The organism is Psychrobacter sp. Sarcosine-02u-2, from assembly GCF_002836335.1.
In the GTDB taxonomy this organism is placed as follows: domain Bacteria; phylum Pseudomonadota; class Gammaproteobacteria; order Pseudomonadales; family Moraxellaceae; genus Psychrobacter; species Psychrobacter faecalis.
On the sequence record NZ_PJBX01000179.1, the window covers coordinates 1 to 57,671 of the forward strand.

A 57,671-nucleotide genomic window follows, 5' to 3' on the forward strand; every position below is an offset into this window, starting at 1 on the left:
ATATAAAAAGTATCTGAGATTAATAATAAAAAATGTATTTTAAAAATACTCATACCTAAAGTTGAAATCTAAAGTATAAGGATTATTATGAAAACCATTGCTTTCTTATTACATAATAACTTCGAACAAGCTGAATATGAAGAAGTTAACAACCAATTAAAAGATAAAGGTTATAAAACAGTCCTCATTACGACCAATAAAGACAAAGAAGTCCAAGGCATGCAGCAGGACGTCAATAAGGGTGATACCTTCACTGCAGATATATTTGCTAAAGACGCTAACGTTGCTGATTATGAGGCACTGGTTTTGCCAGGTGGCACGGTGAATGCCGATACCATACGCGGTAACGAAGAAGCGCACAGTATTATTAATGCTATTAACGATGCAGGTAAACCATTAGCGGTCATTTGCCACGCGCCTTGGGTATTAATCAATACAGGCATTGCTAAAGGTAAAACCTTAACAGCTTATCACTCGTTACAGACCGATTTAGAAAATGCGGGCGCAAATTTCGTCGATAAAAGCGTGCAAGTGGATGGTAATTTAATTACCTCACGTAATCCAGATGATATTAACGATTTTGTCGCTGCTATTGATAAAGCGCTATCTTAGATTAATAAGCCAATTAAATTTTATAGATTAACCTAAAAGAAGCAGCTACTATTTATTAACGCTTTATTTATATTGATTTTACGAAATTACCATAACTTTAAAATCATAACTACAGAATTCATAACTACAGAAAAGGAAATTATTATGTCAAATCCTAATCCGAACGATACCAAGCTTGAGCAACAACGTTCAGAATCAGCGACTGCTGCCCTAAAGGGTCAAACAGAAGATAATCATACGCAAGATACTGAAGCGGCTGCAGACCGTATTGCTGATAATTTAAAAAATGCTAAAGAAGAAAAATAGTTAACTCCGTAATTTATTGAATCTGCTGATTATTAATAAGATAGTTAGTAAAAATATACAAAAATAATGATAACTGGGAGTATTTATGACTGACTCAAAAGGCAACATGGACGCGCAAGAGAAAAAAATCAAACAACAAGCCGAAGATATCAATCCTAAAAAAGATAATATTCCAGATAGTTTAGCGGAAGCAACGACGGCTCCTCTTGAAGATAATGAGCTTGGCGGTAATGCTACGCAGGACGACGTTAAGAAGGATAAATAGTTGCTGAAACGTTAGTCTTATAAATTTAGACCTTAATCAATTTTTCTCTGCAAAAATTGTAAAACTACTATAAAAACTGCTGCTAGTTCAGCAGTTTTTTGTTATAATCGCTGTCACGTTTAATTTTCGCTTTATTCTTAACTAAACGTTCTAATTGATAAGTTTGTCGTACACTAGGTCAACTCTAGTAATGCAGGGTTGTCCTGAATGACGGTTAAACTTTTTATTTTTATTCTATTGTGCCTAGATGCTTTAAATTGAAAGTATCTTAGTACATTTAGCATTGCCGGAGAGATTTATGCTAACCAATTCTGATCGTGAACAAATCATTGCTCAATACCAACGTGGCGAAAACGACACTGGTTCTCCAGAAGTTCAAGTAGCACTATTGAGTGCTCGTATCAACGATTTACAGAACCATTTTAAAGAGCACAAAGCGGACCATCATAGCCGTCGTGGTCTTATCCGTATGGTTAACACGCGCCGTAAACTGCTTGACTACTTAAAAGGTAAAGACCTTGGTCGTTATACCACCCTTATTAGCCAATTAGGTCTACGTCGTTAATTTGGCGACAATAGTACGAGTGGTCGCTAATATAGAATATGCCAGAATGTGGCAAGATTTTAGATTTTTTGCTAAGCCACTTGGTATTTGCTTGCTAAGCTCGATAAAATAGATTTTCTCTAAAGACGGTGTGGAATAGTTTCACGCCGTTTTTTTATGCGTATTTATATGAGTTTGACTGTTAAAAAATTATGCCTTAGCGGCATACGTTTAATGTGACAAACTCCTATTTTAACCGACTTTTTTATACTGAAATGCTCATAACGGTAATGCGCAAACAGACAGTTTGGCATTTCATTGGTCAATGGCTATAAATCACTGTAAAATAATGCCTTATGAGTTTGAGAGTAGTATTCGCGCTCGATTAATTATTTATAAGGTTTATCGTGATGAGTATTATTTATCAAACAGTGGCTAGCAAAGCAGATTTTAGTCAGCAAATAACGTGAAATCGTTATTTAAATAAATGTATCAAATAAATAGGTAACAAAATTGCTCTAATCGACCCAGTTTCCAATTATGTTAACGTCAATTAGTAGCCAATCACGAGTAACCAGTTACCAAGAATTTTTAATGACAGATATCAGCTTTTTATGATGCTGATATCCCTTTCGTCAGTCAATATTAGGAAAATTATATGACAATGTTTAATACCATTAAGCGTGAATTCCAGTACGGCGACCAGCAGGTCGTTATTGAAACGGGTCGTATCGCGCGTCAAGCAAACTCTATTTTGGTTCACATGGGCGGCGTGACTGTCCTAGTAGCGGCAGTAGTAAAGTCGGATGCTAAAGAAGGGCAAAACTTCTTCCCATTGACCGTCAACTATCAAGAAAAAATGTATGCAGCCGGTAAAATCCCTGGTGCTTATGGTAAACGTGAAGGCCGCGCAAGCGAAAATGAAACCTTAACGTCGCGTTTGATTGACCGTCCTATTCGTCCGCTATTCCCTGAAGGCTACGTGAACGAAATTCAAATTACGGCGACGGTTGTCTCGTCTGATAAAACTCAGTCGGCAGATATCGCGGCACTCATCGGTGCTTCAGCAGCGCTGGCTATTTCTGATGCCCCATTCAATGGCCCGGTAGCAGCAGCGCGTGTTGGCTTTATCAATGGCGAATATGTTCTTAACCCAACGCTTGAGCAGCTCAAAGACAGCGACCTTGACTTGGTGGTTGCGGGTACCAAATCTGCAGTATTGATGGTTGAATCAGAAGCGAAAGAATTGTCTGAAGACCAAATGCTAGGTGCGGTTTTATACGGTCATCAGCAGCAGCAAATCGTCATTGATAATATCGCGTCATTGGCAGAAGAGGTTGGTACCGCTAAGCAGCAATATACCGCGCCTGTTCGCGATCAAGCGTTAGAAACCAGCATGAAAGAGCAGTTTGGTGAGCAAGTGGCTGATGCTTATACTATTACCAATAAGCAAGAGCGCTACAGCAAACTTGACGAAATCAAACAAGCGATCATCGAAGCATTGGCAGGTGACGCCGAAGCAGAAACGTATAACGATACGGTATCTGAATTAAAAGAGATTTATGAAGAGTTAAAATACCGCACCGTTCGTGACAATATCTTGTCAGGTAAGCCGCGTATCGATGGCCGTGATCTTGAAACCGTTCGTGCGCTAGATGTACAAGTAGGCGTATTGCCATATACCCATGGTTCAGCACTATTTACCCGCGGTGAAACACAAGCATTGGTAACCACCACGCTTGGTAACACCCGTGATGTAAACATGATTGATTCATTGGCTGGTACGATTCGTGACCATTTCATGTTGCATTACAACTTCCCACATTTCTCAGTTGGTGAAACCGGCCGTGAAGGTGTGCCAAAACGTCGTGAAATCGGTCATGGTCGCCTAGCGCGCCGCGGCGTTGAAGCGATGTTGCCAGATAGCGAACGCTTCCCATATGTGATTCGTGTGGTATCTGAAATCACCGAATCAAATGGTTCATCTTCAATGGCTTCGGTTTGCGGCGCAAGCTTGGCATTGATGGACGCAGGCGTACCGCTAAAAGCACCAGTTGCGGGTATCGCGATGGGTCTGGTTAAAGAAGGCGAGCGCTTTGCGGTATTGTCTGACATCCTAGGTGATGAAGATCATCTTGGTGATATGGACTTTAAAGTAGCAGGCTCGAAAGACGGTATTACCGCGCTACAGATGGATATTAAAATCGAAGGCATTACCCCAGACATTATGGAGCAAGCCCTTAAGCAAGCCCACGCTGGTCGTATTCATATCCTAGAAGCGATGAATAAAGTACTGCCTGCAAGCCGTACGGAAATCAACGCTCATGCGCCTAACTATGCGGTTATCGAAATCAACCCAGAAAAAATCCGTGATGTGATTGGTAAAGGCGGCGCAACGATTCGTCAGCTAACCGAAGAAACTGGCGCGGTTATCGATATCGATGATGCTGGTACCATTCGTATCTTTGGTGAAAATAAAGCAGCAACCAAAGCGGCTATCGGCAAAATTGAAGCCATCACCGCGGAGGTAGAAGTCGGTAAAACTTATCAAGGTACGGTTGCGCGTATCGTTGACTTCGGTGCTTTCGTTAACGTCTTGCCAAACACCGATGGTCTCGTGCATATCTCGCAAATCGCCGATGAGCGCGTAGAAAACGTGTCTGACTACCTAAAAGAAGGTCAAACCGTCAGCGTATTGGTACAAGATGTTGATAACCGTGGCCGTATTAAGCTGACCATGAAAGGTATCGAGCAAAACTAATCTTCGTTTTTCGAATTAGTTAGATTTAAAAAAACCGCTTTGGTTGCTGATATTGGCAAACAAGGCGGTTTTTTTTATGCGCACAAAGAATAATGACAATGAGAAAATGATTTATATATTGATGTCTTTAGGAAGATGAATATCGATACGTAGCTTTGGTAAATCTTGTAGATGATGGGTGACAGGAGGCAAGATATTGCTAGACCAATCTAAAGCAATTGACGTTGTTATTTCACCGTTATCAGCAATATTATTTTGAGCAGAATTTTTTTGCGAATAATGAGCAATAAGCGGGCGCGCTAGCAATGCAATCCGGCGTATACCTTGATAACGTATTAAAGGTATTAGCTGCTGTTGTAAATCGACTAGAGCTGCGCTTAACCAGCTTGCCCTCGGTGAATGATAGGGATGATCCGATACGACAAGGTTGGCAATATAACTTGGTTGGCTACCGTTGCTACTGACGCCAAGCCCAGCTTGCTCACGTGCGCGCTTATGCATTAAACAGCTACCAACCATTAGGCTACCCTCGCGGCAGGCGCTAAAGTAACGTTGGTAATTGTCTGGATATAAGTTTTTGCTGCGCATAAGGATAGGATCTAGCAGGATACCGGCGTTATTCACCGGCAATATCAGCAGTTGGGCGCTGCTATTTAAAATAGGGGCGTGGGTAAGTTGTAGACTTGCCATTTATCTATTTGCCCCTCTGTGAAATGAATATTATTTTACACTGTTTTTCGCGCTTTCCGCAGCTTCTAATTGGGCAATTTGCTCCTCCAGCAGGGCGATTTGTTCTTCTTTCATCTCTGTCAACTGCTTATTCATTGCTAATTGCTCAGCGGCCAGCTTCTCTTGTTCGGCTAAGCGCTGACGCTCGTCTTCCAAGCGATCTATTTCTTCTTTTGCTAAACTATCATTTTCCGGCAAGGGCGCATTTAAAATAGCGTCGGGATTAGGGATTTGGCTGTTTGTAATTGCCGAGTCATCACTCTCTAAAGTTAGCTGGCTGTCATCTGATATATTGTCATTACTATCTAATGACGGGATATTTGCTTGCTCAGCACTATCTTGCTCAATAGAATCGGCAGTAGGTGGTGTGCTTTCGATCGGCGCCTTTTCAGTGTCTGGCGAATTGTTTTCCCAAATCAAATAACCAATCAATAAAGCCGCCACTATGATAATAAGCCACCATTTTTGACGCGATTTGGCAGACTTTTTCAGCGCTGACTTAGTCGATAAAGGACGTAGACGTTTTTTATTCATACGATGGTCGATTTCTGGCAAAAATATAAGTAGCCATACTATAACAAACTCAAAATAAAAAGCCCATCTATTGCTAGACAGGCTTTGTGCTATTAAAAATTAACGTTAACTATCAAATATGACTCTTATGGCTTGAATTTGACTGTACCACTGGTACCTGTCGACATGGCATCACGAGCAATCTGGTCCTCTAAATGGTTTTTAGCACTGATAGTATCAGGATCGGGGCGGTGCTCTGTATGTCCGCACTGCGTACATTCGATGTATTCATCAGGTTCGGGTACGACGATATTTACTTGCATCACAGCATCCATCGCCTGACATTTAGGACAGCGAACGCCTGCTAAAAACCGGCGCTTTGGCGTTGATGATTGATAGCGCATTTAGATGACCTCGCGCGTCGTTTGAACATTGGCTTTAGCAGTGGCGGCAGCATCATTTTTAGCAATGTCATTTTTAGCATTGTCAAAACCGCTATGCCGTAGTAAAGCATCGATGCTGGCGCTGCGACCGCGGAAGTTCTCAAAGTTGGTCTTAGCAGGAAAACTACCACCGACCGATAAAATAGTCTCGCGAAAGGCTTTGCCGGTAGTTGGGTTAAAGATACCTTCTTCTTCAAACTTACTAAACGCATCGGCAGACAATAGCTCCGCCCATTTATACGAGTAATAACCGGCGGCATACCCACCAGCAAAGATATGACTAAAGCCATTAGCAAAACGGTTGTAATCTGGCGTCTGCACAATCGCAATATCATCGCGCACGGCGTTTAACGTCGCCAAGATACCATCATAATCAAGTGCTGGCGTCTGCGCATGAATCAATAAATCAAAAAGTGCAAACTCGATTTGACGTAAGGTTTGCATGCCGCTTTGGAAGTTTTTGACCGCTAGTAGGGCGGCAAGTTTGTCTTTTGGCAAGGGTTCGCCGCTTTCAACATGGCTACTTATTAAAGCAATCCCTTCGGCATCCCACGCCCAGTTTTCCATAAATTGACTGGGCAATTCGACTGCATCCCACTCAACGCCATTGACACCAGCGACATCACCAACAGTTACTTGGGTTAATAAGTGATGTAAACCATGACCAAACTCGTGGAACAAGGTCAGTACTTCATCGTGAGTCAATAGGCTTGGTTTACCATCGAGGGCAGGGGTGAAGTTGCCGACCATAAAGCAAACCGGTAGCTGCTGATGGTTTTGCTCCGCATAGGTATAACGTGATTGAAAACCGCTCATCCACGCGCCGCCGCGTTTGCCGCTACGAGCAAATAAGTCAAAGTAAAAGCCACCAAGCAAGTGATCATCGGCGTCAAATAATTGATAAAAACGTACGTCATCGTGCCAGCGTGATACAGACTCACTGTGCTCTTGTACCTTGATACCGTATAAACGATCGACGATCGTAAACAATCCGCTAATCACTTTCGGTAGTGGGAAATAAGGACGTATCTCCTCTTGCGATAAGCTAAATTCGCTCTGTTTTACTTTTTCGGCAATATAAGCGCTGTCCCACGGCTGTAGCTCAGTAATACCATAAGCCTGCGCATATTTTTGTAGCTGTGCTAAATCTTGCTTAGCAGCTGGAGTCGCTTGCGCCGCCAAATCCCGTAAAAAGGTTTCCACTTCCGTTACGCTATCTGCCATTTTGGTCGACAGTGACACTTCTGCATAATTATCAAAACCTAATAGCTTGGCTTTTTGCGCGCGTAATTGCAGAATTTGGCTCATGATATCGGCATTATTGAGCGACTCACCTTTGGCATTGGTATGCGCATCAAACTCAGAGGCGCGAGTAACATAAGCACGGTACAGCGTCTCACGCAGATTACGATCATCGGCATGGGTCATGACGGCAAGATAAACGGGGATGTTTAAGCTTGCAACATAATAAGGCGTCGGCAACGCATCAATTTGTGCTTGGGTGAGCTTATCGCTGGCAAGCTCGCGAGCTTTATATTGTTCGCCTGCGTCCGCTAATAGCGCCAAACCACTCTCAGTTAACCCTGCTAATTGGCTTTGCTCAAGCGGTAAGGCATACGCCTGAGTAGCATCCAAGATATGGTCTGAGAACGTCGCTGATAAAGTCGATAACTCACTTTGAATAGCAGCAAAGGTTTCTTGCTCAGCTTTGGGTAGCGCAACGCCTGATAGCTCAAAGCTACGCAGCGCAAGCTCAATTGCTCGCGCCCTTGCTGGGTCTAGTTCGGCAAAGAAAGCCTGATCATTGACGATCGTCTGATAGCGACTAAATAGCGGCTGATGCTGACCAACACGCGTGCCATAAGCAGACAGCTTGGGCAACAATTCATGATGGACATGACGAATCTCATCGCTACTCATCACGCTATTAAGATGCGACAAAATGCCCCAACTACGATCTAACGCCAGATTTATATGGTCAAAGCTCATCACCTCTGCCAACGCCTGCTCAGCGCTAAGCTTGCTATCTGCCGACATCTCATCTAAAAAACGGTTGGCAGCATCGATAGCACTGATGACCTGGCTTTGTAAGGCATCAGGTGTGGTACTGGAAAAATCAACAAGGTGTAGGTCTGGAGCAATAGAGTTCATAAAGAAAGGTATCCAATGTCTGTTAGTCAAGGTCTGTTAGTAATGAATAAATTATTATAATTTAGATAAAGTGCTATGAACGTTATTTAAAACGTAGTTTAAAACGTTATGTAAAGTAAAGGTTATCTAAAAGATGGGTATGACGCGGTTGAAATACAAGCCAGCGTTATAATTGGTTTTAGAGTGTTCATTTTATGAATGGGATTTTTAGAAATGTCCAATTGGATAATAACCTAGCGCTAATTATCGATATGACTGATAGTTTGCTAAGTTTCACTTACAAAGCGTCATCATTTACTTGCAAATTAACCCTACAGGGAGTGAGGACAAGTTGTTAGCATCTTAGTAATACAAGGACTTAATATAATAAATTAAACACAAGGCAGTTGTTAAAAATAATTTTCAAATTCTATGACAAACTTTGCGATACCAACCAATGATAATAAAATAAGGAGCAGTATTTATGAAAGCAACTCTTAAAAGTCTACGTGAGACCAAAGCCAATCCAGCGGTCAGTATTTTTGTCAAAACGCACCGTGAGCATCCTGACAATCAAAAAGATCCTATCGCCCTAAAAAATCAATTAAAAGTCGTCGAAGAGCGCCTAAACAACGAGTACGACAAAAGTACCGCCACCTCTATTTTAGAAAATATCCAGAATAAAACCAGTGACCTGAATCACAACTATAACTTAGATACCTTAGCCATATTTGCTAGCACTGACGATGCTCAAATCGTCCGTATGCCTATTGATACCAAAGAGCGCGTGATAATCTCTGATAGATTTGCAACACGTGATTTGGTGCGTGATATGGCTAGTGCTGTGCATTATTATACGGTGGTATTGACGCGTGATAAGGCGCGCTTGATTGAAGCGTCTAACGACCGTGTGGTCAAAGAGTTCGACCAAGATACCGATGCACAAAATAATATGGAAAACATTCCATTTCCTGTAGAAAATAATGGTTTATATACAACAGGTGATGCCGGCTCTGATCGCTCAGCGAACAACGAGAGTAGCTATCTAAAAGAATTTTTTAACCAAGTAGATAAGAGCGTCCAAGAGCTATGGGGCGAGAATAAAATGCCGTTAGTGATCGTTGGCGATGCCAAAAATATCGGTTACTATAAAGATGTTTGTGATCGTCCAGATAATATCATTGCTACCGTTTCAAATGCCACCAATTTAGAAGAAGGCAGCGCGCAGCATATCATTGATAGCGTACAAGAAGCGGTTGAAAATTATCGCTCGTCATTACATCAAGCCGCTATGGGTGAAATTGACAAAGCGCGCGGTGCCAATATGCTGCAAACAGATTTGCAAGAAGTTTACCGCAGCGCCTTCCAAGGTGTTGGCGAGACTTTATATGTCCGCCGCGGTTACATGCAACCGGCTATGATCGATGAAGCGGCGCAGACTCTAAGCATGGCTGATGATGCGACTGCCCAAGGCGTTACTGATGATGCCGTTGGTGAAATCATCGAACACGTCATTCATAATGGTGGCAAAGCCGTATTCATGCCGCAGGAGCTGATGGGTGCAGATCAGCCAATTGCTCTGGTAACACGCTACTAAGTGATGGCTGCTATTCGTTAATGAATTAGCCATCGTTACGACATAGGTATAATATGGGAGCATTGGTTCGATATGAATCAATGCTCTTTTTTATAATAACTTAGGTTTACGTTTATCTGATGACTGGTGTCATTTGATAAGTTTCTAATAAAGCGCTGTTCACCCTTACGCTATCCATACTGAGTTTATAACTGATAAATTTATGACTAATACCACCTCTTTTGTTTTAACTAGCTACAACATTCATAAAGGCATGTCGCCGATGAATCGCCAAGTGAAGATACAGGGTATCGCCCAAGCGCTTGATATCATTGGCTCAGATATCCTTTGCCTGCAAGAAGTGCAGGGTCAAAACCTCAAGCGTAATATGCAATATAACGAATATCCCGACCAATCACAGCACGAATGGTTTGGTGAATATTTGCAACTGCAAAACAGCTATGGCAAAAACTCAGAGTATGAAAACGGTCATCATGGTAATGCGGTGTTGAGTCGTTTTCCGCTAGATCCTAAACATAACGTCAATATTACGGTGAATAAACTTGAGCAGCGCGGTGTCCTGCATTGTGAAGTGCAGCCGCTAGGGTGGGAGATGCCGGTTGTGGTATTATGCGCCCATTTAAACCTCTTTGAGCGCGACCGCATCAAGCAGTACGAAGCCATCTCCAATTATGTGCGTAATGAGATTGCGCCTAATCAGCCGCTGATTTTGGCGGGCGATTTTAACGACTGGAAAAAAATGTCTTGTGACAGGCTCGCTTCAAGCTTGGGGATGACCGAAGCTTTTAAACACTGTCATGGCAAATTGCTACCAACCTTTCCAGCAAAATTGCCTGTGCTCAGTCTAGACCGTATCTATGTGCGCAATCTAAGGGTAAAAGACGCGTGGGTACATACCGGTAAGCCTTGGTCAACACTATCGGATCATTTGCCGCTAAGTGCAGAATTAGCATTGTTATGAATTGCTGTTATCAGTTAATGGATAACAAGTAAGAAACTAACCAAAAAAGAGAAATTAGAATAATACAAGGATGAAAAATCATGTCTGATAAACACCTACCAACGACGCAGCACGCCGTACAGATACGCGAGTTTGGCGAACCTGAAGTCATGACATATCAAGACGGCGTGGCTATGCCTGCATTAAAGGATAACCAAGTATTAATACAAGTCGCTTATGCCGGTATCAACCCCGTCGATTATAAAACCCGTCAAGGTAAAGGCTGGGGCGCCGATGCGATTCAAAAAAATAACTTTGATAAAGGCGAGCCCGCTATTTTAGGCTTTGATGTTGCAGGGATAGTGGTCAAAAGTAATAGCGATAAATTTATGATTGGAGATGACGTCGCGGCCCTTAGTTTTGATGGCAGCTGCTACGCTGAATACGTGGCGATCGATGCTGATTTACTGGCAAAAGTACCTGAGTCTGTGACATTAGAGCAAGCAGGGGCATTGCCTTGTATCGGGCAAACGGCGCTACAGTTTGTAGAATTTGCCAACATAAAAAACGCTGAGCATGTGGTGATAAACGCGCCAGCGGGCGGCGTTGGACATTTAGCGATTCAGTTTTTGCTGAAAAAGGTAGCGTCAGATAATATCAAAGTCACGCTTATTTGCTCACCAGAAAAATACGCCAAACTTGATAAATTGATAGATAAAAGCAAGTTGGAAGGTTGGATAGATTATACCAAAGACCAAGATTTTCCTGACTTACAAGCCGATGTACTGATGGACTTGGTCGGTGACGATGCCGGCGTGCGCGCTTTGAGCACACTCAAATCTGGAGGTCACGTTAAAGTGTTACCGACCATTTGGGTTGATAAACTAAAAGCTGCCGGTAGTAATAAAAACTTGAGCGTCGATGGTTATGCGGTAAAGCCAAATGGCGAAGATATGGCAAAGGTTTTACAAGATGTCGCTGACGGCACGCTAATTTTACAAATTCAGCAAACTTATCCATTATCTGAAGTGGTCGCTGCTCACCGCGAGCTAGAAAAAGGCGATACCTTTGGCAAGATTGTGCTCAAAGCAAGCTAAGGCAGAGTTATTTAAGTTAAGCGAGGTTATTTAAGTTAAGCGAGTTTAATCTAATATCATTTGCCTAAAGGTTAAGCTAATACGTCCTTCTAAAACCGTTTTTGTTTTAGTAACAGTATGCTTCCAACATTTTTGCGTCTCACCATGCATGACGATAAGCTGACCGGACTCAAGATAAAGCTCGACTTTATCTTGAGTTTTTTTATGCTTTAAGACAAACTTGCGCGTCGCTCCGAGTGACAAAGAAGCAATAACTGGCTGATTGCCTAGTTCTTTTTCATCGTCGGCATGATACCCCATACCATCGTCGCCGGACGGATAGTAATTTAGCAGGCAAGAATTAAAGTGGGTATTGATACCGATTTTTAATAGTTGCCGCTCGATATGATGTTTCACATGAAACACTGAGTCTGTCCACTCAATGGCTTGCCGCCTGTGCCCCGAGTATTGATAACTGGCAGCACTGTCGCCCATCCATACTATTTGGCGAGTGGTGACATGCGTCTTACCAAATAATGTCACGATATCAGACTGCCAAGGTAGCGTCGTTAATAGGGCATAGTATAAGGCACTGGGATAATCGATAACGATACCTAAGTCATTAACTTTGCCATCATAAGGCAATAAATTATCGGTTGGCGCAGGGACAAAAAGGTCGCTCATTGCTTATATCCCATATATCCTACATTCCATATCGCTCGGCTTATTTATTGCTTTCATAATGCTCATTAATAATTTGCGCACACAGTTCAGGTGCTTCCATTGGCAAAAGATGACCGTAATCGGGCAAAGAGATAATGCTATCGGCGGGAACAAATCCTTGCCATTGTTTACGTACTTTATCATTGATAAACAAAGTCGGTTTGCCGGTGATTAAGGTATAAGGACAGCTGAGTTTTTTTAATGCCGCATCGATATGGGGCGCACCAAAATAGTTGGCAAGCTCTTGCTCGGGGGCAAACATCAAGCTATAGCTGCCATTGTTATTGGCCGTCAAACTTTGTTCAGCAAATACTTTTAAGTGCTCATCACTGATACGTTTATAAGCCCGTTGCGCGCGCAAATGCTCATAATAGTCATCGATACTTGCCCACGTCGATTGCTTGGTTAGGGTGCTTTTAAAAGGTTCACGGCTTAGCAATATCTTGCGCGGTAGTAAGTTATAAAGCGTTGCTTGTTTTTTAGTAAAGGTGACAGGCTCGATAAGATATAACTGCGAGAATAAATCGGGGCGTTTTGCTGCTGCTATAGCGGTCGCTGTTGCGCCTTGCGAATGCCCAATACCAACGATAGGCGCGTTTTGGGTTTTCTCTAAAAACTCAATCAGTATATCGGCATCTTGCTCACGGGTCAGACGCGGCGCTTGCGGCTTGTCATACCAATAACCACGTAGCGCCAGCGCCGATAAATCAAAATCCGTTGCGAGCTTATTTAATAATGGTGCATAAGTACCAACAGTAAAGCTGTTACCACCATAAAAATGAGCAGGCGGGCGTTTATGGTGGTTCGGTTTGTCTGCTTGATTTGCAGTTTGGTTCAACTGCTCTAAATCATAATAGCGCGCTTGCTTGCCACTGATATTAATACGTTTGGTAAAAGTTTCCATAAAAACTTCACTTCCTTGTGGTGGTTTTTTAACCGTTATCTTACATTTTATTGTTAACTTGCAATTAGCTGTCTTCGCCTAAGAAGCCGCCACTTTGACGCTGCCATAAGCGCGCATAAACGCCATTTAACGCCAGTAGCTCATCATGACTGCCTTGCTCGATGATACGGCCTTTATCCATGACCACCAATCTATCTAGCGCGGCAATGGTCGATAATCGATGGGCAATTGCAATCACAGTTTTGCCGGTCATGATATCGTTTAGGCTTTCGGTAATGGCAAATTCAATCTCAGAATCAAGTGCACTGGTCGCCTCGTCCAGTAACAAAATCGGCGCATTTTTTAGCATCACGCGTGAGATAGCGATGCGCTGACGTTGACCGCCAGAGAGCTTAACGCCGCGCTCGCCGACTTGTGTATCAAGACCGGTATTGCCTTTGTCATCGTATAAATCTTTAATAAAGTCCCACGCCTGAGCTTGCTTAGCAGCTGTAATGATTTCCTCATCGGTTGCGTCAGGACGACCGTAAGCGATATTTTCGCGCACAGTACGGTGCAATAACGAGGTATCTTGGGTGACCATACCGATTTGCTGACGCAGCGATTCTTGGGTAACTTCGTCAATCGCTTGCCCGTCGATATAGATTTTGCCTTTATCAACATCAAAGAAGCGCAGGAGTAGATTAACCAAAGTTGATTTACCAGCGCCTGAACGCCCAACCAGACCGATTTTCTCACCCGGTTTGATATCTAAGTAAAAGTTATCTAATAGCTTGGCGTATGAAGTTCCCGCTGCAGAATCCGCAGCAGGAATAACAGCATCTTCATGCGTGTTATCTAGAGGCTTGTCTGATTTATGCTTGTTTAAACCTGTGGCATCGTCTTCGCCTTCATAACTAAAATCAACATGGTCGAAAACGATACGACCATCGCTGACTTTAAGGATAGCGGCATTTGGCTTATCAACGATGGTTTGCGGCGCAGATAAGGTGCGCATCCCGTCTTGTACTGTCCCGATACTCTCAAACAGGCTAGCAGTTTGCCACATAATCCAGCGCGTCAGGCCATTTAATCGCAGCGCCATCGCCGTGGCAGCGGCAATTGCGCCAACACCGACAGCGCTTTGTTGCCATAAATAAATTCCGATACCGGCCGTACTACTGACCAAAATCACACTGATTAAGTGGGTTGATACCTCAAGGTAGCTGACCCAGCGCATTTGCGCATGGACCGTACCTAAAAACTGTCCCATCGCGTTTTTGGCATAATCGAGCTCGCGGCGCGAGTGGCTAAACAGTTTAACCGTCATGATATTGGCATACGCATCAGTGATGCGGCCCGTCATTAACGCGCGGGCATCGGCTTGTACAATCGCCGTTTGTTTAAGTTTGGGAATAAAATACCACATCGCCAGCCACACCAAGACAAACCACACAATAAATGGAATCAATAATAAGCTGTCTAAATTAAATAAAATAATGCCAGAAGTAATAAAATAAACGGCGACGTACATAAACATGTCTGTGACCGTCATCACGGTATCGCGTACGGCCAATGCCGTTTGCATTACCTTAGCAGAAACGCGACCAGAGAACTCGTCTTGATAAAACTGCATCGATTGCCCAAGCATACGCTGATGAAAACGCCAGCGCATCTGCATCGGGAAGACGCCTTGCAAGGTTTGAAAATGGATAAATGACGATAGGGCAATCCAAAGCGGACTTAAAATCATCACGGCCAGTATCAAAAGCAGCATATCGCCTTTTTCTGCCCACAGATTTTGCGGCGTATAAACGCCAAGCCAATCGACGATATTGCCAATCCACGCAAATAGCATCGCTTCGTAGATACCGATACCAGCAGACAAAATCATAAATAGCAATAACCACCCGCGTAGCCCTTTGGTACATGCCCACATAAATTTGAGCATACCATCGCGCGGCGAGGGCAGCGGCATAGGCGTCTCAGGAAAGGCGGGCAGACGAGTTTCAAAAAAGCGAAATAAAGCGTTCATAGGCAGTCAAAGAGCATTCATAGCAGTACGCCAAGATAAACGCCGTCAAGCGCTATCGTGAATCGTTACTTTTGTTATTAGGATTGCTGGTTATTTTAACAAAATTCGTCCTCATGCCTGCATGCTAATTGTAAGCTGACAGGTAGAGCACACAATAATTAGATTGCTGTGGATGAAATATTTTGTTACATTCCATCATTTCTTCTAGTTTGTTGCTTCCTTTTATTTATACGTTTTAATAATCGAAAAATCGGCTAATGAATGAGTATTCTTTTACTCCTACGAATAATAAACGCGCAAAGTTGCGACTTAACAAGGATAAAGTTGATGATGTATTTAACGATAGCGGTGCTCTGTAGCGTCGCTGTTTCCGTACTTTTAAAAATATTACGCCAAAAAAATATCGATATTCGCCAAACCATCGTGGCGGGATATCCCGTGGCATTTTTATTAACTTGGCTGTTATTAAAACCAGATGTTAGTAGTATCGGCGCACTTGGAAATGCTTGGGGTATCATTATTGCGCTTGGTATCTTGTTGCCAGCAGTGTTTGTTATTCTTGGGCGGGCGATTGAATCGGTCGGGGTGGTAGCAACCGATGCCGCCCAGCGTTTATCACTGATCATTCCTATCGTTGCTGCTTTTTTATTATTTGGCGAAGTATTAACGGGTACGCGCATATTTGGTCTGTTGTTAGGATTTTTAGCACTCGCTGCTTTGGTTTATCGTCCGCAGCACGGGCTTATAAATAGCCAAGCAAAGCAGACGCCACTTTGGTTATTTGGCGTTTGGCTCGGTTACGGCGTGATTGATATTTTGTTCAAACAAGTTGCCAAGCAAGGCGCGGCGTTTCCTTTAACTTTATTTGTGACCTTTGGGCTGGCAGGTTTGCTGCTACTCGTTTACCTGCTTAGCACGCGCGTGCGTTGGCAGGGCAATGCCCTTAGCGCAGGATTATTACTTGGCGCGCTCAATATGGGCAATATCTATGCTTATGTACGCGCCCATCAAGTATTGTCTGAGTCGCCAAGTATCGTCTTTACAGGCATGAACGTCGGCGTGATTGCGGTGGCAACCTTGATAGGGGTTGGGGTATTTAAAGAGCGCCTCAATCGTATCAATATCGTCGGTTTATTATTGGCGATTGGCTGTGTAGCGGTATTGTTTTTGCTTTAATAATGCCACTATGAAATAGGTAAAATTTTAACTTATCAACAATAGGCAGGTGGCATGTCCTATGATAAGGTAACTGACAGTCAGGCTCATACTATTGAGGGCTGATTGACTTATTATAATAACGTTTGACCCTTATTAATTAGGATAGGATACCCATTCAATGGAATACGAAAAACAACTACAGCATATAAAAAATGGCTCAGGATTTATCGCCGCGCTTGACCAAAGTGGTGGCAGCACGCCAAAAGCATTAGAGAACTATGGCGTCAGCGGCGATGCTTATGACAATGATGAAGCGATGTTTGATTTGGTGCATGAAATGCGCACCCGTATTATGACTTGTGATGCCTTTGATAATGAGCGTGTACTCGGGGCGATTTTATTTGAAGATACCATGGAGCGCGAGGTTAATGGCAAACCGACCGCCAATTACCTATGGGAAGATAAAAATATCGTACCTTTTTTAAAGGTAGATAAGGGTTTGGCTGAACACATGAACGGCGTACAGGTGATGCGTCCGATGCCAAATCTAGACTTGTTGCTGGATAAAGCAAAAAATTATCCGGTATTTGGCACCAAGATGCGCTCAGTCATTTATGAACCAAGTGTCGATGGTATCGAGCTTGTCGTCCAGCAGCAGTTTGATGTCGCAAAGCAAATTCTTTCTAAAGGTTTTATGCCGATCGTTGAGCCAGAAGTGGATATCAACAGTAGCAAAAAGCATGACTGCGAAATCATCCTTAAAACTAGTATTTTGCACAATCTTGAGTTTTTAGACGATGATCATCAAGTGATGCTAAAACTGACTTTGCCTGAAGAAGACGGATTTTATCAAGAGCTGATTGATCACCCAAAAGTGCTCAAAGTGGTTGCGCTATCAGGCGGTTACAGTCGTCATGACGCCTGTGAAAAGCTTAAACAAAACCCCGGTATGATTGCGAGCTTCTCGCGCGCTTTTACCGAAGGCTTAAATAAGCAACAAAGCGACGCAGAGTTTGCTGATACGATTAATACTTCTATTAAAGAGATTTACGAAGCGTCAAAGGTTTAATCTACTATAAAGATAAAACTGTTTGCAATAAAAAGCGCTACTTATGAGTAGCGCTTTTTTATGAATTAAGGATTAACGTTAATCGCTTAAACCTCTTTATACAACTGGCGACCCTCGGCATGATATTTTTGCGTCATCTCGTCCATGCCTTTTTTAATATCAGCGCGGCTCATCGCACTAGTAGCCTGAACGCCGTTTTCTTTTGCATCTAAACCTTTAGCATACTCGCGCACGTTTTGAGTGATTTTCATCGAGCAAAACTTCGGTCCGCACATTGAGCAAAAGTGCGCAGACTTGTGCGCATCTTTTGGCAGTGTTTCGTCATGATATTCACGCGCCGTATCAGGGTCAAGCGCCAGATTAAACTGATCATCCCAGCGGAACTCAAAACGCGCTTTGGACAAGGCATTATCACGTGCTTGTGCGCCCGGATGGCCTTTAGCAAGGTCGGCAGCATGAGCGGCGATTTTATAAGTGATGATACCGTCCTTGACGTCCTTTTTATTGGGCAAACCGAGATGCTCTTTTGGTGTTACGTAACAGAGCATCGCCGTGCCAAACCAGCCAATCATCGCTGCGCCAATGGCACTGGTGATATGGTCATAACCAGGCGCAATATCAGTGGTTAATGGCCCTAAAGTATAAAAAGGTGCGTCGCTACATAGCTCAAGCTGCAAGTCCATATTTTCTTTAATACGGTTCATCGCCACGTGTCCAGGGCCTTCAATCATCACCTGTACATCATGCTTCCATGCGACTTGCGTCAACTCACCTAGGGTACGTAGCTCACCAAATTGCGCTTCATCATTGGCATCTTGCAAACAGCCCGGACGTAAGCCATCGCCTAAGCTAAATGCCACATCATACTGCTTCATAATCTCGCAGATATCTTCAAAATGCGTGTATAAAAAGCTCTCTTTATGATGGGCCAAACACCACTGCGCCATGATAGAGCCGCCACGCGAGACGATGCCCGTCAAGCGATTGGCGGTTAGCGGTACATAACGTAGCAGTACGCCAGCGTGAATGGTAAAGTAATCAACGCCTTGCTCGGCTTGCTCAATCAAGGTATCGCGGAATATCTCCCACGTTAAGTCTTCGGCAACGCCATCGACTTTCTCTAAGGCTTGATAAATCGGCACCGTACCAATTGGCACTGGTGAGTTACGAATCAACCATTCACGGGTTTCATGGATATGATTGCCGGTCGATAAATCCATAATGGTATCGGCGCCCCAGCGCGTTGCCCAGGTCATTTTTGATACTTCTTCATCGATAGATGAGCCGAGCGCTGAATTGCCGATATTGGCGTTAATTTTCACTAAAAAATTACGCCCGATAATCATCGGCTCAGATTCAGGGTGATTGATATTATTGGGGATAATGGCGCGGCCTGCGGCAACTTCGCTGCGGACAAACTCAGGGGTGATGATTTTTGGCGTATTGGCACCAAAGCTTTCGCCATCGTGTTGGCGCATATCGGTCAGTTCGTGCTGCTTTTGCGTCTCACGAATGGCGATATATTCCATTTCAGGCGTGATAATACCGCGACGCGCGTAATGCATTTGCGTGACGTTCTTTCCTACTAAGGCGCGACGTGGTCTATCAATATGCGCAAATCTTAAGTTAGCAGTACTGATATCACGGGCGCGCGCTTGTCCGTATGAGCTAGATAAACCTTTTAACTGTTCAGTATCGCCGCGCTCAGCAATCCAGCCTTCACGCAGCTTTGGTAAGCCTTTGGTCAAATCGATCTCGACATTGGGATCGGTGTAAACGCCTGAGGTGTCGTAGACATAAAATGGTGGGTTTTGCTCCCAATCGTACTCGCTTACCCCTTGGATAGGGGTAGGGTCAAGGGTAATCTCGCGCATCGGTACTTGGATATCGGGCCGTGAGCCCCCGATATAGACTTTTTTAGAAGCTGGTAAGATGCGGTGTAAGTCGCGAGCGTCTTCTTCAAAACGCGCATCATTTGCGGTACGATGGGCAGGCGTTTTTAGAGCGTCGGCTTTTTTGTCAGAAGTTTTGGCAATAGGAGTTGAAGTATTTTGTGTGAGGTTCATATGCTGTCCTAGCGTGTTGGTTTTTGAATAAAAGCAACACCGCCAGTAGCTGCGGGGCAAGACGATGCAAGATAGACAAATTCAATCATTAAACGTCTGCACTATTATTAAATTCAACTTTCATTGAAAATGAATCTAATGCCGTTGTTAAATGATTGGTAGGCGCCGCTTTTTATTGCTTTCCTCATGGCCGCGTAAAAACGCTAGCACATGAAGTATGAGCAATAATAAAAAGGCATTTCTGCGCGCCCTTTGTATATAAAACATAGTCTTAAGACTTCCCTGCGTCGGTACTAACCGCATCAGGTTCGGCGGGTGATCTCTCAGCGAATGTATGAAATAGCTTAAACTAAGCTTGTCATACACCGCACCCCGAGTCTGTCAGTGTTGTAAATCAGTCTCATACTAACAAACTATAGGGATGATGCCTAGTCATTTGCCGTTTGTTAGTAGAGAGGCAATCTTGCTGTTATTAATGTAATCACTGTCTTTTAATCAATGACAGCTTTTCAATTAATGACATTCTTTTTAATTAATAAAATCACCGTGCGTATTATTTTTCTGGTGTCCAACCTTGCGCGCGCTCGTAGTCTTCATTGTCCAAAAACTTCTCGCGTTGCTCAGTTAAGAACTTTTTGGCTTCAGGGTCCATCATGCTGAGATGGTTTTCGTTAATCAGCATGGTTTGCTGCTCAAGCCATTCTTTCCAAGCTTTGTCAGAAACGGTTTCTTGTAGCTCTTGACCTTTTTTATTAGGAAATGGCGGATGCGGCATTTTTGGCAATTCCTGCTTATATTTGCGGCAAAATACGGTATTGGCTTGTGGATTAAAAGTCTCAGTCATCAGGCAATCCTCATTAATTAGTGGTATTAAATTATCGTGTCGAATATTGGTAATCTATCATAACGCGCTTGCACGATTTAGCAAAGCGTATCAGGTGTAGAGAAGGTAACATCAAATCTATAGTCGGCGTACTTTTAAACCGCTACGGTGTTGCTCGCCCTAGATGTACTCAGTGTACTATCTGCGGTAGATCGCCTTGTAGCGATTTTAAAATTCCTTGACTATATCCAGTGCTGGCAAAATCAGGCATGACAAAAAAACACCCGCACAATGGCGGGTGTTAGAGAAAAGCGCTAGTTTTAAAGCACAGTTTTATTGCTAGCTTCAGCTTTAAAAAAGGCTTTTAAGCAAACGATTTTAGGCGCGCACGTCCATTAACCACCGCCTGTTTGACTTGATTTGGCGCGGTGCCACCTAAGTGGTCACGAGCAGCCAATGAGCCTTCTAACGTTAAGAAGTCAAAGACATCATCACCAATGGCGTCGCTAAATTGCTGAAGCTGTGCCAGTGATAAGTCATTTAAATCAACGCCCTCACGAATGCCCAAAGCAACGGCATTGCCGACCACTTCATGGGCATCACGGAATGCCACCCCTTGGCGTACCAAATAATCGGCTAGGTCAGTCGCCGTTGCATAGCCTTTCATGGTAGCAGCGCGCATGTTTTCCTTATTCGGAGTAATATTCGGTAGCATATCAGCAAAAGCGAGTAGCGAACCCGTCAAAGTATCGACGCAATCAAATAGCGGCTCTTTGTCTTCTTGGTTGTCTTTATTATAGGCAAGTGGCTGGCTTTTCATCAGGCTTAATAATGTCATCAATTGGCCAAAAACCCGCGCCGCTTTACCGCGTACCAACTCTGGTACGTCAGGGTTTTTCTTTTGCGGCATAATAGATGAGCCAGTACAGAAGCGATCTGGTATTTGCACAAAGTTAAATTGCGCTGACATCCATAGGATAATCTCTTCGCTCATACGCGACATATGCATCATCAAAATAGAAGCTGCCGAGGTAAACTCAATGGCAAAATCACGGTCTGAGACGGCATCGAGCGAGTTTTGGCAAATACCTTCAAAACCTAGCAATTTGGCCGTGATGGTACGATCGATTGGAAAGGTCGTGCCAGCAAGGGCAGCGCTACCAAGCGGCATCTGATTGATACGGCGACGGGCATCGACCAGACGCTCGGTATCGCGGTAGAGCATCTCAAACCATGCCATCACGTGATGACCAAAGCTCACTGGCTGCGCGGTTTGCAAATGGGTAAAGCCCGGCATAATGGTGTCGGTATGCTGTTCGGCTAAATCTAGTAAACCGCTTTGCAAACGTACCAGTAGCGCGATGATATTGTCGGTTTCTTCACGCAACCATAGACGAATATCGGTCGCAACCTGATCGTTACGGCTACGGCCAGTATGTAGTTTTTTGCCAACCGCACCGACGATATCCGTCAAGCGCGATTCGACGTTCATGTGCACGTCTTCGAGCGCAATCGACCAGTTAAACTCCCCAGCTTCAATCTCGCGCAGCACCTGCTGTAAGCCATCGATAATGGTCGCAACCTCATCAGCACTTAAAATGCCGCATTCTTTCAGCATGGTTGCATGGGCGATTGAGCCTTGGATATCGTGACGCGCAAAGCGTTGGTCAAAGCCGACGGATGCAGTAAAGGCGGCAACGAAGCTATCAGTCGCTTCACTAAAGCGCCCGCCCCACATCTGCTGACCTTGACCACCTGTAGCGCTTTGCAGCGCAGGAGTGTTGGTTATAGAAGCATCTATGCTAGAATCAGGAGTAGATGAATTTTTATTTGAATTAGGATTAATACTATTTGAAGAGTTGGCGTTCATATCAGTTCAAGACAAGTCAAGAGAATAAGAACTCAAGTATAGCAAATGATGAGGTTGCCTTACTAGCGGAGCGCTTAGAGTTTTTTATGCCCAAGCTCATGGAGATGATGAAGCCTTGGCAATGGCTGCTGGCAATCTTTTTTTGGTCGCTGTTTGTGGCGATTGTCGATCGGCATAGCGTGGTCAATGAAACGCAGTTTATCATCAAGTTTATGGCAAGATTTATCCAAACCAGCTTGGCCTTGATTCCTTCTTTTTATCTCATCGATTATCTACGTCCAGTTTTTAAAGGCTTACGCGTAACGACCGTCAGTATGTATGTTTTACTCATTTTGACCACTGCCACGGCGGTGACCGTCGCGTTGGCCTTGCTAATTATGATAAACGCTGGCTGGTTTAACTATAACTTGGCGGACTTTATCTCAATCATTGTATTTAATACGGTGATTGCCGCCGGATTTACCATTGCCGCCTTGCTGTTTTTTTTACGCCGTTATCGTGAGCTAAATGCACTAAAGCACTCATTTGAGCAAAAATTGAGAGCCCAAAATGATGTGTTAAAAGCTCGCCTAGCGCCGCATTTCTTTTTTAATACTATCAATACTTTGATGTCGCTGATTGAGTCTGAGCCGCAGCGCGCCGCTGTTTTATTGCAGCACGTCTCAGCGCTCTTTCGTGCCAGTTTTAATGGCGCGCGTGAGATCAGCTTTGAAGAAGAGATTGCCCTGTGTGAGCATTATTTGGCCATTGAATCCATCCGCTTAGCAGATAAATTGGTAGTAAACTGGCAATTGCCAAAAGAAGACGTCATGTATGACATGGTGATTACCGCTTTAACCTTACAAAGCGTGATTGAAAAAATGCTAGTGAACGTCATTAGGATGACCACCGAAACCATTTATATTGATATAAAAGTCACTTGGTTGCAGCATCGGGTCGACATTACCATTAGCGTGCAGCTGCCGAAAAAAACCTTGTTGATTAACCATGACTTACGCCAACATATGGATTTTATGATTCAGGCGCAACGTCTGCGCGCCTATTTTGGTCAAAGTGCCGACATCCAAAGCAGCATCATGAATAAACAAATTCTTACTAATATTAGCTATCCGCTGCAAGATGTCAGTTTATAATTCTTGTTCTTTAAAACAGTTGCTCTAGTTGCTATGCATGAGCCAATTATCGCCAAGCATTTATCGTGGCATATTTATTGCACCGTCAAAGCTGTTATGCACGGCTAAAGCATTTAAACGGCAAAGTTAGATTCGTGGCTTGCACAAGTGCGGCAGTTGGTTTATAACTTAAGTAGGGAGTTGCATTCTTACTAAGGGATGAGTGTTAAAGATTGATAGGTTATTAATACTTTAAAAGATTTCTCTGCACACGACAAAAAAATCATCCCCACCCGATTTTCATAGGTTTAGGGGTTAAAAAGCTAACTAACTGTCGAAATACAGTCTTATCATTGTTAAAGAACACCAAGTGAAGGCCCTCAATCAACACATCCAGGCCAAGCGCAAACAAACTGGCTTGAGGTCGAGCGTTTGACTTTAACTTGCGCTTTAACGGCTTATCTTTGTCTTTATAAATACCGACATGATAAGCCCAACAAAATGCTAAGGCGTTCACTGCGACTAATTTACTGACCCGATCAAGATGGGTTAAGTGGGTATCTTCAAGATTAAAGCCACGGCCCTTTAGACAAGCAAATAAAGTCTCAATCTCCCAACGCTTAGCATAGCTTGTCATCGCATCCACTGTTTCTAGTTGATTGGTGGCCACAATCACTAAACCATAGTCTTTATCACGCTTGGCAAATACTCGAACCAAACAACCATCGACAGTCAGTATTCGTCCATGTCGATATGTTTCTTGATGGCTAACATGGCGTAATAACTCTTTAATCTGTACCAACTTGCCATGATGATTCTTAACTTTACTGTTCTTCTTAATCCGTATGGCAAAGGGTATGTGATTATTGGTGAGCCAGTTAAACCATTTTTCGCCAACAAACTCTCTGTCTGCTACTATCATCTCAAGGTTATCTTTGCCAAATTGTTTGATAAACCGCTCAATAAGTTCACAGCGTTCAAGATGGTTTGTATTACCTCGCTTATCTAGCATTTGCCAGTATAAGGGGATGGCTATCCCTTTATATACCACCCCTAGCATAAAGATGTTGAGGTTACTTTTACCCCATTTCCAGTTGGAGCGGTCAATGGTTAAGGTGACTTTGCCTAGCCCAAATAGTCGATATATCATTAAAGCCAGTTGATCGTAGTCTATCCTCGCTTCGGCAAAAAATCGCTGTAGTCTGCGATAGTGACTGTCAGTCTTGCCACCCTTAGGAAGGTGTCTTGCTATTTTTTTTAAGATTACTGCTTTGAGCAGTAATCAGGGCTATTGTCATTAGGCTCAAACAATTGATTCTTGCCTTGTTCATGCTCAGGTTTTGGGTTAAAGTTTCACTAAGTCTGTTAAAGTTTGGCATGGTCTGATTCGTCTTAAAAATTACTATTATGCCTTTGCTTTAACAGACTTTTTTGTTTTTTTGTCGTGTGCAGAGAAAAGATTTATAAGTAGGCACTTATAAAGGAGTTTGGATGCGGATTGTTGTTTGTGATGATGAGCCCTTAGCTCGCGAGCGTTTGGTTAGAATAGTCAAAGAGTCAGGTCATGAAGTGGTTGCCCAAGCTAAAACCGGCATTGAGGCCATTATCGCCGTAAAATCTGAGCAACCAGACATTATATTGCTCGACATTCGCATGCCAGAGATGGATGGCGTCGAGTGCGCGCAAGAGCTTGCAACGTTAAACCATCCACCCGCCATTATCTTTGTCACGGCGTATGACCATTATGCCATCGCGGCGCTCAAAGCCAACGCCATCGGTTATCTGTTAAAACCTGCCAACAAAGATGAATTACTCGAGGCGCTAAAAAAAGCCACCAATCTCAATGCGGCGCAATTAAACGAGATTCGCAAACTTGAGAATCCAACCGCGCGCCCAGTGCGCGAACATATCGTGGCGCGTACCCACCGCGGTGTAGAGCTGATTGAGCTCAAAGACATCTATTATTTTACCGCCGATCAAAAGTACGTCAAAGTACGCCACAAAGACGGCATTGTACTTATTGATGATACGTTAAAAGAGCTTGAGCAAGAGTTTGAAGGCAAGTTATTTCGCGTCCATCGCAACGCCATTATCAATATTAAATATCTAGACTTTTTAGAAACACTCGATGCCGGACAGTTTCAGCTGCACTTTAAAGGTATTGATGAGACCCTAGCAGTCAGCCGCCGTCATCTACCAGCATTACGTGAAAAAATTCAGAATATGTAGCGGCAAACTGTCTACAGGTAAACCATCCTAGAAAGCACTAAGCAGCAAGCGCAGTAATCTGTTGAAATAATCCTGCCATATCATCAAACCCTTATTTATGCTTAAATAGGGGTATTTTTTTGTAGCATTCAGTTTAAAGACATTTAACGTTTATATTGAATGCTACATTCGCATTATTGTAAAGATACTGAATCCTTCGTTGTTGAGCGACCGTTGTTGAGCAATTGTCGTTAAGTAACTGTTATTCACCAACGCGATTTTATATCGAATCTATTGAGGCCTTTTATGAGCACCATGCAGCAACCTGCTTTGACTACCTTAAATATTGCTACCCGCCAAAGTCCATTGGCATTATGGCAAGCGGAGCATATTCGTGACCGCTTACTGGCGCTGTATCCTGAGCTAACCATTAACCTGCTAAAAATTGTCACCAAAGGCGATAAGATTTTGGATACGCCGCTGGCTAAAATTGGTGGTAAGGGTTTGTTTGTTAAAGAGCTCGAGCAGGCGTTATATGATAAACAGGCAGATATCGCGGTACATTCTTTAAAGGACGTGCCGATGGAATTACCAGAAGGCTTGACGCTTGGTGTTTATTGTAAACGCGCTTCGCCAACCGATGCCTTTGTATCGAACACTTATCATAATATCGATGAATTGCCACAGGGCGCAGTGGTTGGTACCGCAAGCTTGCGTCGTCAATGTCAAATCAAAGCCTATCGCCCCGATTTGCAAATCAAGACCCTGCGCGGCAACGTTGGTACGCGTTTAGGTAAGCTTGATGCCGGCGAGTATGACGCTATTATTTTGGCAACCAGTGGTTTACAGCGTATCGAGCATGACGAGCGCATTCGTAGTGAGCTGGATATTGATATTTGCTTGCCAGCCGTTGGTCAAGGGGCACTTGCGATTGAATGCCGCGAAGGTGACGACGAAGTTCTAAAGTTATTGGCACCGTTAAACGATGACAAAGCTCGTATCCGTCTTATCGCTGAGCGTGCGCTAAACCGTCATTTACAGGGCGGTTGCCAAGTACCGATTGCCGCTTATGCGGTATTACAAATGGCTGATGCAGACGACGATAGCAAAAACAATGGCCAAAACGGTAATAACGACAATGGTAATATATTATGGCTACGCGGCCGCGTCGGTCAAGAAGATGGTAGCGAGCTACTCAAAGCTGATAAACGCTTGACCTTAACTGGCAGTCAAGTCGAACAAGAAGCGCAAGCCAATCAATTAGGTATTGACGTGGCTGAGATGCTACTAGAAATTGGTGCGGGTGATATTTTATCAGCGATTTATCAATCTAAATAAAGCTTAAAATAAATCACCTTTAAGTGGCATAACAATAAAATGTCGCTAGCCATTTACGCATAAAGTCGCTGCAATGACTGTATGCGTAAGCTCACTTTTTAACTTCTGTTACGGTATGTTTATGTCTTGGTCATCCTCTGAGTCTACTGCTTCAAACCAAACCATTAATAAGCAAGCATCTCTGCCGCCAGTGGTCATCAATACGCGCCCCATTGAACGTGCGGCGCCGCTGACCAATCATTTGCAAGCGGCAGGATTTTCAGTAGTTGATATACCGATATTGACCTTAGAGATGCGTCCAACTACCGAGCAAGACATGGCTTTGATGCGCCAATGGTTTGCCGGTGATTATCAGGCGCTGGTTATTGTAAGTCCGACAGCGGCAGCTTCTGGCTTAGCCGTTTGGCAGGCGCTTGAGCATGAGCGCCAAGCTCAGCTGGTTGAGGGAGCTAATAGCACGCAACAGGACGCTAGTTTTAAAGGTTTAAAAGCGCCAAGCCATCTGATAGCGGTAGGAGAGGCGACTGCAGCGGTATTAAATGACGCCAAACTCGATGCGGCGAATTATCAAGTATTGCAACCTCTGATTGCTAATAATGAAGGTATGTTAGCAATGCCAGAAATTGACAGCCTGCAGGCTGGTGATAGGCTGTTGGTATGGCGCGGGCTTGGCGGGCGGCGTTTATTGGTCAATACTTTACAGGCGCGCGGTGTCCATATCGATAGTATTGCTTGGTATGAGCGCAAAATGCCCAATGATGCTATGGCGCAGTATAAAGAGTGGCAGTCCCAGTATCTTAGCCAACAGTCTGAGCAGCCAAAACCTATCGTGATTGTCAGTAGTGGCACAGCGTTTGAGCATTGGCAAGCGATTGTTACAGAGGTGTCAGCGCAGGATTTAGAAAAAAGAACAACTGCAGAAAAGCCAAACCGTGCGCCATTGCTGCTCAACGATTTTGCTTATGTCGTACTAGGCGAGCGCTTAGCCAATATGGTCGCTGGTCAGGATTTAAGTTATTGGCGCGTGGAAGATTTGGCGCCCGAAACCATTTTTGCGGCAATCCATACACCGCTAGTCGGTTGCAGTTAAAAAACACTTCCTTTTCTCAAGCCATTTATTTTATATTTACTGAAAAAATTATTCACCAACGGTGCTGCCTTATGTCCATGAATTCTGACTCGTTAGTTAAGGAGCCTTCTGCTATTCAGCAGCGCCGGCAAGCAAATATGCTTTTGCTACGTTTGCAATGGCTGGTTATATTATTGCTTATTGCTGCTCTGCTGTGGTTGTTTATTAGTCAGCAGCGCTTTGAGCACAGTATAAATGAGCGCTTGCAAAGTAATGAGCAAGTCGTCAGCCGCCTAAATGAGATGGACGATCGCATCTTTGCGATGAGTCAGCAGACGCTGCCAGAGCCGCGCGTCGCTGCTAGTAGCCAAGCGCAAAACCAGCTTGATTTATTGCGCATTCAGATACAGGCGGCTGATAGATTGTTGGCGGATAATAACGAGAGTGCGGCGATTGATTTGTTGCGCGGTCTGCATTGGCAACTGTCTCAAAGCAGTAATGAGATTGCCCCTGCGCTTACCGTGGTAATCAAGCAAAGTTTAATGAAAGACATTGAACGCTTGCAAGCAAGAAGCTCGCAGCCGAGTCCTTGGCAGTTACAAAACTTAGCCATTCAAAATATCCAAGCGTTTTTACATAGTTATCAGCGTCCTGCTCGTGCAGCTGGCGCGTCTAATACTAGCGCTAACGATGTCGGCATAACCCGTAAAGAGCTTATCATTCATGAAGTGATTATGACTTTAAACCTTGCCAGTCAAGCAAGCAATATGCGTGAAAAAGATCAGCTGATTGGCTATCTGCGGCAAGCACGTAAACAGCTACAAACCTTAGTAGATACGTCTGCGTCAAAATCCGCTACCGATAATAAAAACGCTCAAACAACGAGCAACGCAACTTCTAAAGATAAAGATCAAACCAAATCTGCCCCTCATAATACCGCAGAAGTTGTCGACTGGTTAGATCGCCTGATTGCCACGGCGCCACAGCCAACGCCATTATTGACCACGCAAATTTTAGATAAGCCTAAGCGTTAATTGTCGTTTTTGAAATTCTATAAAAAAATAAGAGAAATGCAGTGATGAGTGCTTTTGAACAACACACAAACGTAAATAATAATAGCGTAGATGACAACCGTCCTAGCGAGCTAGCGCATTATCCAATTATTCATCAGCAGCCGATCCACTGGGGCGAGATGGATGCCTTTAATCATCTAAATAACGTGGTCTATTATCGTTATGCGGAATCAGCACGGATTGGTTACCTGCAAGCGCTCGGTATGTTTGATGGCAGTATGGTGACGGTATTGGCGCAATCAAGCTGCCAATATTTACGCCCGGTGACCTATCCCGATACGTTATTACTAGGCGTGCGTTGCCAGCGTTTGGGTAATACCAGTATTGTGATGGAATATAGCTATTATAGCTGCGCTCAAGAAGCGATTGTCGCGACCGCTGATGCCGTTATCGTCCGTTTAGACAGTGATGGTAAGGATAAATTGCCGTGGAGCAATGAGGAGCGTGAGCGTTTATTGGCACTAGAGGCAAAATTTAATCATACGCCCGAACTTTAAAAAATTTAAAAACTTTGAAAAGTCGGCCAAATTATTAAGTATCAATATCACTAAAATGATACCGTCAAAAATAAAAAGGCACGCTAAATACTATTAGCGTGCCTTTTTTATGTTGCTGTACTTTTTAATTTCTAGGCTTTATTTTTGCTTAGGCGCATGAATAAAGTCTACTACATTTAAATCAAAACCTGACAGCGCATAAAACTTCATCGGTGACGACAGTAAGCGCATATCACGCACGCCCAAATGACGTAAAATCTGTGCGCCAACCCCGATACTGCGATAAGGCTGCTGAGCGATGGTAGACATGGACTGATTTTCAGCCGCTTTATCCAGCGCCTCTCCCAAGTCAATCGGCTGATGATTGCCGATCCAAACCAACACGCCGCGCTCTGAATTGTTTATTTCTTCTAGGGCTGAGCGTACGCTCCAGCCGCTACGACCAGTGGTGTCATTTTTCGCCGCAAACAAGTCACGTAAAGGATGGAAGCCATGTACACGAACGGTACTGACGCCTTCGCTGACATCACCTTTTACCAAAGCTAAATGAGTTTCGTCTGCACCAAACTCGCGGAAACGGTGCAAGGTAAAGGTACCGTATTCGGTCTCAAACGGATGGGATTCGACTTCTTCGACCGTTTGCTCATTGGCGATGCGATAGTTAATCAAATCGGCAATCGTCCCAATTTTAAGACCATGCTCTTTGGCAAATATCTCAAGGTCATCACGGCGCGCCATCGTGCCATCGTCTTTAATGATCTCAACGATAACGGCTGCTGGCTCCAACCCTGCTAGGCGGGCCAAATCACAACCTGCTTCGGTATGACCGGCACGGTGCAGGACGCCGCCATTTTGTGCCATGATTGGGAAAATATGCCCAGGCTGGACGATATCTTCTGGTTTTGCTGAAGAAGACACTGCTGCTTGAATGGTACGTGCGCGGTCAGCGGCAGAAATACCTGTGGTCACGCCTTCAGCCGCTTCAATAGAAACGGTGAAGTTGGTGCTAAATTTTGCCTCGTTGCGGTCAGACATTAGCGGCAATGCCAGCTGTTGGCAGCGCGCTTCTGACAAGGTTAAGCAAACCAAACCACGCGCGTGGGTAATCATAAAGTTGATATCATCAGGGCGCACGTGGGTCGCGGCCATGATGATATCGCCTTCGTTTTCGCGATCTTCGTCATCCATCAAGATGACCATTTTACCAGCACGAATGTCTTCGATAATCTCAGGAATCGTATTTAAACTCATAGGAAGTCTCAATATTTTATTATGTATAGATGGGTTTGATGATAAGGTTAAATTATTATTTGTCTATTGTAGCAGCAGAGGGCGTCAAGCGCTGTTGTAAAGCATGGCGTGGCTTAATAACAGCCATATAAATAACAGCAATAAGCAAAAAAATTGCTGCGCTCAATTGACTTGTATATATCATTATGAGGCTATTTTAACGCTTTTCATCCTACTGTGCTGCGTCATCTTGCCAGTATGTCCATTAATCGCTTAAAAATAGCGATAAGTATTATCAATGATGCATGCAAATATGCTGTTATTCATTACTAGCCGCTTGACCCTTTAGCCAGTCCATAAACTGCTTGCTGTGCTGCTCGCGCTGATTGTCAGCAAATTCATAAAAACTGGTGCCGATTAAATTGTTCGGTAGATAGCTTTGCGGATAATAATGATTGGGGTAGTCATGGGGATAAGTGTAGCCTTCACCATAACCTTGATTGCGCATCAATTTGGTCACGCCATTACGCAAATGCAGCGGTACAGGCGAGGCGTCTTTTTCTGCCAAGGCCATTGCCACATTGATGGCTTTATAAGTGCTGTTACTCTTGGCGCTGGTCGCCAGATAAACCACCACTTGCCCCAAGATAATGCGCGCTTCTGGCATGCCGATAGACTGTACGCTACGCAGTGCAGCATCGGCAAGGAGTAGGGCATTTGGATTGGCATTACCAATATCTTCGCTGGCTAAAATCACCAAGCGCCGTGCGATAAAATCAGCAGGCTCGCCACCAACCAGCATCCGCGCCATCCAATATAGCGCCGCATCAGGGTCGGAGCCGCGTACAGATTTTATCATGGCCGAGATGATATCGTAATGCTGCTCGCCATCTTTATCGTAGCGCACTAGCGCCGTCTGAGCGACCCGAGCGACCAATTCATCATTGATAATTAATGGCGATTGTTTGCTATCTGCCGTTTGAATGGCAAGCTCTAATAGATTGAGCGCTTTTCTGGCATCACCGTGTGCCAATTGGCTAATTGTCTCTTGTGCCTGCAAATCAACTTTTAGGTTTTTAAGAATATTATCTTCTGCTAGCGCGCGCTGCAATACGGCGCTGATTTGCTCAGGCGTCAGCGGCTCTAAACGATACACTTGGCAACGCGATAGCAGGGCGTTATTCACACTAAACGACGGGTTTTCAGTCGTCGCCCCAATTAACGTAATATCACCTGACTCTACCGCGCCAAGTAACGCATCTTGCTGCGCTTTATTAAAACGGTGTATCTCATCGATAAATACCACCGGCGATTCAAAGCTTAGTGAATCCTTGGTATCTAAAACCTCACGTAATTGCTTCACGCCCGTATTTAACGCCGATAACGCATGAAAAGGTCGGCCAACCGCATCAGCCAATAGCATAGCGATGGTGGTCTTCCCAATGCCTGCTTCGCCATGCAAAATAATCGACGGCAGGTGCCCTTGCTCAACCAAGCGCCGTAACGGTGCGCCTGCTGCTAACAGGTGCTCTTGTCCAATAATAGCGTCGAGCGTCTTTGGGCGCATGCGCTGAGCAAGGGGCGTATCGGCATGAAAATTGGGTGGCATAAAAATCTCTATTATCAATTAAACGACTGTTTTTTGTATTGTTTTGACTATAGCTAGGCTAACGCAGATTTACGTTAATAAAAGTCAGCTAAGTGTACAGCTTATGTCTTAAAGGCTTTGTTTTACGCGATTTCGACCTTATTAATGGTTTATCAGTTATGACCAATCATGTTATAACGAATTATCAAATATAAAACCAGCAACCAATACAAGGTAAGACACTTATGCTGTCGCTATCTGCTTTCAAGCGTTTATTTAAACGCGCTGAGTCTCTTCGTGCTAGGCCTCTTAAAGCTACCAAGCAGCGTTCACGGCAGCTGACTGCTGGAGAGATAGCACTGGCTCGTTCGGTGTTCGGCGATAGTATCCGGCTTGAGCAAGTTCAGCTAAAAACAGCATTCTGGGTACTAAAAAATTACGCTGTCAGTCCTAATGGTAATATTTATTTTCACCCGGCCGACTGGGTCACAGATTTTAGCCAATCATCATTGGGTAAGCAAAGCTGGCTTATTCATGAATTGACCCATGTGTGGCAATTGCAGCAAGGTCTTAAAGTTGTGCGCGGCGCTATGATTAATCGCCGCTATGATTATGTCCTTAACGCTGGCAAACCCTTTTTCAACTATGGTATCGAGCAGCAAGCACGCATGGTGCAAGATTATTTTATCAGTCGGCAGCACGGTCGCGATTGTCAGGGTTTTGAAAATTGTATTCCTTTTTTAGCGACACAAAGAATCGATAACAGCCACGACCATAATAAAACTCGCGACGAACATAAAACTCATGACACAGTTAAAGTTTAATCTTTCTTTTATCCTATAATATTTATATGATGACTGAAACTTTTGATAATAATAACAAGCTGCTAGAGATATAGAAAAACAAAATAGCTAGTAGTCTCAATATATAAGCGAACTGCTTTTAATAAGGATGAGAACTCGGATGTTTAAAAATTTATTAACAAAGCCTGATAGTGAGACTCATCATACCTGTATAAATGCAGGGTCGCTAAATAAAGCAATGATGTCGCCGCGTACCCGCTCCTTGCTAGCCGCCGCTATGACTGGGGTTTTGTTGTTAAGCGGCTGTCAGCAGCAAGCAGAAGCACCAGTAGCTGATAATAGTCAACCCAAAGAAAAAACTAGCGTAGAGGACAGTCAGCCGATGCGCAAAAGTGACTCTGCGGCTGCGCGTATAGAGCAGTTTCAGCCGTTGTACCTTGCGCAAGCAAAAAGCCTACAGCAGCGTTTGCAAGCTGAATATGAATCGCTACAAGCGGCAGATGCCTCAGACAGTGGCAATGATTTGTTACCTGATAGTACAACTGCTGTGTCAGTAGACAATGCTAAGCCGTCTAATACCGCTAATCGAGTTGCAAATAATACAGATTCTGAGCAAATAGCAAAACCACCTGCTACGGATTCAGCCGCAGCTATGGACAATAATAATAGTGAGTCAGACGTTAGCAACGACCCTGAAGTCGACGCCAATGCGACTACGGACACTGATATCAATACCAGCACTGAAGTGGGCGAGCGTGATTTAACCGTACTTAAGCGTATCAGTTTAGAGCCGCGTAAACCAGTGATGTTGACAGATGAGCAGATTATAGACAGTTATCAGCAAGCGATGGAAGCCCTTTATCAGCCTGTGACCACGCTGCTTAGTGCGGAAGATGTTGATACTCTAATCAATATCGCGACATTGGTGCCGCAGGTATTCGAACATGCAGAAATCGCCGGTAGACTTAGTGCAAAAAGTCCAGCGCTGGCGCGTTTGATTATTCAGCATCAAGTTTGGGAGCAGATAGAAGCCCAACAAGTGATGGATATGCAGCAGATGAAACTCAATCAGCAGCAAGAGTTTGAGAGACTGATGGCAAAATTTAATGAAACCATCCAAGGTTATGACGAGCAAATTGCCAAATATGAGCAGACCTTAAAAGAGTTTCAATAAAGTGTGACTTTTTATTTCTTTATTGAATTTAGACCATAAAAAATCCCGCTCAAGTAGCGGGATTTTTTATGCTGCTAATAACAATAGCTGACTATTTACGATCTTCAACTTTAACGAAGTCGCGATGCGTTTCACCAGTATATAACTGACGAGGGCGACCGATTTTGAACGGTGCGCTGTGCATTTCTAACCAATGGCTGATCCAACCAGAAGTACGCGCGAGTGAGAAGATAACGGTAAACATTGACGTTGGGATACCGATGGCTTTTAAGATAATGCCAGAATAAAAATCAACGTTTGGATACAAGTTACGCTCAACGAAGTACGGGTCTTCTAAAGCGATTTTCTCAAGCGCCATCGCAAGCTCAAGCTTAGGATCATTGATACCCAATGCACCTAGTACTTCATCGCAAGTCTCTTTCATTACTTGTGCGCGTGGGTCAAAGTTTTTGTAAACACGGTGACCAAAGCCCATCAGTTTTACTTCACGGCTTTTTACTTTTTCCATGAATTCAGGGACGTTTTCTACCGTACCGATTTCATCTAGCATCTCAAGAACAGCTTCGTTAGCGCCGCCGTGTGATGGACCCCAAAGGGCAGCGATACCTGCAGCGATACACGCGTAAGGGTTGGCACCAGTAGAACCTGCTAGACGTACAGTAGACGTTGAAGCGTTTTGCTCGTGGTCAGCATGCAAAGTAAAAATTTTGTCCATGGCGCGAGTAATCACGTCATTGGTTTCGTAGTCAACATCAGCAGGGGTTGCAAACATCATGTATAAGAAGTTTTCTGCGTAATTGAAATCATTACGTGGATACATGAACGGTTCGCCCTGTGAGTATTTATAACTCATTGCTGCAAGCGTTGGCATTTTAGCGATTAGACGAATAGCGGTGATTTCACGGTGTGCTTCATTGCTGACGTCTAAGTTGTCATGATAAAACGCTGATAGGGCACCAACGACACCAACCATAATCGCCATTGGATGGGCGTCACGGCGGAAACCTTCAAAGAATTTACGTAATTGGTCATGAACACCGGTGTGCTTACGAACCTTTTCATAGAAATCCGCTTTTTGCTCAGCGTTTGGTAGATCACCATGAATCAACGCATACGCCACTTCTAGATATTCAGCATTGTTTGCTAACTGGTCGATAGGGTAGCCACGGTGTAATAACTCACCTTTACCGCCATCAATATAAGTAATCTTAGATTCAACAGGGGCGGTTACTTTAAAACCAGGGTCATAAGACCAAAAACCTGAATCTTGTAGAGCAGCAATATCGATAACTGGGCGCCCTAAAGTACCTTCAATAATAGGAAGTTCGTATTCTTCACCATTTACGCTTAATTTGGCATTGTTGTCAGCCATAAACTGCTCTCCATTGTTTGTAACTTGTTAGAATAAAAATATATCGACGCATACCCTCGCGTCTTCACTAGTTAAACGGTCAAAAAAATTTAACCCATTTAATATGCAGGCTATATTAGCAGTTATTACTGAGGTTTTGAAAAGACTTTTAGCAGTAATGTCTGTAATAGGTGTGCGTTAGTCGTGCTAAACGACTGTAAACTTTGTATCAAAATATGTCTATTCAGTAATTTAGCGGTAATTCAGCAGCAAGTCCGCTGGTTGCTTCTAATGTAATGATTCTCATTAACATTATAATAATTAAGACTTTATTACAAGATAAACGTCCGTCATATTTGCAGCAACGCACCATGGCATAGACAGAGTATGCGTAACCGACAGATTAATTTGGATCAAAAATTGATTCTGAAATACCAATACTAATAAATTCGCCTTACCAATAGCTAGCTTTTTGTTAAATAATCACCGATAACCACTATTTAGGGGATAAATTTGTAATTATGGCGCAGTCATTTTATAATTGGAGGGATTTAACTGGCACTAGCTTTGCGCAAATGAATAGGCTACTCTGATAAAACTATTGGTAAAGCCCAGCTTTATTGAGACTTTTTGATGATTGACTGTTCGGTTGATAGACTAAATCCCGACTTATCGTTTGAATATTCTTGTTAACTGTTCTATTTTTAAATAGTCAACAGTGAAGTTTGCCTTAATAAAAAATGATACTCTACAGATGATATTATGGCGTTATCTTTTTTGTTGATGCAACGTCGTAAAAATAGAATAGTTAATCGATTTATCCCATATTATGAACTCCATGTAACCTCTTTATTTTGTATAAAGGGTGTGAATGATTTGTCATAAAAAGGGATTGTCACTTCAGTGAGCGATAGGGAAGTCTATAACCACTTTATAAATGGAAACTACCCAAATAGCAACTAAATAAACAGTCGCTACGGGCACAGATTTTATTTATAGAGTTTATCTGAACGTCAGATAAATAAGACTTATCGACCTTGCATATTTAGCGCAAATGAAACGACGTCAGCTAGCCCTTCCTTACTTTATTCATCTCATGTGTTGCTTGCCGCTTGTAGAATAGTATTGATAAATAGTATTCGTATAATGCGTTGATAGCTGATACAGGAGTATAACCGCAAAAAGGATGCCCGCTGTGAAAAGCAACCGACCTATTAATCTGCCCTTAAGCCAAGTGATTAGCGTTAACCGCTCACCGATTGCAATTGCTTCTATCTTGCATCGTATCTCTGGCATTGTTTTATTTCTACTTATCCCAGTCATGCTGTGGTTATTACAGAATTCTTTGGCATCGGCTGAGAGTTTTGAAACCGTGTTTGACAATGTCTTTATTCGCTTTTTAGCGTGGATTTTCGTCGCCGCCATTGCTTATCACTTCGTGATGGGCGTGAAGCATTTATTTGCTGATAATGGTCAAAATGAAGAGCTACAATCGGCGCGTATGGCGTCTGTTGTCAGCTTAGTGATTGCAGCGATTTTAATTGTCGCGTCATTTGTATGGGTGATGTTCTAATGATAAAAAATGATTCAGGAATCAAAAGCGCCACCGGTCTAACAAGCTCAGGTACCCGTGATTGGATGGTCCAACGTATCAGTGCGGTTATTCTAGCCGTTTACAGTGTGGTGTTGCTGGGCTTTTTCTTAACCCATGGCAATGTAACCTTCATTGAATGGTCTGATTTTATGACCAGTTTACCGATGCGTCTGTTCAGCTTGTTGGCTATTTTGGCATTGGCTGGTCACGCGTGGGTGGGTATGTGGACGGTATTTACCGACTATATTACCTCTGGCAAGATGGGTGAAAGCGCGCCTAAACTGCGTTTATTTTTACAAACATTGATGATTATCGCTATTTTAGTCTTCCTATTTTGGGGCATTATGATTTTTTGGGGTAACGGCTTCGGTGTTGTTGCTGTTTAACTTTTTATCATACCGGTAAATATTTATTCATAGGCTATTTATAAGCGTAGTATTAGCAGCCATATATCGATGAATAATAACGGATGAATCTAACCGCATTTATAGCCTTACTGATTTAAAAGCGTTTAGAGAATAAAATCCGTTAGTAGCCAAAATAGACAGAGCCAATCATAGCGTTGGGTATTTCTCAATTTAACTTATCACTGATACCAGTGCATTATTAAGCAGTTGCATAACAGTTAGACCGATAGTTAAATAAACAGATAAGCCCAATATAACGATAGATATGCAAGTTAAGTGGTCAAAAGGTATTGATAGCAGATTTTGATGGTTGAAATTATTGTCAGTAGCGTGAGCGCAAATATTAGCCGACATTGCCGCATGATAAGACAGAAACCAGCATAGACATCAGCCTTTTTATTTACTTCTAAGCATTAACAGGCATTAGGAAAACCGTAATGGCAACTAGACAAGATAATACCATTAGCAATATTAAAACCCTGAACTATGACGCGGTCATCGTTGGTGGCGGCGGCTCAGGTATGCGTGCTTCATTGCATTTGGCCGAAGCGGGCATGAAGGTTGCAGTCTTGACCAAAGTATTCCCAACCCGTTCGCACACCGTTGCAGCGCAGGGCGGTATCGGCGCAAGTTTGGGTAACATGAGTAATGACAACTGGCACTTTCACTTTTATGATACCGTGAAAGGGTCAGATTGGTTAGGTGACCAAGACGCCATTGAGTACATGTGCCGCGAAGCGCCGAAAGTAGTATATGAGCTTGAGCACATGGGTATGCCGTTTGACCGTAACGAAGATGGCACCATTTATCAGCGTCCATTTGGCGGTCATACCTCAAACTATGGCGAAAAAGCCGTACAACGTGCTTGCGCTGCTGCTGACCGTACGGGTCACGCGCTATTGCATACGCTTTATCAGAAAAACCTACAGCAAGGTACAGAGTTCTTTATCGAGTGGATCGCGCTTGATTTGATCAAAGATGAGGCCGGTAACATCAATGGCGTTATCGCGCTTGAGCAAGAAACCGGTACGGTTGCGGTATTCCAATCACCAATTACTGTGTTAGCCACAGGTGGTGCTGGTCGTATCTTTGCGGCTTCTACCAACGCTTATATCAATACAGGTGACGGTATTGGCATGGCGGTTCGTGCAGGTATTCCATTGCAAGATATGGAATTCTGGCAGTTCCACCCAACCGGCGTTCATGGTGCCGGCGTACTATTGACCGAAGGTTGCCGCGGTGAAGGCGCTATCTTACGTAATAAAGATGGCGAAGCGTTCATGGAGCGTTATGCGCCCACCGTGAAAGACTTGGCACCACGTGACTTGGTATCACGTTCGATGGACCAAGAAATCAAAGAAGGTCGCGGCTGTGGTCCAAATGCTGACCATATCGTGATGGATATGACCCATTTGGGTGTTGACACCATTATGAAGCGTTTACCATCAGTATTCGAGATTGGTAAAAACTTTGCCAACGTTGACATCACTAAAGAGCCAATTCCAGTTATCCCAACCATTCACTATATGATGGGCGGTATTCCAACCACGATTCATGGTCAGGTGATTGTACCGGATCTAGAAGCGGGTACCGATGAAGACGGTCTATATGCCAAAGGCAACGTCGTTAAAGGTCTTTATGCAATCGGTGAGTGTGCGTGCGTTAGTGTGCATGGTGCCAACCGTTTAGGTACCAACTCGCTACTTGATTTATTGGTCTTTGGTCGCGCTGCTGGTAAGCATATCGTTGATGAATTCCATCATGCTGACCATAACTACAAGCCGCTTGATCCACATGTGCTTGATTTCACTGTGCGCCGTTTAGACAAATTGCAACAATCAACTTCAGGCTACAATGCGCAAGACGTGGCTGACGAGATTCGCGCCATTATGCAAAAGCATGCCAGTGTATTCCGTACGCAGGCGATGATGGATGAAGGTGTTAAGCAGATTTTAGCGCTTGCTGATAAAATCGACCAAATCCATTTGGCTGATAAATCACAGGTCTTTAATACTGCGCGTATCGAAGCGTTTGAAGTAGCCAACTTGTATGAAGTGGCAAAAGCGACGATGATATCGGCCGCTAACCGTCATGAAAGCCGCGGCGCGCACAGTGTTTCTGACTATGATCGCCCAGAAGATGATGATTATGCACCAAACGGCCGTAACGATAATGATTGGATGAAGCATACCCTATGGTATTCTGAAGGCAATCGTATTATCTATAAGCCTGTGCGTAAAGTGCCATTGACGGTCGATTACGTCGAGCCAAAAGTTCGCGTTTATTAATTCTAGCCCCTGTAGTTTTGAGCATACAGCTTTGTGTATACATAGAATTAACGTTTTATCCCTTATTTAATAAAAGGTGAGCGCCAGCGATAAGCTTTTATCAGCGCTATGGTTTAATCATAGCGCTGATAAATAGCAGTCTTTAGACTGTACGCTTGTGAGCCCGCATCACCAATGTGTGGAGTTTAGCATTATGAGCCGAGGTACTCGCACCATCGAAATCTATCGCTACGATCCTGATGTGGACGCAGCGCCGCGCATGCAAACTTATACGATTGAGTTATTGGACTCAGATCGTATGTTGCTTGACGTGTTATTACGCCTAAAGAAAGAAGATGAAACCCTTACTTTCCGTCGCTCGTGCCGTGAAGGCATTTGCGGTTCAGATGGCATGAATATTAATGGTAAAAATGGTCTAGCTTGTCTGATTAACATGAACACCTTGCCTGAAAAAGTAACGGTTCGTCCATTACCAGGTTTGCCAGTGGTTCGTGATTTGGTCGTCGACATGAACCAATTTTATGAGCAATACGAAAAAGTTCATCCGTTCTTAATCAATGACCAGCCAGCGCCAGCAACCGAGCGTTTGCAGTCACCTGAACAGCGTGAAAAATTGAACGGTTTGTATGAGTGTATTTTATGTGCTTGCTGTTCAACCAGCTGCCCATCATTCTGGTGGAACCCTGATAAGTTCTTAGGTCCAGCAGCACTATTGAATGCCAACCGTTTTGTATCTGACAGCCGCGATACTGATATTCGTGCTCGTCTAGGGCGTTTAGAAGATCCGTTCAGCTTATTCCGTTGCCGCGGTATCATGAACTGCGTGTCAGTATGTCCAAAAGGCCTAAATCCAACCAAAGCCATCGGTCATCTGCGCAATTTACTGATCGATCAAGCAGGTTAGTCTACCATTTATTGGTAATTAGCTTTATAATAGCGCTGTTAAAAAAACACCACCTCTCATTAGGTGGTGTTTTTTATTCAAGGTTATCAGCATTAAACTGTCAGTTATAAAGCTAGCATCACAAAACTGATATTTTAGACGGTATTGTTGATGGGCAGTGGTGACTCAGTCAATGAAAGTAAGGCTGTATTAACAATACGTTGCTTGTATGTAAGAGGGCATGCTATATCGTACGCATGTCTATATAATTGATTACAACCGTATATTTTCGCGCAGATTCATTTAAAGGTAGTGATTAACCATAAATGTTTATATCGCTCAAAATCTATAGAAATGCAAAAAGTAGGCTATAAATTTAGCTAAATCTTAGCGATAGCGCCGTTATTTGTTCATATAAAAATTAACTAGTTGCGAGAAATGATAGTTGATATTCATTTCGTAAATACCTAGTATTGAACAAACAAACTATGGCGTGTTAGGCAGTCATGTTACCCTATACAGCACTATATCTTTGGCGTAATATCGCCTATATTTCTACCATAGCAAGACACTTCAGCGGAAATAGCCAATTAAAAGGCTAACTGAAGACAAAATTTTTTGAGTAAAACCATGCTATTAACAATTTGGTTATAGCTGCAAGCATTATATATAAATTAATGTTGTCAAACGAGCCACTAAAGAAAACCGACCGTTCACAAATAATTTTAATAGTAAGCATGGTATTGCAATTATCTTTTTTATAACGAGATAGCTTGGGTAGGATGTTTTTTATTGACCAAGAGCGGTAACTTGTAGATATGGTTAATAAAAAGATAATGTTAAGACAAGTTTTAATGGTAAAAAGCGACGATTGATGTCGCTAACCTATAACGAACAACACAATAATAAGCACGATTCCATTCATTTATCTATCAAATAGACGATTATTATGAATAGTATAACTAAAGAAACTGCGAGCCTAGATCATACTGAACTGGCTGCCGACAATGCTCAATATATCGAAGCGCTCTATGAGCAATATCTAGATGATCCTAGTAGCGTTGATAACGATTGGCAAGCGTATTTTGAACAATACAAAACGCCAAACGATGCCAAGCACAATGCTATTAAAGATCAGTTTTTGTTGCTTGCGCGCAATCAAACGGCGAACAAAGTAAGCACTGAAGCATCAGCTTCAACAGTTGGTAATTCAAACTGTGCTGACCCAAAGCAAATGGGCGTGCAGCAGCTGATTTCAGCCTATCGTCGCCGTGGTCATCGCCGTGCTAAGCTTGATCCGTTAGATTTGCATCCACGTGCAGAAGTGGAAGATTTAACCCTTGCCTATCACAATCTTTCTGAAGCCGACCTTGATACCGTATTCCCAACCAATGATTTAAATATTGGTAAGGATGAAGCGACGCTACGTGAAATCATTGAGATCATGGAGCGCGTCTACTGCCGTTATATCGGTACGGAATATATGCACGTGACCACCAGCACCGAAAAACGCTGGATGGAAAAATACCTAGAAACCAATCTGGGTTATATCGAGTTTGATAAAGAAAAACGTCTCTCAATCCTTGAGCGTTTAACCGCTGCCGAAGGCTTAGAAAAATATTTGGCTCGTAAATATACGGGTGTTAAGCGTTTTGGTCTAGAAGGTGGTGAGAGCTTTATTCCTGCTATCAATGAAATCATCCAACGTGCTGGCGGTTATGGTACTAAAGAGATGGTTATCGGTATGGCTCACCGTGGTCGTTTAAACTTGTTGGTTAATATTTTGGGTAAAAACCCTGCCGATTTGTTTGATGAGTTCGATGGTAAAGTGCAGCCAGAAAAAGGCTCAGGTGACGTTAAATATCATAATGGTTTTTCATCGAACGTGATGACACCGGGCGGTGAGGCGCATTTGGCATTGGCGTTTAACCCATCGCACCTTGAGATTGTCGCACCAGTATTGCAAGGTTCGGTACGCGCCCGTCAAGTTCGCCGTAATGACCAACCACTACAAGATAACAAAACAGGCAACTCTGTACTACCGATCGTTATTCATGGCGATGCGGCATTTGCAGGCCAAGGTGTGGTGCAAGAAACTTTTCAAATGTCACAAACCCGCGCTTATACCACGGGCGGTACAGTACATATTGTTATTAATAACCAAGTTGGTTTTACCACCAGTCGTCAAGAAGATGCACGCTCGACTGAATATTGTACTGATGTTGCCAAAATGGTGCACGCGCCTATCTTGCACGTAAACGGTGATGATCCTGAATCAGTGGTTTTCGCGGCGCAATTGGCATTAGATTACCGTCATGAGTTTGATAAAGACATCATTATTGACTTATTTTGTTATCGCCGTAACGGTCATAACGAAGCCGATGAACCATCAGCGACTCAGCCATTAATGTACGCAGTGATTAAGAAATTACCAACCACTCGCACTATCTACGCACAGCAACTGATCAAAGCTGGCGTGTTGAGCGAGAGTGAAGCTCAGCAGTACGAAGATGAATATCGTGAGTCGTTAGACCGCGGTGAATACGTTGCCAGCTCTCTAGTGAGTCAGCCTAACGAAGAGCTCTTCGTTGATTGGAAACCTTACTTAGGTCATGATTTGGTTGACGATTGGGATACCAGCGTCGATATCGAAGTGCTAAAAGGCTATGGTCGCCGTATGGCAGAAATGCCAGAAGGTTACAAGCTACAACGCCAAGTACAAAAAATGGTCGAACAGCGCCTAGCTATGCAAACTGGCGAAGAACCACTTAACTGGGGCGCCGCTGAAACACTAGCCTATGCATCATTGGTTGACCATGACAATGTCTTGGTACGTATTACTGGTGAAGATGTGGGCCGTGGTACGTTCTCGCATCGCCACAGTGAAATCTATAACGTCAATGACGGCAGCATGTATGTGCCTCTTTCACATATCAGTGAGACGCAAGCGCGCTTTGCTACTTACAACTCATTGTTATCAGAAGAAGCGGTACTAGCCTTCGAATATGGATATGCGACCACAGTTCCTAATGCGCTAATCGTTTGGGAAGCACAGTTTGGTGACTTTGTGAACGGTGCACAAGTGGTGATTGACCAGTTTATCTCAAGTGGTGAGACTAAGTGGCAGCGCGTTTGTGGTCTAACGATGTTATTACCACATGGCTTTGAAGGTCAAGGTCCTGAGCATTCATCTGCTCGCCTAGAGCGCTTCTTGCAGTTATGTGCTGAAGACAACATGCAAGTGATTACGCCAACGACCCCAGCGCAAATCTATCATGCCCTACGTCGTCAAGCGGTACGTCCGATTCGTAAGCCATTAATCGTCATGTCACCGAAGAGTTTACTACGTCACAAATTGGCAACTTCAACTCTTGAAGAGCTGGCGAACGGCAAGTTTGAGACAGTATTGCCAGAGATCGATCAGCAAAATGCCGACAACGTAACGCGTATGGTGCTGTGCGGCGGTAAAGTTTACTATGACTTATTAGAACAACGCCGTGCGCTAGGTTTAGATCATGTAGCGATTGTGCGTATTGAGCAGCTATACCCATTACCAGAAGAGCGTTTGATTGCTGAGATTGAAAAATATAGTAACTTAGCTGAGATTGTTTGGACGCAAGAAGAGCCACTTAACCAAGGTGCTTGGTACTATCTAGCGCCGCATATGTTCCGCATTGTTGTGCCGCATCCAACCAAGGCAAAAGTCATGGAGCCGGTCGCACGTCCTGCTAGTGCGGCGCCAGCGACAGGATCTCCAAAACTACATGTTCAGCAGCAGCAAGCACTCATTGCTGGTGGTCTTGGCATCAGTGTGGATGAGCTATCTAAATAGTAGTTGGCTTAAGCAACAGATTATATAAGATACACGAATCAGGCGATAACAGTCCGTACCGCTATTACCATTAAAGTAAGACGATTGAGAATGGTATTGACTGCCTATCACGACTTAATAATAAAGAGTAATATCAATATCTAAGGAGTATATCGATGGCTGAAATTAAAGCCCCCGTTTTTCCAGAATCGGTTGCCGATGGCACCCTCGTGGAATGGCATGTCACTGAAGGTCAAGAAGTTAGCCGCGACGACTTATTGGCTGAAATTGAAACTGATAAAGTGGTATTAGAAGTGGTTGCACCTGATAACGGTGTGGTTACCAAAATCGTTAAGCAAGTTGACGATACGATTTTGTCAGACGAGCTAATCGCCGAGTTTGAAGCTGGTGCTAGCGGTAGTTCTGCTGGTGGTAGCAGCGATAGTGCTGATGAGCCTGCAGTTGACCCAGATCAACCAGCAGCGCCAGTACAGCCGAAACAAGCTACCGATGGCGGTGAGCCAGTCCAAGCGACAGATAAAAAAGACGAAGCGGATCATAAAGACCAAAGCCCTGCGGTACGAAAAGCGGCGAAAGAATCTGGCGTTGATCCTAAAAATGTCGAAGGCAGTGGTCGCGGTGGTCGTGTAACCAAAACCGACATGGCAAACCCAACGCTAAAAGCTGATAGCTCTATCAAATCTGATAGCGGTCGTCCAGTTGCTGAATCAACCGGTGAGCGTACTGAAAAACGCGTACCAATGACGCGTCTACGTAAGACAGTTGCTAACCGTCTACTGGCTGCCTCACAAGAAACAGCGATGCTAACCACGTTTAACGAAGTCAACATGAAACCGTTGATGGATATGCGTGCTAAGTATAAAGAGCAATTTGAAAAGCGCCATGGCGTACGTCTAGGCTTTATGTCATTGTTTATTAAAGCGGCGACTGAAGCACTAAAACGCTTCCCAGCGGTTAACGCGTCACTAGACGGCGATGACATCGTTTATCACGGCTACTATGATATCGGTGTTGCCGTATCTTCAGATCGTGGTTTGGTCGTTCCTGTATTGCGTGATACCGACCGCATGAGTATGTCTGATGTTGAGGCTAAGATTCGTGAGTTTGGTGGTAAAGCACAACAAGGTAAACTTGGTCTTGATGACATGACTGGCGGTACGTTCACCATTTCAAACGGCGGCGTCTTTGGTTCACTCATGTCAACGCCTATCTTGAATCCACCACAAACTGCTATCTTAGGTATGCACGCTATCAACGATCGCCCAATGGCAGTCGACGGTAAAGTTGAAATTTTACCAATGATGTACCTAGCACTATCATATGATCACCGTATGATTGACGGCAAAGAAGCGGTACAGTTCTTAGTTACTATCAAAGAGTTGGTCGAAGATCCAACCATGCTACTCCTAGACCTGTAAGCTTTTAAGCTTGTATCGGTAACCACTGATACAAGCTTTTTCACTTTGGACGAGGAGATTGTGGTTTATTGTCAAATAAATGCGACTTTTTTTGTGGTGTATTAACGACGGAAAAATCGTCATTTATCATTCAGTAGGCCAACTAGTCATTTAAATCCTCATAAAATCAGAAAAAAATCTAGAAATAAATTAGAACCAAATTAAAAATAGGAACGTACTATGAAAGACAATTATGATTTAGTCGTCATCGGCGGCGGTCCTGGTGGTTACGAAGCCGCTATTCGCGCAGGTCAATTGGGTATGAGCGTGGCTTGTATCGAAAAACGCGTTTATAAAGGTGAGCCAGCACTGGGTGGTACTTGCTTAAACGTCGGTTGTATCCCATCAAAAGCCTTACTTGATTCATCACATCGTTATGAAGCAACCAAACATGACCTTGCTGAACATGGTATCAGCACCGGTGACGTTGCTATCGATATCGAGCAAATGATTGGCCGTAAAGAAGCCATTGTTAAGCAATTGACGGGCGGCGTGGCGGCATTGCTAAAAGGCAATGGCGTTGACTGGCTACAAGGCTGGGGCACGTTAGAAGATGGTAAAGGTGCGGATAAAAAAGTTAAATTTACTGCCCTAGAAGACGAAAGTGAAACGACTATTACCGCCAAAAACGTCATTCTTGCAGCAGGTTCGGTGCCTATCGATATTCCTGTGGCAAAAACTGATGGCGACCGTATTGTTGATTCTACTGGCGCGCTTGATTTCACCGAAGTACCAAAGCGTTTAGGCGTCATTGGCGCAGGCGTAATTGGTCTTGAGCTAGGTTCAGTATGGCGCCGCTTGGGCGCGGAAGTGGTTGTCTATGAAGCGCTACCAAGCTTCCTAGCAGCGGCTGACAAAGACATCGCTAAAGAAGCGGGTAAAATGCTGAAAAAGCAAGGTCTTGATATCCGTGTTGATACCAAAGTAACCAATGCTGAAGTGAAAGGCGATCAAGTTGTCGTGACCAGCGAAGCAAAAGGCGAAGCCTCGGATGAAAGCTTTGATAAACTGATCGTTTGTGTCGGTCGCCGTGCTTACTCTGAAAAACTATTGGGCGCAGACAGCGGTATCACGTTGACTGAACGCGGTCTTATCGATGTCGATGACCAATGTAAAACCAACCTTGACGGCGTTTATGCAATCGGTGACTTGGTTCGTGGCCCTATGCTTGCGCATAAAGCCATGGAAGAAGGCATGATGGCGGTTGAGCGCATTCATGGCGAAAAAGCACAAGTTAACTATGACACCATTATCAACGTCATTTATACCCATCCAGAAATTGCATGGGTTGGTTTGACCGAGCAAGAAGCGACTGAAGCGGGTTATGAAGTCAAAACTGGTTCATTTAACCTAGCAGCGAACGGCCGTGCACTTGCCCAAAGTGAAGCACAAGGCTCTATCAAAGTTGTTGCTGATGCCAAAACAGATCGTTTGTTAGGTATGCATGCCATTTCTGCTGGTGCGGGCGATATTGTCCATCAAGGTATGATTGCGATGGAATTTGTATCTAGTATCGAAGATTTGCAGTTGATGACATTTGCGCATCCAACCATTTCTGAAGCGGTTCATGAAGCTGCTTTATCAGCAGATGGCCGTGCGATTCATGCCATTCAGCGTAAAAAACGTAAGTAGTTTTTGAGATTAAATTGCTTAAGATTAACTTGCTTAAAATGAAAGCATTTGAGTAAATATCAAGTTTAACCGGATGGTGCGGCCGCTATCACTATTATGATAACGGTCGCCGCCATCATAAGTGTGGCAGCATTATTCTGCCTTGCACTTGTTTTCACTTTTTATTAATTGTAAAAAATAAAGGATACAATCAATGAATTTACATGAGTATCAAGCAAAAGAGCTATTGAAAAGCTACGGTTTGCCCATTCAAGAAGGCATCATCGCCCATAATGGCGACGAAGCTGCTGCTGCTTTTGATAAAACGCCTACTGATATTGCGGTTATTAAAGCGCAGGTTCATGCTGGTGGCCGTGGTAAAGCGGGCGGTGTGAAGCTCGTTAAAACTCGCGAAGAAGCAAAGCAAGTTGCTGAAGAGCTTATCGGTACCAATCTGGTTACATTCCAGACTGACGCAGAAGGCCAACCCGTAAACTTTGTTTTGGTTGCAGAGGATATGTACCCAGTACAAACTGAGTTATATCTTGGCGCAGTTGTTGATCGTTCTACGCGTCGCGTAACTTTTATGGCATCAACCGAAGGCGGCGTTGATATCGAAGAAGTCGCAAGCGAAACTCCAGAAAAAATCTTTAAAGTAAGCGTTGATCCATTAGTTGGTCTAATGCCTTACCAAGCACGTGAAGTGGCATTTAAACTGGGTCTTGAAGGCAAGCAAATCAACCAGTTTGTAAAATTGATGAGCGGCGCTTATCAAGCATTCGTTGACAATGATTTTGCATTATTAGAAATCAACCCATTAGCGGTTCGCGAAAATGGCGAAATCGTTTGTGTTGATGGCAAAATCGGTATCGATTCAAACGCTTTATATCGCCTGCCTAAAATTGCAGCCTTACAAGATAAAACGCAAGAAAACGAGCGCGAGCTTAAAGCCGCTGAGTTTGACCTAAACTATGTTGCCTTAGAAGGTAACATCGGTTGTATGGTCAACGGTGCTGGTCTTGCGATGGCGACCATGGACATCATCAAATTGTACGGCGGCAAACCTGCTAACTTCTTGGACGTTGGCGGCGGTGCAACCAAAGATCGCGTTGTTGAAGCGTTCAAAATCATTCTAGAAGACAGCAGTGTTGAAGGCGTTCTCATCAACATCTTTGGCGGTATCGTACGTTGTGACATGATTGCCGAAGCGATTATCGAAGCAGTTAAAGAAGTGAACGTAAAAGTACCTGTCGTTGTCCGTCTAGAAGGTAATAACGCTGAAAAAGGTGCTGAGCTACTAGAGCAATCTGATGTGAAAATTATTTCAGCTCAAGGCCTAGCAGACGCGGCACAAAAAATTGTCGATGCGGTTAAAGCATAAGCCTTTAATATAAGTCGTGAGGGTAAGCGCTGTTTTATTCATAACTCGCTTAACCAGACGCTTAAGCATTATAGTCACAGCGTGATGGCAGTTTTTAGTAAAAGCATAAATCGTTAACATTTAACGATAAGTGAGCGAGAAAACTGCTATTGCAAGACAACCGAATAAGGAAAACATAATGAGTGTATTAATTGATAAAGATACCAAAGTATTGGTACAAGGTTTTACTGGTAAAAACGGTACATTCCACTCTGAACAAGCAATTGAGTACGGCACTAAAGTAGTCGGCGGCGTAACCCCAGGTAAAGGCGGTCAAACGCATCTAGGTTTGCCAGTCTTTAATACCATGGCAGAAGCGATGGAAGCGACCCAAGCTGACGCTTCAGTTATCTACGTACCAGCGCCATTTGTACTAGATTCTATCGTTGAAGCAGTCGATGCCGGCGTAAAATTGATCGTCGTAATCACTGAAGGCGTACCTACTATCGATATGCTAAAAGCCAAGCGTTATATCGAAGAAGCAGGCGATGTACGTATGGTTGGTCCAAACTGCCCAGGCGTTATCACTCCAGGTCAGTGCAAAATCGGTATCATGCCAGGCCATATCCATTTGCCCGGTAAAGTGGGTATCATCTCACGCTCTGGTACGTTGACTTATGAAGCGGTTGCCCAAACCACTAAGCTTGGCTTTGGTCAGTCTACTTGTATCGGTATCGGCGGCGACCCTATCCCAGGTATGAACCAAATCGATGCGCTAAAACTGTTCCAAGACGATCCACAAACCGAAGCCATCGTATTAATCGGTGAGATTGGTGGTACAGCTGAAGAAGAAGCGGCGGCTTATATCAAAGAGCACGTAACTAAGCCAGTTGTTGGTTATATCGCTGGTGTGACTGCGCCTGCTGGTAAACGTATGGGCCATGCTGGCGCGATTATCTCTGGTGGTCAAGGTACTGCTGAAGAGAAATTTAAAGCCTTTGAAGACGCTGGTATTGCTTATACTCGCGATCCATCAAAAATTGGCGATAAGTTAAAAGAAGTTACCGGTTGGTAATTTAGGTATTAATAGCTAGTCTAATACCAAAATAACGTTGAAAAAAAACAAAGGCACTCCTACAATGGGGTGTCTTTTTTTATTCTAAAAATAACTTTCCTTTGATTAAAATGTAGCAATTATGAAAAATAAGATATTGGTAACTGGTGGCGCTGGATATATTGGCTCACACACTTGTATAGCTTTACAGGAAGCAGGCTATGATATTGTTGTCTACGACAATTTGTCTAATAGTAGCCGTGAAGCTATTGAGCGCGTATCCAAGCTCATTGATCAACCCATCGAGTTTGTTGAAGGCGATATTCGTGATATTGATCTACTTAAACAGGTCTTCGCCGAGCATCAGTTCTTTGGTGTGATTCATTTTGCGGGACTAAAAGCCGTTGGAGAATCGGTGGCCAAGCCATTGCTGTATTATAATAATAATGTCAGTGGCACCATTGCTTTATTGGAAGTTATGAAAGAAGCCGATGTTAAGAATTTGGTTTTTTCATCTTCTGCGACCGTCTATGGAGATCCTGAATCCTTGCCCATCAATGAGGAATCAAAGCGTTCTTGCACCAATCCTTATGGTCAGAGCAAACTGATGGTCGAGCATATTTTAGAGGACTTAGCGGCAACCGATGATGGCTGGAATCTTATTCCACTTAGGTACTTCAATCCCGTAGGTGCGCACCCATCTGGGCAAATTGGCGAAGATCCAAATGATATTCCTAATAATTTAATGCCTTATATTTCGCAAGTCGCCGTTGGCAAGCTTGAAAAACTTAGTATTTTTGGTAATGACTATTCTACTGTCGATGGGACGGGGGTACGCGATTTTATCCATGTCACTGATCTTGCCCAAGGTCATGTAGCAGCGCTTAACTACTTACAGAAACAAGTAGGTCGAGATAAATACAGCTCAATAGGTTTTTTACCCATTAATCTGGGAACAGGTAAAGGAACGTCTGTTTTAGAATTGGTCACGGCTTTTTCTGAAGTATCAGGCCAAAATATTCCTTACCAGTTTTCTGCTCGGCGCGCAGGAGATATTGCCAGCTGCTATGCCAGCGCCGATAAAGCCAAAGATTTGCTAGGTTGGGATGCCACACTATCTATCACTGAGATGTGTGAAGATACGTGGCGTTGGCAGAGTAAAAACCCGAATGGCTATCATAGCGCTTAGCATTGATTAAGCATGTTTCTTATTTCACACTTTTAAATACAGTCTAAAAATTATGAAAAAAATTACTCACGCTGTTATTCCTGTCGCAGGCTTTGGTACGCGTATGCTGCCGTTATCGAAATCAGTGCCAAAAGAGCTGCTACCACTTGGTAATCGTCCCGCTATTCATTATGTCGTTGAAGAAGCCATTGCTGCGGGTATCAAACATATTGTTTTGGTCGGTCATGCGCAAAAAAGCGCCATCGAAAACTACTTTGATATCAATGCTGAATTGGATAATCAATTGCGCACTAAAGGTAAAGGCGCGTTAGCTGATAGCTTAAATTGGTTACCCGAGGATGTAACGGTGTCTATGATACGCCAAGGCAAACCGCTAGGGTTGGGGCACGCGGTATTGGCGGCGCGTCCAATCATCGGTGAGCATGACTTTGCTGTACTGCTGCCAGATGTGGTGCTCGATCCATTTACCACCGATATAACGACTGATAATTTGGCGTTTATGATTGAGGCCTTTGCTAAAGACACGCATTCGCAAATATTGGTCAATAACGTAGCAGATGAAGATGTGCATAAATACGGTATTGCCCAATTAGACGAAGCATTTAATCAAGCGCATGAAATCGAGCAAGCTGATAAAAACGCGAGCTTTAAAGTTGCCGGTTTTGTCGAAAAGCCAAATTTAGCGGATGCCCCTTCAAAATTGGCCGTTGTCGGTCGTTATGTATTTAGCAATCATATATTTGATTATCTGGCCAATACTAGAGCGTCGGTTGGCGGCGAGATTCAACTGACTGATGCCATTGATGCCTTGATTAGCAAATATGGCGTTAATGTGACGACCATGCGCGGCGATAGTTATGACGCAGGCGATATGCGCTCGTATATGCAAGCGTTTATCTATTTTGCCGAGCAGCAGTTAAGGGATGATAAATAGCTAATGGATGAGAGAAATAATAAGGGCTATAAAAGTGCCCGCCACTCTAAGTATTGGCAGCATTTAGCCAAGTTAGCGGAGCAGCCGTGGGCGCTTGCCCCATTGTTCGCGCAGGATAATGAGCGGACGTCTCGCTTTAGCACGCAAGCGGGCGCGCTATATATGGATTATAGCAAGCAGTGTATTAATGATGCGGTGCTAGAAAATTTATTAAATTTGGCGAATAGTTGCGAGTTGTCAGGCCGTATCGATGCCTTGTTACAAGGGGCGATGGTTAATACCAGTGAAAAGCGAGCAGCGCTGCATACCGCTCTACGCTTGCCAGCTACAGAACAGCTGCAAGTTGGCACGCAAAATGTCGCCGCTGATGTACATGAGAGCTTGGCGCAGGTAGAAAGATTGTCAGAGCGGGTACGCAACGGCACATGGCGCGGATTTTCTGGCAAAGCAATCACTGATGTGGTTAATATTGGCGTTGGCGGCTCAGATTTAGGCCCGCTGATGGCGACCACCGCGCTTGATGAATGGGCAGATACTGCTATCGAGGTGCATTTTGTCTCTAACATGGATGGCACACAGCTTGATAATTTGCTCAAGCACCTAAATCCTGAAACCACTTTATTTATCATCTCCTCCAAATCTTTTGGCACCGTTGACACGCTATCCAATGCCAAGACAGCACTGTCATGGTTACTCGCTACGGCAAAGCTACGCGCTGGCACGGAAGAAAGCGTCTTGCGCCGTCATTTTATCGGCGTATCGGCCAACTGTGAAAAAATGACTGCATGGGGCATTCACCCTGAGCATCAATTGCAGCTGTGGGAATGGGTTGGCGGCCGTTTTTCATTGTGGTCGGCGATTGGACTTGCTATCGCTATTCGTATTGGCATGAATGGTTTTAAAGAGCTGCTAGCCGGCGCACATAATATGGATAAGCATTTCGCCCAAGCAGACTTTTCTGAGAATTTGCCAGTATTATTAGGTTTGCTCGCCGTTTGGAATAGTACCTTTTTACAAGTCAATGCGCATACCGTGCTGCCTTATGATGGGCGTTTGGAGTATTTGCCAAGCTACTTGACCCAGCTTGAGATGGAAAGTAATGGCAAATCGGTGACGCAGCATGGCGCGCGCCTTGATTATGATACGTGTCCAATTTTGTGGGGCGAGATTGGCTCCAATGCGCAGCATGCTTTTTATCAGCTTCTGCATCAAGGAACGCAGCAGGTCTCTTGTGACTTTATCGCTTGCGTGCGCCGTTATAGTGATGATGCGACAAATGAATCGCTACAGCAGCAGCATGAATTGTCTTTGGCAAACTGTTTAGCGCAAAGTCGGGTTTTAGCTTTTGGTAATGCTGCTATTGCTGATAAGGATATTGAAGCGGCTTCTGATGCCGATAAATACAAATATTACCGTGGTAATCAGCCGTCAACCACGCTCCTTATTGATGAGCTGACCCCGCATAGTTTGGGGGAGCTGATAGCGCTTTATGAGCACAAGGTTTATGTCATGGCCAGCATTTGGGATATCAATCCGTTTGATCAATGGGGCGTTGAGATGGGCAAGAAAATGGCAGAGTCGGTGCATACCGCCATGCAGCAAGGCGGCGATGCGCAATTCGACACCTCTACCAATCAGCTATTGCAGCATATTAAGCTGTTGTCTTAATGGCTTATGGCTAGTAGCTAGTGGCATCATGCGACTGGCTTATCCACTTATCCACGCTGCCAACTTTGCAATATAAAAGGTAATCTTATGAGCGCTGCCGCTATAAATAAACAACAGACAGATAACGACCAATCCGCACCACATTCATTTAACCAAGCCGCTAAAAACACCAGTGTTTGCGTCCTCGTCGGTCACAGTATTGAGGCCATTACCAGTGCGGTGGTACTGGCAAGTCTTGGTCATACGGTGCATCTTTATACTGATAAAGAGGTATTGACGCAGCAATTACAACAATATGGTTTTGAGCATCATTTGCAAGCGCTATGGCAGATGTACGTGCAGCAGCAGCAGATTGTCAGCTACGCTTTGCCCACTACTGCGAGTAAGCTGCTAGAGCACTATGAAAAGACGGATGATGATAGTGAGAGAAAACAAGTTGCGCTATATTGGTTATTTTTAGACAGCATTCGCTCAGTATGGCAAGCAGACAGCTGGATTACCGCCTTTAACCACAGTCATCAGCAAACCTTACCGCTTATTATGAGTGGCATTAAACAGCTGGGCGCGGTTGACGCATTGTCCAAGCAGTTGCAGCGCGCTTGGGTTTATTATGTGCCATTTGTATTCTTAAAAGATGGCGATGCGTACAGCTCAATGCTAAATCCATCATTGTTGTTGCTGGGTGAAAAAACGCCAAATAGCCGCCATCATTTAACGATGCTACAGCCTTTGATGCAACAGGCGCGCGCGTTTCATCAAGCAGATATTGCTACTATAGAGTTTGCCCGTAGTAGTATCATGGCGATGCTTGCCACAAGGGTGAGCTTTATGAATGAGATGTCGCGCTTGGCTGATAGTCAACAGGTCGATATCCAGCAAGTCAGTCACATTATGGGACTTGATGAGCGCGTAGGCAGTAGCTACTTGCAAGCAGGCTGGGGCTTTGGTGGTAATACACTACCGACAGAGTTGGTTAAGTTGCAGCAGTCCAGTACAGAAAAGAGTCTAGCTATGCCGTTACTACAGGCAGTCATTAATATCAATGAAGACCAAAAAGAGCTGATATTTCGTAAGTTTTGGCAATATTTTGATGGATTTATCGACCATAAAACCGTGGTGATTTGGGGCGGTAGTTATAAAGCGGGCTCGGGACGGACAGCAGAGTCGGCTATTCATCCGTTGTTAGCGCTACTCTGGTCTTATAATATCCGCACGCTGGTATATAGTGATAAAGCCCAAACCGAGCTTGCCGAGCTCTATGGACAGCAATCGCTACTGGAACTGATCGCCAGTCCGTACCAAAAGCTTAATGAAGCGCAGGCCATTTTTATTATCAGCTGGTTGTCAGAAAATAAGCTAGATGTTGCTAGGCTTAATGAGCAGGCGCTGCCGATATTCGATGCGCGCAATGCGCTGTCGCGAACGCAGGTTGATGATTTGGTCGGTGACTATATAGGGATTGGTCGCGCCAAATAAAGCTTTTTAACAAGGGTAAAATAAGCGTAGCAGACAAGCAGCTAATGAACTGAATCTAAATAAAAGCGCCGATTAATATAAAAATTAACCGGCGCTTTTTCGTTCTCATAAGTTCAGAATGTCTTTACTTAGCATTATGATTACTTAAGTTAAGCAGGCACCGCCCCTTTACTAGCAAGCCATTGCTGAATCTCTTGGGTTTTGGTTTGTAATAAATTCTCATCACCGCGACTTTCAATATTTAAGCGAATTAATGGTTCAGTATTGGAAGCGCGTAAGTTAAAACGCCATTCGCCAAAGTTTAAACTTAAGCCATCAAGCATCGATTTGGTTGGATTTTCGGCGCTAAACTTCTCTTCGATAGCGCTAATAATGGCTGGCGCATCATGAGTGGTCAGGTGAAAATTTAGCTCGCCTGAGCTTGGATAGGCTGCAATATAACCGCTGACCAATTCTGATAAGGTTTTACCGGTAATCGATAATAACTCAATGGTCAAAAGCCACGGAATCATGCCGCTATCGCAGTAGAAAAAATCGCGAAAATAATGGTGAGCGGACATTTCGCCGCCATAAACCGCGCCAGAATCCCGCATCACTTGCTTGATAAATGAGTGCCCAGACTTGCTAATAACCGCCTTACCGTTATGCTCATCAATGACGGCTTCGGTGTTATAAATCACTCGCGGATCATAGACGATTGACTCGCCCGCATATTTATTTAAAAACGCTTGCGCGAGCATGCCAACGACATAGCTACCATCGATAAATTCGCCGTATTCATCAAATAAAAAACAGCGGTCAAAATCGCCATCAAAGGCAATGCCAAGATCGGCTTTGTTTTCCAGCACCGCTTGCTGAGTGGCGGTTCGATTGGCCTCAATCATTGGATTGGGAATGCCATTTGGAAAGCTACCATCAGGCGTATGGTGCAATTTAAGCACTTCAATTGGCGCGCCAGCTTGTGCTAACTTGTCGATTAATAAATCAACGACGGGACCTGCGCTACCATTGCCGGAGTTGATAACCAGTTTTAGCGGTTTTAATTTATCAACATCAATAAACGTCATGACATGATTGATATAAGCGCTTTTATCCGTTAGTAATTGTAATGCGCCTTGTTGATTATCCGTACTAAATTGCCCCGATTCTGCCAACGCTTGAATCTCTGCCAAGCCATCATCGGCGCTAATCGGCTTGGAATACTCTTTGACCAATTTTAAGCCATTATAATTAATCGGATTGTGGCTAGCCGTTACTTCGATACCGCCCAACGCCTGATAATAACTGGTCGCAAAGTAAACCTCTTCTGTGCCTGTCATACCCAAATCAATCACACCGACACCCGCATCGAGCATACCTTTGATGGTTGCTTGTTTTAACTGCTCACTGGAGTGGCGGATATCGCTACCGATGACGATAGCTGGCTTTAAGTCTTTTAGTTCAGCGGTAGCCTCATTATCGGCACTGTGATAACGCTCGAATAAAATTTGGGCAAAGGCACGGCCGATACGGTAGGCGATAGCTTCATCGAGATTGACGCCAAGCTCGCCGCGGATATCGTAAGCTTTAAATGACTGAATGCTAATAGGGTGAAAATCTGTTGCTGGCTGATAGCCAGTAGTCGCAGAAGTGGACATAATAATAAGCTTCCTTGTGCGTGCGTAGTAAAAAATGAGGGAGTGATAACAGGATTATAAGTCAATAAGCGTTCAATGATACACTAACTACCAAATGAGTCATAAAGCCGTAGTAGTGCTTTATGTGAGCATTTTTATAATTATCCGTTTCTAAGATAAAAAATATAAGAGTATTTTATGAGTGACTTAAACAACCAAACGTTAACTTCTATTACGCCGCCCAACCCTGTACAAGGAACGCCAGTAGCAACTGGCGAGTTAGACGATTTATTAAAGTTAATGGCACGGCTGCGCG

General features: G+C 43.9%; 47 protein-coding genes and 1 riboswitch (1 of these 48 running past the window's edge). Of the genes, 32 read left to right on the plus strand and 15 right to left on the minus strand.

From position 1 onward, the window contains the following. Positions 1 to 87 precede the first annotated feature (87 nt). The 5 genes from CXF58_RS12845 to pnp all read left to right on the plus strand — a co-directional run bounded on the left by CXF58_RS12845 (position 88) and on the right by pnp (position 4,488). Entirely contained in the window at positions 88 to 612 is a 525-nt protein-coding gene (locus CXF58_RS12845; protein WP_068407895.1) for a type 1 glutamine amidotransferase domain-containing protein, read from the plus strand. Positions 613 to 756: 144 nt separating this feature from the next. After that, positions 757 to 918 (plus strand): hypothetical protein, encoded by a 162-nt coding sequence (locus tag CXF58_RS13885; RefSeq protein WP_156508534.1) that lies wholly within the window; start codon positions 757 to 759, stop codon positions 916 to 918. Positions 919 to 1,003: 85 nt separating this feature from the next. Next, positions 1,004 to 1,183 (plus strand): hypothetical protein, encoded by a 180-nt coding sequence (locus CXF58_RS12850; protein WP_102077737.1) that lies wholly within the window; start codon positions 1,004 to 1,006, stop codon positions 1,181 to 1,183. Positions 1,184 to 1,481: 298 nt separating this feature from the next. After that, positions 1,482 to 1,748, plus strand: coding sequence for a 30S ribosomal protein S15 (gene rpsO, locus CXF58_RS12855; RefSeq protein ID WP_068407892.1), 267 nt, complete (start codon positions 1,482 to 1,484; stop codon positions 1,746 to 1,748). 637 nt (positions 1,749 to 2,385) lie between these two features. Next, positions 2,386 to 4,488: a polyribonucleotide nucleotidyltransferase gene (pnp, locus tag CXF58_RS12860; protein WP_102077738.1), complete on the plus strand. Its 2,103-nt coding sequence runs from the start codon at positions 2,386 to 2,388 to the stop codon at positions 4,486 to 4,488. A 111-nt stretch (positions 4,489 to 4,599) separates the two neighbouring features. Here pnp and CXF58_RS12865 read toward each other — a convergent pair whose 3' ends face one another. From CXF58_RS12865 to CXF58_RS12880, 4 genes are all read right to left on the minus strand, one after another. Beyond that, positions 4,600 to 5,178 carry a hypothetical protein gene (locus CXF58_RS12865; RefSeq protein ID WP_102077739.1) on the minus strand — a complete coding sequence of 193 codons (579 nt, stop codon included), beginning with the start codon at positions 5,176 to 5,178 and terminating at the stop codon, positions 4,600 to 4,602. Positions 5,179 to 5,208: 30 nt separating this feature from the next. Continuing rightward, on the minus strand, positions 5,209 to 5,751 hold the full coding sequence (locus tag CXF58_RS12870; RefSeq protein WP_102077740.1) for a hypothetical protein: 543 nt from the start codon (positions 5,749 to 5,751) through the stop codon (positions 5,209 to 5,211). Between the two features lie 125 nt (positions 5,752 to 5,876). After that, on the minus strand, positions 5,877 to 6,134 hold the full coding sequence (locus tag CXF58_RS12875; RefSeq protein ID WP_068407882.1) for a YheV family putative zinc ribbon protein: 258 nt from the start codon (positions 6,132 to 6,134) through the stop codon (positions 5,877 to 5,879). After that, the gene (locus tag CXF58_RS12880) at positions 6,135 to 8,324 is read right to left on the minus strand and encodes a M3 family metallopeptidase (RefSeq protein WP_102077741.1); all 2,190 of its coding nucleotides are present in this window, start codon (positions 8,322 to 8,324) and stop codon (positions 6,135 to 6,137) included. A 463-nt stretch (positions 8,325 to 8,787) separates the two neighbouring features. Between CXF58_RS12880 and CXF58_RS12885 the strand changes: the two genes are divergently transcribed. The 3 genes from CXF58_RS12885 (at position 8,788) to CXF58_RS12895 (ending at position 11,937) form a co-directional block, all read left to right on the plus strand. Then, complete coding sequence (locus tag CXF58_RS12885; protein WP_068407880.1) at positions 8,788 to 9,900, plus strand: AOC03_06830 family ribosome hibernation factor; 1,113 nt, start codon at positions 8,788 to 8,790, stop codon at positions 9,898 to 9,900. A 202-nt stretch (positions 9,901 to 10,102) separates the two neighbouring features. Continuing rightward, positions 10,103 to 10,861, plus strand: a complete 759-nt coding sequence (locus tag CXF58_RS12890; protein WP_068407879.1) for an endonuclease/exonuclease/phosphatase family protein — start codon at positions 10,103 to 10,105, stop codon at positions 10,859 to 10,861. Between the two features lie 80 nt (positions 10,862 to 10,941). Next, entirely contained in the window at positions 10,942 to 11,937 is a 996-nt protein-coding gene (locus tag CXF58_RS12895; RefSeq protein WP_102077742.1) for an NADP-dependent oxidoreductase, read from the plus strand. Positions 11,938 to 11,982: 45 nt separating this feature from the next. On the opposite strand, the gene CXF58_RS12900 is transcribed toward CXF58_RS12895, so the two are convergent. From CXF58_RS12900 to CXF58_RS12910, 3 genes are all read right to left on the minus strand, one after another. Beyond that, positions 11,983 to 12,600 (minus strand): alpha-ketoglutarate-dependent dioxygenase AlkB family protein, encoded by a 618-nt coding sequence (locus CXF58_RS12900; protein WP_102077743.1) that lies wholly within the window; start codon positions 12,598 to 12,600, stop codon positions 11,983 to 11,985. Positions 12,601 to 12,640: 40 nt separating this feature from the next. Then, positions 12,641 to 13,543: an alpha/beta fold hydrolase gene (locus CXF58_RS12905; protein WP_102077744.1), complete on the minus strand. Its 903-nt coding sequence runs from the start codon at positions 13,541 to 13,543 to the stop codon at positions 12,641 to 12,643. Positions 13,544 to 13,607: 64 nt separating this feature from the next. Next, entirely contained in the window at positions 13,608 to 15,557 is a 1,950-nt protein-coding gene (locus tag CXF58_RS12910; RefSeq protein ID WP_102077745.1) for an ABC transporter ATP-binding protein, read from the minus strand. A 327-nt stretch (positions 15,558 to 15,884) separates the two neighbouring features. Between CXF58_RS12910 and CXF58_RS12915 the strand changes: the two genes are divergently transcribed. Together CXF58_RS12915 and CXF58_RS12920 are read left to right on the plus strand one after the other, a co-directional pair. Continuing rightward, the gene (locus CXF58_RS12915; RefSeq protein ID WP_102077746.1) at positions 15,885 to 16,733 is read left to right on the plus strand and encodes a hypothetical protein; all 849 of its coding nucleotides are present in this window, start codon (positions 15,885 to 15,887) and stop codon (positions 16,731 to 16,733) included. Positions 16,734 to 16,893: 160 nt separating this feature from the next. Continuing rightward, entirely contained in the window at positions 16,894 to 17,784 is an 891-nt protein-coding gene (locus tag CXF58_RS12920) for a fructose bisphosphate aldolase (protein ID WP_102077747.1), read from the plus strand. A gap of 86 nt (positions 17,785 to 17,870) precedes the next feature. Here the strand turns inward: CXF58_RS12920 and thiC are convergent, their stop codons facing one another. The 3 genes from thiC to argH form a co-directional block, all read right to left on the minus strand. Next, positions 17,871 to 19,850 carry a phosphomethylpyrimidine synthase ThiC gene (gene thiC, locus CXF58_RS12925; protein ID WP_226928737.1) on the minus strand — a complete coding sequence of 660 codons (1,980 nt, stop codon included), beginning with the start codon at positions 19,848 to 19,850 and terminating at the stop codon, positions 17,871 to 17,873. A 262-nt stretch (positions 19,851 to 20,112) separates the two neighbouring features. Next, a riboswitch (TPP riboswitch) is annotated at positions 20,113 to 20,235 on the minus strand. A 168-nt stretch (positions 20,236 to 20,403) separates the two neighbouring features. Then, on the minus strand, positions 20,404 to 20,694 hold the full coding sequence (locus CXF58_RS12930) for an oxidative damage protection protein (RefSeq protein WP_068407860.1): 291 nt from the start codon (positions 20,692 to 20,694) through the stop codon (positions 20,404 to 20,406). Between the two features lie 343 nt (positions 20,695 to 21,037). Beyond that, positions 21,038 to 22,411, minus strand: a complete 1,374-nt coding sequence (gene argH, locus CXF58_RS12935; RefSeq protein ID WP_102077748.1) for an argininosuccinate lyase — start codon at positions 22,409 to 22,411, stop codon at positions 21,038 to 21,040. Positions 22,412 to 22,629: 218 nt separating this feature from the next. On the opposite strand from argH, the gene CXF58_RS12940 reads away from it, so the two are divergent. Continuing rightward, positions 22,630 to 23,676, plus strand: coding sequence for a sensor histidine kinase (locus CXF58_RS12940; RefSeq protein ID WP_227678744.1), 1,047 nt, complete (start codon positions 22,630 to 22,632; stop codon positions 23,674 to 23,676). A gap of 262 nt (positions 23,677 to 23,938) precedes the next feature. Here CXF58_RS12940 and CXF58_RS12945 read toward each other — a convergent pair whose 3' ends face one another. Next, complete coding sequence (locus CXF58_RS12945) at positions 23,939 to 24,934, minus strand: IS4 family transposase (protein WP_145989810.1); 996 nt, start codon at positions 24,932 to 24,934, stop codon at positions 23,939 to 23,941. Positions 24,935 to 25,146: 212 nt separating this feature from the next. On the opposite strand from CXF58_RS12945, the gene CXF58_RS12950 reads away from it, so the two are divergent. The 5 genes from CXF58_RS12950 to CXF58_RS12970 all read left to right on the plus strand — a co-directional run bounded on the left by CXF58_RS12950 (position 25,147) and on the right by CXF58_RS12970 (position 29,840). After that, complete coding sequence (locus CXF58_RS12950; protein WP_068407854.1) at positions 25,147 to 25,884, plus strand: LytR/AlgR family response regulator transcription factor; 738 nt, start codon at positions 25,147 to 25,149, stop codon at positions 25,882 to 25,884. Between the two features lie 285 nt (positions 25,885 to 26,169). Next, positions 26,170 to 27,201, plus strand: a complete 1,032-nt coding sequence (gene hemC / locus CXF58_RS12955; RefSeq protein ID WP_102077751.1) for a hydroxymethylbilane synthase — start codon at positions 26,170 to 26,172, stop codon at positions 27,199 to 27,201. A 121-nt stretch (positions 27,202 to 27,322) separates the two neighbouring features. Continuing rightward, positions 27,323 to 28,291: a uroporphyrinogen-III synthase gene (locus CXF58_RS12960; protein ID WP_102077752.1), complete on the plus strand. Its 969-nt coding sequence runs from the start codon at positions 27,323 to 27,325 to the stop codon at positions 28,289 to 28,291. Between the two features lie 71 nt (positions 28,292 to 28,362). Beyond that, positions 28,363 to 29,304, plus strand: a complete 942-nt coding sequence (locus tag CXF58_RS12965; protein WP_102077753.1) for a hypothetical protein — start codon at positions 28,363 to 28,365, stop codon at positions 29,302 to 29,304. Between the two features lie 44 nt (positions 29,305 to 29,348). After that, positions 29,349 to 29,840, plus strand: coding sequence for an acyl-CoA thioesterase (locus tag CXF58_RS12970; RefSeq protein WP_102077754.1), 492 nt, complete (start codon positions 29,349 to 29,351; stop codon positions 29,838 to 29,840). Positions 29,841 to 29,978: 138 nt separating this feature from the next. Here CXF58_RS12970 and ribBA read toward each other — a convergent pair whose 3' ends face one another. Both ribBA and CXF58_RS12980 read right to left on the minus strand, forming a co-directional pair. Beyond that, the gene (gene ribBA, locus CXF58_RS12975; protein ID WP_068407844.1) at positions 29,979 to 31,091 is read right to left on the minus strand and encodes a bifunctional 3,4-dihydroxy-2-butanone-4-phosphate synthase/GTP cyclohydrolase II; all 1,113 of its coding nucleotides are present in this window, start codon (positions 31,089 to 31,091) and stop codon (positions 29,979 to 29,981) included. A gap of 298 nt (positions 31,092 to 31,389) precedes the next feature. Then, a complete protein-coding gene (locus tag CXF58_RS12980) occupies positions 31,390 to 32,679 on the minus strand; it encodes a replication-associated recombination protein A (RefSeq protein WP_102077755.1) in 1,290 nt (429 codons plus the stop codon). Positions 32,680 to 32,906: 227 nt separating this feature from the next. On the opposite strand from CXF58_RS12980, the gene CXF58_RS12985 reads away from it, so the two are divergent. Continuing rightward, complete coding sequence (locus CXF58_RS12985) at positions 32,907 to 33,482, plus strand: type IV secretion protein Rhs (RefSeq protein WP_369811315.1); 576 nt, start codon at positions 32,907 to 32,909, stop codon at positions 33,480 to 33,482. A gap of 139 nt (positions 33,483 to 33,621) precedes the next feature. Beyond that, complete coding sequence (locus CXF58_RS12990; protein ID WP_102077757.1) at positions 33,622 to 34,635, plus strand: hypothetical protein; 1,014 nt, start codon at positions 33,622 to 33,624, stop codon at positions 34,633 to 34,635. 91 nt (positions 34,636 to 34,726) lie between these two features. Here the strand turns inward: CXF58_RS12990 and gltA are convergent, their stop codons facing one another. Next, positions 34,727 to 36,007 carry a citrate synthase gene (gene gltA, locus CXF58_RS12995; protein ID WP_102077758.1) on the minus strand — a complete coding sequence of 427 codons (1,281 nt, stop codon included), beginning with the start codon at positions 36,005 to 36,007 and terminating at the stop codon, positions 34,727 to 34,729. A gap of 1,165 nt (positions 36,008 to 37,172) precedes the next feature. On the opposite strand from gltA, the gene sdhC reads away from it, so the two are divergent. The 13 genes from sdhC (at position 37,173) to CXF58_RS13060 (ending at position 55,739) form a co-directional block, all read left to right on the plus strand. Then, positions 37,173 to 37,559: a succinate dehydrogenase, cytochrome b556 subunit gene (gene sdhC, locus CXF58_RS13000; protein ID WP_102077759.1), complete on the plus strand. Its 387-nt coding sequence runs from the start codon at positions 37,173 to 37,175 to the stop codon at positions 37,557 to 37,559. A 2-nt stretch (positions 37,560 to 37,561) separates the two neighbouring features. Next, complete coding sequence (gene sdhD / locus CXF58_RS13005) at positions 37,562 to 37,966, plus strand: succinate dehydrogenase, hydrophobic membrane anchor protein (protein ID WP_102077800.1); 405 nt, start codon at positions 37,562 to 37,564, stop codon at positions 37,964 to 37,966. A 458-nt stretch (positions 37,967 to 38,424) separates the two neighbouring features. Continuing rightward, a complete protein-coding gene (sdhA, locus tag CXF58_RS13010) occupies positions 38,425 to 40,275 on the plus strand; it encodes a succinate dehydrogenase flavoprotein subunit (protein WP_068407838.1) in 1,851 nt (616 codons plus the stop codon). 193 nt (positions 40,276 to 40,468) lie between these two features. After that, positions 40,469 to 41,179: a succinate dehydrogenase iron-sulfur subunit gene (locus CXF58_RS13015; protein WP_068407835.1), complete on the plus strand. Its 711-nt coding sequence runs from the start codon at positions 40,469 to 40,471 to the stop codon at positions 41,177 to 41,179. A gap of 928 nt (positions 41,180 to 42,107) precedes the next feature. After that, on the plus strand, positions 42,108 to 44,990 hold the full coding sequence (locus CXF58_RS13020) for a 2-oxoglutarate dehydrogenase E1 component (RefSeq protein WP_068407832.1): 2,883 nt from the start codon (positions 42,108 to 42,110) through the stop codon (positions 44,988 to 44,990). Between the two features lie 155 nt (positions 44,991 to 45,145). Further along, the gene (odhB, locus tag CXF58_RS13025; protein ID WP_068407829.1) at positions 45,146 to 46,408 is read left to right on the plus strand and encodes a 2-oxoglutarate dehydrogenase complex dihydrolipoyllysine-residue succinyltransferase; all 1,263 of its coding nucleotides are present in this window, start codon (positions 45,146 to 45,148) and stop codon (positions 46,406 to 46,408) included. 219 nt (positions 46,409 to 46,627) lie between these two features. After that, positions 46,628 to 48,079 (plus strand): dihydrolipoyl dehydrogenase, encoded by a 1,452-nt coding sequence (gene lpdA / locus CXF58_RS13030; protein ID WP_068407828.1) that lies wholly within the window; start codon positions 46,628 to 46,630, stop codon positions 48,077 to 48,079. A gap of 193 nt (positions 48,080 to 48,272) precedes the next feature. After that, the gene (gene sucC, locus CXF58_RS13035) at positions 48,273 to 49,439 is read left to right on the plus strand and encodes an ADP-forming succinate--CoA ligase subunit beta (protein ID WP_068407827.1); all 1,167 of its coding nucleotides are present in this window, start codon (positions 48,273 to 48,275) and stop codon (positions 49,437 to 49,439) included. Positions 49,440 to 49,617: 178 nt separating this feature from the next. Continuing rightward, on the plus strand, positions 49,618 to 50,493 hold the full coding sequence (sucD, locus tag CXF58_RS13040) for a succinate--CoA ligase subunit alpha (RefSeq protein ID WP_068407825.1): 876 nt from the start codon (positions 49,618 to 49,620) through the stop codon (positions 50,491 to 50,493). A 121-nt stretch (positions 50,494 to 50,614) separates the two neighbouring features. Further along, the gene (galE, locus tag CXF58_RS13045) at positions 50,615 to 51,661 is read left to right on the plus strand and encodes a UDP-glucose 4-epimerase GalE (protein WP_102077760.1); all 1,047 of its coding nucleotides are present in this window, start codon (positions 50,615 to 50,617) and stop codon (positions 51,659 to 51,661) included. Between the two features lie 52 nt (positions 51,662 to 51,713). After that, positions 51,714 to 52,595 (plus strand): UTP--glucose-1-phosphate uridylyltransferase, encoded by an 882-nt coding sequence (locus tag CXF58_RS13050; protein WP_068407821.1) that lies wholly within the window; start codon positions 51,714 to 51,716, stop codon positions 52,593 to 52,595. 3 nt (positions 52,596 to 52,598) lie between these two features. Further along, positions 52,599 to 54,263 (plus strand): glucose-6-phosphate isomerase, encoded by a 1,665-nt coding sequence (gene pgi, locus CXF58_RS13055; RefSeq protein ID WP_068407819.1) that lies wholly within the window; start codon positions 52,599 to 52,601, stop codon positions 54,261 to 54,263. Positions 54,264 to 54,350: 87 nt separating this feature from the next. Continuing rightward, entirely contained in the window at positions 54,351 to 55,739 is a 1,389-nt protein-coding gene (locus tag CXF58_RS13060; protein ID WP_102077761.1) for a UDP-glucose/GDP-mannose dehydrogenase family protein, read from the plus strand. 149 nt (positions 55,740 to 55,888) lie between these two features. On the opposite strand, the gene CXF58_RS13065 is transcribed toward CXF58_RS13060, so the two are convergent. Beyond that, the gene (locus CXF58_RS13065; RefSeq protein WP_102077762.1) at positions 55,889 to 57,376 is read right to left on the minus strand and encodes a phosphohexomutase domain-containing protein; all 1,488 of its coding nucleotides are present in this window, start codon (positions 57,374 to 57,376) and stop codon (positions 55,889 to 55,891) included. 177 nt (positions 57,377 to 57,553) lie between these two features. On the opposite strand from CXF58_RS13065, the gene mazG reads away from it, so the two are divergent. Next, positions 57,554 to 57,671, plus strand: partial view of a nucleoside triphosphate pyrophosphohydrolase gene (gene mazG / locus CXF58_RS13070; RefSeq protein ID WP_102077763.1) — the beginning only. It continues 758 nt past the right edge of the window; only the first 118 of its 876 coding nucleotides appear in the window; its start codon is at positions 57,554 to 57,556; the stop codon falls past the right edge of the window.

Excerpts from the sequence above, each read along its gene's own strand:
- odhB (WP_068407829.1), top strand. The coding sequence starts at position 45,146 with ATGGCTGAAATTAAAGCCCCCGTTTTTCCAGAATCGGTTGCCGATGGC.
- CXF58_RS12890 (WP_068407879.1), top strand. The coding sequence starts at position 10,103 with ATGACTAATACCACCTCTTTTGTTTTAACTAGCTACAACATTCATAAA.
- CXF58_RS12885 (WP_068407880.1), top strand. The coding sequence starts at position 8,788 with ATGAAAGCAACTCTTAAAAGTCTACGTGAGACCAAAGCCAATCCAGCG.
- sucC (WP_068407827.1), top strand. The coding sequence starts at position 48,273 with ATGAATTTACATGAGTATCAAGCAAAAGAGCTATTGAAAAGCTACGGT.
- CXF58_RS13060 (WP_102077761.1), top strand. The coding sequence starts at position 54,351 with ATGAGCGCTGCCGCTATAAATAAACAACAGACAGATAACGACCAATCC.
- galE (WP_102077760.1), top strand. The coding sequence starts at position 50,615 with ATGAAAAATAAGATATTGGTAACTGGTGGCGCTGGATATATTGGCTCA.
- CXF58_RS12970 (WP_102077754.1), top strand. The coding sequence starts at position 29,349 with ATGAGTGCTTTTGAACAACACACAAACGTAAATAATAATAGCGTAGAT.
- CXF58_RS13885 (WP_156508534.1), top strand. The coding sequence starts at position 757 with ATGTCAAATCCTAATCCGAACGATACCAAGCTTGAGCAACAACGTTCA.
- CXF58_RS12905 (WP_102077744.1), bottom strand. The coding sequence starts at position 13,543 with ATGGAAACTTTTACCAAACGTATTAATATCAGTGGCAAGCAAGCGCGC.
- CXF58_RS12930 (WP_068407860.1), bottom strand. The coding sequence starts at position 20,694 with ATGACTGAGACTTTTAATCCACAAGCCAATACCGTATTTTGCCGCAAA.
- argH (WP_102077748.1), bottom strand. The coding sequence starts at position 22,411 with ATGTGGGGCGGGCGCTTTAGTGAAGCGACTGATAGCTTCGTTGCCGCC.
- CXF58_RS12865 (WP_102077739.1), bottom strand. The coding sequence starts at position 5,178 with ATGGCAAGTCTACAACTTACCCACGCCCCTATTTTAAATAGCAGCGCC.
- CXF58_RS12895 (WP_102077742.1), top strand. The coding sequence starts at position 10,942 with ATGTCTGATAAACACCTACCAACGACGCAGCACGCCGTACAGATACGC.
- CXF58_RS12880 (WP_102077741.1), bottom strand. The coding sequence starts at position 8,324 with ATGAACTCTATTGCTCCAGACCTACACCTTGTTGATTTTTCCAGTACC.
- CXF58_RS12850 (WP_102077737.1), top strand. The coding sequence starts at position 1,004 with ATGACTGACTCAAAAGGCAACATGGACGCGCAAGAGAAAAAAATCAAA.
- CXF58_RS12915 (WP_102077746.1), top strand. The coding sequence starts at position 15,885 with ATGATGTATTTAACGATAGCGGTGCTCTGTAGCGTCGCTGTTTCCGTA.
- pgi (WP_068407819.1), top strand. The coding sequence starts at position 52,599 with ATGGATGAGAGAAATAATAAGGGCTATAAAAGTGCCCGCCACTCTAAG.
- CXF58_RS12940 (WP_227678744.1), top strand. The coding sequence starts at position 22,630 with ATGCCCAAGCTCATGGAGATGATGAAGCCTTGGCAATGGCTGCTGGCA.
- CXF58_RS12920 (WP_102077747.1), top strand. The coding sequence starts at position 16,894 with ATGGAATACGAAAAACAACTACAGCATATAAAAAATGGCTCAGGATTT.
- CXF58_RS12960 (WP_102077752.1), top strand. The coding sequence starts at position 27,323 with ATGTCTTGGTCATCCTCTGAGTCTACTGCTTCAAACCAAACCATTAAT.
- CXF58_RS13050 (WP_068407821.1), top strand. The coding sequence starts at position 51,714 with ATGAAAAAAATTACTCACGCTGTTATTCCTGTCGCAGGCTTTGGTACG.
- pnp (WP_102077738.1), top strand. The coding sequence starts at position 2,386 with ATGACAATGTTTAATACCATTAAGCGTGAATTCCAGTACGGCGACCAG.
- CXF58_RS13020 (WP_068407832.1), top strand. The coding sequence starts at position 42,108 with ATGAATAGTATAACTAAAGAAACTGCGAGCCTAGATCATACTGAACTG.
- rpsO (WP_068407892.1), top strand. The coding sequence starts at position 1,482 with ATGCTAACCAATTCTGATCGTGAACAAATCATTGCTCAATACCAACGT.
- CXF58_RS13065 (WP_102077762.1), bottom strand. The coding sequence starts at position 57,376 with ATGTCCACTTCTGCGACTACTGGCTATCAGCCAGCAACAGATTTTCAC.
- CXF58_RS12965 (WP_102077753.1), top strand. The coding sequence starts at position 28,363 with ATGTCCATGAATTCTGACTCGTTAGTTAAGGAGCCTTCTGCTATTCAG.
- lpdA (WP_068407828.1), top strand. The coding sequence starts at position 46,628 with ATGAAAGACAATTATGATTTAGTCGTCATCGGCGGCGGTCCTGGTGGT.
- CXF58_RS12950 (WP_068407854.1), top strand. The coding sequence starts at position 25,147 with ATGCGGATTGTTGTTTGTGATGATGAGCCCTTAGCTCGCGAGCGTTTG.
- CXF58_RS12900 (WP_102077743.1), bottom strand. The coding sequence starts at position 12,600 with ATGAGCGACCTTTTTGTCCCTGCGCCAACCGATAATTTATTGCCTTAT.
- gltA (WP_102077758.1), bottom strand. The coding sequence starts at position 36,007 with ATGGCTGACAACAATGCCAAATTAAGCGTAAATGGTGAAGAATACGAA.
- sdhA (WP_068407838.1), top strand. The coding sequence starts at position 38,425 with ATGGCAACTAGACAAGATAATACCATTAGCAATATTAAAACCCTGAAC.
- CXF58_RS12870 (WP_102077740.1), bottom strand. The coding sequence starts at position 5,751 with ATGAATAAAAAACGTCTACGTCCTTTATCGACTAAGTCAGCGCTGAAA.
- CXF58_RS12980 (WP_102077755.1), bottom strand. The coding sequence starts at position 32,679 with ATGCCACCCAATTTTCATGCCGATACGCCCCTTGCTCAGCGCATGCGC.
- CXF58_RS13015 (WP_068407835.1), top strand. The coding sequence starts at position 40,469 with ATGAGCCGAGGTACTCGCACCATCGAAATCTATCGCTACGATCCTGAT.
- CXF58_RS12990 (WP_102077757.1), top strand. The coding sequence starts at position 33,622 with ATGTTTAAAAATTTATTAACAAAGCCTGATAGTGAGACTCATCATACC.
- hemC (WP_102077751.1), top strand. The coding sequence starts at position 26,170 with ATGAGCACCATGCAGCAACCTGCTTTGACTACCTTAAATATTGCTACC.
- CXF58_RS12845 (WP_068407895.1), top strand. The coding sequence starts at position 88 with ATGAAAACCATTGCTTTCTTATTACATAATAACTTCGAACAAGCTGAA.
- sucD (WP_068407825.1), top strand. The coding sequence starts at position 49,618 with ATGAGTGTATTAATTGATAAAGATACCAAAGTATTGGTACAAGGTTTT.
- sdhC (WP_102077759.1), top strand. The coding sequence starts at position 37,173 with ATGCCCGCTGTGAAAAGCAACCGACCTATTAATCTGCCCTTAAGCCAA.
- thiC (WP_226928737.1), bottom strand. The coding sequence starts at position 19,850 with ATGAACCTCACACAAAATACTTCAACTCCTATTGCCAAAACTTCTGAC.
- ribBA (WP_068407844.1), bottom strand. The coding sequence starts at position 31,091 with ATGAGTTTAAATACGATTCCTGAGATTATCGAAGACATTCGTGCTGGT.
- CXF58_RS12910 (WP_102077745.1), bottom strand. The coding sequence starts at position 15,557 with ATGAACGCTTTATTTCGCTTTTTTGAAACTCGTCTGCCCGCCTTTCCT.
- CXF58_RS12875 (WP_068407882.1), bottom strand. The coding sequence starts at position 6,134 with ATGCGCTATCAATCATCAACGCCAAAGCGCCGGTTTTTAGCAGGCGTT.